Consider the following 55,072-nt stretch of genomic DNA (forward strand, 5'->3'; position numbering starts at 1 on the left):
CTGCGCGTCGCGATCGGCATCAAGACCGGGTTCGATCCGAACGCCGTGCTCGAGCAGCTCTATCGCCTCACCCCGCTCGAGGACTCGTTCAACATCAACAACGTCGCCCTCGTCGGCGGCCAGCCCCGCACGCTCGGCCTCAAGGAGATGCTCAGCGTCTACGTGGCCCACCGGCTCGAGGTCATCACTCGCCGCAGCCGCTACCGTCTGGCCCGGCGCGAGGAGCGCCTGCACCTCGTCGAGGGCCTCCTGATCGCGATCCTCGACATCGACGAGGTCATCCAGGTCATCCGATCGTCCGACGACTCCGAGCAGGCCCGCACGAAGCTGCGCGACGTGTTCGATCTGAGCGAGCTCCAGGCCGAGTACATCCTCGAGCTTCGACTGCGTCGACTCACCAAGTTCTCGCGCATCGAACTCGAAGCCGAGCGCGACGCGCTCCTCGCCGACATCGCGGCGCTCCGCGAGCTCCTCGGCAGCGACGCGCTGCTGCGTCAGGCGGTCGCCACCGAACTCGACGCCGCCGCGGACGCCTACGGCACCCCCCGCCGCACGCTGCTCATGAACGCCGCACCGCCGAAGCCCCGCGCGACGAAGGGCGCCGTCGACCTGCAGATCGCGGATGCGCCGACCGTCCTCGTGCTGTCGACGACCGGGCGCGCGGTGCGGGTCGACCTCGTCGACGGGCAGGAGCTCACGGTTCCCGCGCGCCGCAGCAAGCACGATGCGATCCTCGCGACGGTCGAGACGACGGTGCGGGCGGAGATCGGCGCGCTGACGAGTGCCGGGCGCGTGGTGCGCTTCTCCCCCGTCGACCTGCCCTCGGTGCCGTCCAGCTCGGTGCAGCTCGCCGCAGGCACGCCGCTGCGCGACTACCTCGGGATCACGACCCGCGGGGAACGCATCCTCGGATTCGTTCGATTCGACAGCGAGACCCCGATCGCGCTGGGGACGGCGCAGGGAACGGTGAAGCGCATCGTCCCGACCTCGATTCCGGTGCGTCCGGACGTCGAGGTCATCGGGATGAAGGCCGGGGACTCCGTTGTGGGTGCCGCGGACGCACCCGACGACTCCGAGCTGGTGTTCATCACCACCGACGCCCAACTGCTGCGGTTCTCGGCCTCGGCCGTGCGCCCGCAAGGCGCCCCCGCAGGCGGCATGGCCGGCGTGAAGCTCGGGGCGGGAGCATCCGTGCTCTTCTTCGGCGTCGTCGGCGCGGGATCGGATGCCGTCGTAGCGACGGTCTCGGGCTCCGACAGCATCCTTCCCGGCACCGATGCGGGGCGCGCGAAGGTATCGTCGTTCGAGGAGTACCCGGCGAAGGGTCGCGCCACGGGCGGCGTGCGCGCGCACGCCTTCCTGAAGGGTGAGGACCGGCTGGCGGTGGCCTGGGTCGGGGCCAGCCCCGCGCAGGCCGTCGACCCCACCGGCGCCGTGCGGAAGCTGCCCGAGTCCGGAGCTCGACGCGACGCCTCGGGTCAGCCGACGGACGGTGTCATCGGCAGTATCGGACGCACGCTGGTCTGATCTCCACCGCGCTCATCGCATCGCGGCGACGAAGCGGTCCTCGGCGAGGATACCCAGGAGTGCGGCGGAGGTCTCGTCCGGCGCATCCCAGGTGACGACGTGTCCGGCGCCGGGAATGACGTACTCGGCGATCCCCTCGACATCCGCCCATCGCGGCATGGCTGCGGCGATGTTGCCCGTCCGATCCTCGGCCCCCCGAATCAGTCCGAGGGGCACCGGCGAGCGATAGGCCGGCTCGGGCGCGACCAGGGATACCGTCGCGCGCCAGACATCGAGGAAGACCGGCTTCGGCATCCGGGCGAACGTCTCCTCGGTGCGCGCGATCGCGGATGCCGACACGGCCGAGGCACGCGCCATCATCCCCGGCAATCGACGCGACGGCACCAGAGCGAGCATCGGAGCGGCGAGACGAAGGGCGAGGCGTTCGACACTCGACAGCGGTCCCGCGTTCCAACTCGCATCCATCACGACCACTCCGCTGACCCGGTCGGGCTGGGCAGCCGTGTACGCCTGGGCGAGGTTGCCGCCGAGCGAATGGCCGACGATGACGGCTCGGTCGATCCGGCGCTCCGCCAGCAGGGCCGCGATGTCGCCGAGCGCCGCGTCCGCCGAGAACCGCGCCCCCTCGTCGAGAGGGGACTCCCCATGCCCGCGGAGGTCCGCACGCAGCACACGCAGGCCGGCAGCCGTGAGAGCCTCCGCCTGCGCGTCGAACATGGTGTGGTCCAACCCGGCACCGTGCACGAGCAGCACCGGGTGCCCGTCTCCCCCGCCATCGGCGAAAGCGATCACGGCTCCGGGCCGGTCGAGACGTCGGTCGAGAGCGCTCATGCTCCGACCCTATGACGATCTCGGCGTCGATCGCCTCGCGCGACAGACGGTCGGAGGAGTCGATGATGAACTCCCGACGTGGAGCGACCTCCTTGCCCATCGACAGTCGGTGGCCTGGGTCGGGGCCAGCCCCGCGCAGGCCGTCGACCCCACCGGCGCCGTGCGGAAGCTGCCCGAGTCCGGAGCTCGACGCGACGCCTCGGGTCAGCCGACGGACGGTGTCATCGGCAGTATCGGACGCACGCTGGTCTGATCTCCACCGCGCTCATCGCATCGCGGCGCGGCCTCTCGGGTAGCCTCGGAGGGTGGGAAAGAAGATCGGACTCATTCTTGCGGGCAGCGTTCTCATCGGAGTCTTTCTCGCCTGGATGCTCGCCAAGGGAACGGACGAGGCTCAGGCGTGGATCGATCCGAATCCGTGGCTCGGCTTCGTTGCCTGGGGCCTCGCGTTGCTCTGCCTCCTCGGTGGTGCCGCATTGATCGCTCGCGTCGTGTTCCGCGCGGACGCAGATCGAACGGACGAGGTCGGCCCCTCTCGATGAGCCTTGCTCGCGGAAACGCGATCTAGGCGTCGATCGCCTCGCGCGACAGACGGTCGGAGGAGTCGATGATGAACTCGCGACGCGGAGCGACCTCGTTGCCCATCAACAGTTCGAAGACACGACCGGCGGCTTCGGCATCCTCCATGCGCACGCGTCGGAGCAGACGCCCCGAGCGGTCCATCGTGGTGTTCGCCAACTGCTCGGCATCCATCTCACCGAGACCCTTGTACCGCTGGATCGGCTCCTGCCAGCGCTTGCCGGCCTTGCGGAGCTTGGCCAGCAACGCGTGCATCTCCTGCTCGCTGTACGTGTAGATCGTCTCGTTCGGCTTGGAGCCCGGGTTCATGACCACGACACGGTGCAGCGGCGGCACTGCGGCGAACACACGCCCGTGCTCGATGAGCGGCCGCATGTAGCGGAAGAAGAGGGTGAGCAGCAGGGTGCGGATGTGGGCGCCGTCGACGTCGGCATCGCTCATCAGGATCACCTTGCCGTACCTCGCAGCGTCGATGTCGAAGCTGCGCCCCGAGCCGGCACCGATCACCTGGATGATCGATGCGCACTCCGCGTTCGACAGCATGTCGCCGATCGACGCCTTCTGCACGTTGAGGATCTTGCCGCGGATGGGGAGCAGCGCCTGGAACTCGCTGTTGCGTGCGTTCTTCGCCGTCCCCAGGGCCGAGTCGCCCTCGACGATGAAGAGTTCGCTGCGCTCGACCTCGTTCGTACGGCAATCGACGAGCTTGGTCGGCAGGGTCGACGACTCGAGAGCGTTCTTCCGACGCTGCGTCTCCTTGTGGGCGCGCGCCGAGACTCGGGCCTTCATCTCGGCGACGATCTTGTCGAGCAGCTGCGTCGCCTGACTCTTGTCGTCGCGCTTCGTCGAGCTGAAACGCGCCGCGAGATCCTTGCGGATCACCTGGGCCACGATCTGGCGCACGGCGGGCGTGCCGAGCACCTCCTTGGTCTGCCCCTCGAACTGCGGTTCGGGCACGTTGACCGTGAGCACGGCGGTGAGCCCGGCGAGCACGTCGTCCTTCTCGAGTTTGTCGTTGCCGACCTTGAGCCGACGGGCGTTCTGCTCCACCTGTGCGCGCAGCACCTTCAGCAGCTCCTGATCGAAGCCCTGCTGGTGCGTACCGCCCTTGGGCGTCGCGATGATGTTGACGAACGACCGGGTCGTGGTCTCGTAACCCGTCCCCCACCGCATCGCGATGTCGACCTTGCACACGCGCTCGACCTCGGTCGCCACCATGTGTCCGTCGGCCTGCAGCACGGGAACCGTCTCCTTGAAGGTCCCCTCGCCCTGCACGCGCCAGGTGTCGGTCACGGGCGGGTCGCTGGCGAGGTAGTCGACGAACTCCGAGATGCCGCCCTCGTAGTGGTAGCTCGTCTCGACGTTCTCCTCCGCGCGCTCGTCGCGCACGACGATCTCGAGCCCCGGCACGAGGAACGCGGTCTGCCGAGCGCGCGTCTCGAGGTCGCCGAGCTGGAAGGCGGCGTCCTTGGTGAAGATCTGACGGTCGGCCCAATAGCGGATACGCGTGCCCGTGACGCCTCGCGGAGCCTTGCCGACGACCCGCAGCTCGCTCTTCTGCTCGAACGGGGTGAAGGCCGCATCCGGTCGCTTGCCGTCGCGGTCGTCGAAGAGGCCCGGCTCGCCGCGGTGGAACGACATCGCGTAGGTCTTGCCGCCGCGATCGACTTCGACGTCGAGACGTTCGGAGAGCGCGTTCACGACGGAGGCTCCGACACCGTGCAGACCGCCGGAGGCCGCGTACGACCCTCCGCCGAACTTGCCACCGGCGTGCAGCTTGGTGAAGACGACTTCGACACCGGTCAGACCGGTGCGCGGCTCGACATCGACCGGGATGCCGCGGCCGTTGTCGTGCACCTCGACGCTACCGTCCGGGTGCAGGATGACATCGATCTTCGCGCCGTTGCCGGCGACGGCTTCGTCGACGGCGTTGTCGATGATCTCCCAGAGGCAGTGCATGAGCCCGGGCGATCCGTTCGAGCCGATGTACATACCGGGACGCTTGCGGACAGCCTCGAGGCCTTCGAGCACCTGGAGATGATGGGCGGAATACTCGGCGGTCACAATCTCCGATTCTATGTTCGAATACCCCGCACGGCCCGCCGACACTCCCCGGACCGGCCCACCGCGTGCCGCGCGCGTACGCGGTGAGCGAAACACGCCGTGATCCGGGCATGCTCCCACCCACTCCGTGGTTGTATTGAGCACGCTCCCCAGCGAACCCGAATCGAGGAGGCACCGAGATGAACGCAACGACCGAACGTGAGACCTCCGTGGTCGAGTTCCGCCTGACCGCAGCAGACCGCTGCGACTCGTGCGGCGCGCAGGCCTACATCGCAGCCGAGGTCAACGGCTCCGAGCTCCTGTTCTGCGCCCACCACGGACGCAAGTACGAAGAGAAGCTCCGCGCCATCGCAACGAGCTGGCACGATGAGACCGCGCGTCTCGTCGAGGCCGTCTGACCCCGACTCCACGAAGGCCCTCCCGCGGTGACGCGTCGAGGGCCTTCTGCATACCCTCCCGCGGTTCCGCGTCTCGGCGTCAGACGACGACGCGGCGCACGCGCGCGGTCAGCCGGGTGAGGATCTCCTCGCCCACGGTGTCGATCCGCTCGGCGAGAGTCGTCGCGGACGACTCCCCCCACTCGCCCGCTCCGAAGACGCGCACGACGTCGCCCACCGCAGCGCCCGGCCACCCGGCGACGACGCTCCGGGTGTGATCGATGCGGCGCAGCTCCCGCGCCCCCTGCGGTGTGCCGACGGCGACCCCCGCGAGCGTCGAGGGGATGCCGTCGAAGCTCCCGATCGCGACGACCGCATCGCCGTCGACGACGTCGACCACCGAGGCGGTCAGCGTCGCGACCGGACGGATGCCGTCGAGCTCGGGGCCGTCGGCCGAGCGGACCCCGTAGCAGAACGCGCCGATGCGCGACAGCGTGCCGCGCAGTTCGGGCCGCCACCACGAGGCCGCAGACGCCGTCAGATGGAGGAAGGTCGGAGCGGCACCGGTGTCGCCCACCTGCCGCACGGCCTCGAGGAAGACCGCCTGAGCCTCGTCGTCCTCGGCATCGCTCGCTTCGGCGATGTGGCTCCAGATGCCGACGAGTTCCAGCACGCCTGCCGCCTCGGCCGCCCGCGCGGTGGCGACGGCATCCGCCCAGTCCTCCGGCAGGATGCCGTTGCGATGCAGCCCGCTGTCGATCTTGAGGTGCACGCGCGCACGCACCTCGATCGCCGTCGCCCGGGCGATCACCCGGTCGAGGTAGTCCGCCGTGCCGATGCCCAGATCGACATCGTGCAGCAGCGCCTCGTCGATCTCCGCGTCGGTGGACGTGACCCAGGCGAAGATACGCGCGCCGCCGCCCGCGACCCGCCGCACATCGATGGCGCTGCGCACGTCGAAGCTGCCGATCCAGGTCACGCCGGACTCGATCGCCGTCTCGACCGCCCAGGGCAGCCCATGGCCGTACGCGTCGTCCTTCACGACGATCATGAGCTCGGACGGCGCGATGCGCCGCTGCACCGCCGCGATGTTGGCGCGCAGAACGTTTCCGTCGAGCCGCAGTTCGGGACGCGTCACGCCTCCCACCCCCGATCCGCGTGGATGCCGGCGACGGTGATCAGCTCGGGCATCGTGAGCCCGGTGACCTCCGCCCATCGCGCCAGTCCGGGGGCAGCGGGACCCGTGCCGCCGAAGTAGGTTGCCTCGGTTCCGACCGCGGCATCCGCCCCGCCGAGGTCGACCACGCAGACATCCATCGCGACACGCCCGACGATCGGTCGTTCGCGTCCGTCGATCTCGACGGACGCGCGGTTGCCGAGCGCCCGCATGATCCCCTGGGCGTAGCCGCCCGTGATCAGCGCCACCGTGGTGTCGCTCTCGGCCCGGAACGTGTAGCCGTACGACACCGCATCGCCTGCCCGCAGGCGCTTGGTCGAGAGCACGAGACCGTGCAGGCGCATCACCGCGCGCACCGGCATCACGCCGTCGCGATCGGGAAGGCCGTAGAGCAGTGTCGAGTCGATATCGGCCTCGCCGTCGAGCGTCGCCGCGATTCCCTCGAGAGCGAGCGCCTCGAGCACACCCGGCGAATCGACGAGCACGCGCTCGGCGCCGACCGCCGTCACCGCGTGCGCGACCGCCAGCACGCCGTGCCCCCAGGCATCGCGTCGCAGGTCGGCGACGTGCCCGCCCGCGTGGAGCGCGGCGGCAGCGCCGGAGGCCAGAGCGGAGCGGGAGATCATCGCCCGCGGCCGGGCACTCGAAGTCGTCTCACGCACGGTTTCCAGCCTATCGGTGTCTCCCAGGAGACGATCGGTGCCCACCGTAGACTGGGGAGAACCCCCTCTCACCTTCGGAGTCACATGTCACGTCTTTCCCTCGCGCCCCGCATCCGCTACCTGATCGGACGCGCACGACGCATCGACGTCGGATCGGTCGTCGAACGCGCGAAAGAGGCGTCGGAGCAGCACCACAAGGCCGTGCCCGCGATCGTCGTCGACATGCTCTGGTCGGCAGCACGGCACAACGTCGGGTTCCAGGACTACATCGACTACGACTTCGCGATGCTGACCCGCGCGGAGCGCGAGACGTACATGACCCACCCCGTCTCCAACCAGCTCTCGCAGCGCTACGACCACCCGGACTTCCGATGGATCTTCCAGGACAAGGTCGAGTTCGACAAGCACTTCTCCGCCCACCTGCACCGGGAGTGGCTGGTGGTCGAGGAGGGCAACGCCGACGCCGTGCGCGAACTCACGCAGCGTCTCGGCACGATCGTCACCAAGGAGCCGGTCGGCCAGGCCGGCACCGGTGTGCACCGCTACCACGCGGCCGACATCGAGGACTGGGACGAGTTCCACCGCGGACTCCTCAACAGGGGCGAACTCCTCATCGAAGAGGTCATCCGCCAGCACGACGCCCTCGCCGCGGTCTGCCCCGGCACCGTCAACACCACGCGGATCACGGCGTTCTTCGACGGCGAGAAGGCGCACATCCTCGCGATGGCGCAGAAGTTCGGCCGCGGGGCGGTCAGCGACCAGATGACCTTCGGCGGCTTCTACACGATGCTCGACGAGAACGGCCACGCCGTGGGCGCCGGCTACGACTCGCACGGCCATGTGCACGAGACGCACCCCGACTCGGGCTTCCGGATCGCCGACTTCCAGCTCCCCTACATGGACGAGGTGCGCGCCTTCATCGATCAGGTCGCGCGCGTCGTCCCGCAGGTGCAGTACGTGGGCTGGGACATCGTCGTCTCCCCCGACGGCCCCGTGCTCGTCGAGGGCAACTGGGGTGCCGGCGTGTACGAGAACAAGCCGAGCGTCACCGGCATCCGCACCGGACACAAGCCGCGCTACCGCGAGGTCATCGGCTTCTGAGACGCAGACGAAAGGGCCCCGGATGCCGAAGCATCCGGGGCCCTTTCCGTGTCGTTCTCGCGACCGGTCAGATCTCGCGGACGATGCCCAACGGAGTGGACTCCAGGCCCTGGCCGAGCGGGTTGTCGCCGAGGATCTTGACGAGCCGACGTTCGCCGTCCTTGTCGAGGGTCGATCCGAGGATGTTCCCGCCGATGTCGTTGATGTCGACGACGGCGACCTCCGCCGTGCCGCCCAGCAGCGTCTTGAGGCGTGCAGCGACCTCTCGCGGGTTCTTCGGCCCGAGCACGACCGCCTGGTTGTAGGGCGGGATCGTGTGCTTGGTGGGGCCGTCGATCGCGCGCGCCTTGTCGCCGGCGATGCGGTAGAAGTCACCGCGTCGGCCGAACGCCTTCGTCACTGCGGACACCGCGGCGGCGAAGAGGATGCGCGGGGTTCCGCATTCGCGCAGTGCCATCTCCATCGTCTCCGGCATGCCGAGTCCGATCCCGTAGGGGGTGCGGGTGACGTACTTCGACAGGAAGAGTGCGAGCTTGCGCGGCTGGATCTCGTCGAGGCGGTACGAGCGCCCCTGCGTGATCGCCACGATCTTCTCGGTGACGAAGAGCAGATCACCCGGCTGCACGGCGGACGCCGCGTACTCCGTGATGACCTGATCGATGTCGTCGTCCGGCATCACGACGCGCGTGTGCAGCGGAATGCGCGCGAACGTCTTCCCGTCGACGCTGGTCTCGAGCGCCTTGCCCTCGTTCGCCTGCATCACTCGAGGTAGTCCCGCAGCGACTGCGAGCGGCTCGGGTGGCGCAGCTTCGCCATCGTCTTGGACTCGATCTGACGGATGCGCTCACGCGTCACGCCGAAGGTGTCGCCGATCTGGTCGAGCGTCTTGGGCTGACCGTCGCCGAGGCCGAAGCGCATGCGGATGACACCCGCCTCACGCTCGGACAGCGAGTCGAGCAGCTGCTCCAGCTGACGCTGCAGCATCGTGAAGCCCACCGCGTCGGCGGGGACCACGGCCTCGGTGTCCTCGATGAGGTCACCGAACTCGCTGTCGCCGTCTTCACCCAGCGGGGTGTGCAGCGAGATGGGCTCGCGCCCGTACTTCTGCACCTCGACGACCTTCTCGGGCGTCATGTCGAGTTCGCGGCTGAGCTCTTCGGGGGTGGGTTCGCGTCCGAGATCCTGCAGCATCTGGCGCTGGACGCGGGCGAGCTTGTTGATGACCTCGACCATGTGCACCGGGATGCGGATGGTGCGGGCCTGGTCGGCCATGGCACGGGTGATCGCCTGACGGATCCACCAGGTGGCGTACGTCGAGAACTTGAAGCCCTTGGTGTAGTCGAACTTCTCGACCGCGCGGATGAGACCCAGGTTGCCCTCTTGGATGAGATCCAGGAACTGCATGCCGCGGCCGGTGTAGCGCTTGGCGAGCGAGACGACGAGACGGAGGTTGGCGCCGAGCAAGTGGCTCTTCGCGCGCTGACCGTCGCGGGCGACCCACTGCAGGTCGAGTCCGAGCTGGCTCGTCTTCTCGGCAGCGGTCATCGCCGACAGCTTCTCTTCGGCGAAGAGACCCGCCTCGATGCGCATCGCGAGCTCGACCTCTTCGGCCGCGTTCAGCAGCGCGACCTTTCCGATCTGCTTGAGGTAATCCTTGACAGGGTCGGCCGTCGCACCGGTGATCTGCGTCGAGTAGACCGGGACGTCCTCGTCGTCGTTCGACGAGATGACGATCGCGCCGGTCGGCAGCGGCTCGGTGAACTTCGGCTTGCTGTCGTCGTCGTCCTCGTCGTCGCCCGAGGCATCGTCGTTCGCGGCGGTGGGGGCCTCGTCTTCTTCGACGACGTCGTCCGCCTTCTTCTTCTTGACCGGAGCGCGCTTCGCGGCCGCGCGCTTGGCGGCGGTCTTCGGAGCAGCCTTCTCTTCGACCTCGGCCTTCACGTCGAGGTCGGCGTCGTCGGCAGTCTTCTTCGTCCGGGATTTGTTGGTCGTGGCAGGAGTCACGTTTCGCCTTTCACGGAGCGGCAGAGCCCCTCCGGGACATTTCGGACACTAGTAAGACCCTTGTCAAGTCCGCTCCCCGGAAGGAACGATTGACAACGGGTCAGACACCCAGTATCGCACACGCAGAAGGATGCGGGTGCATTCGCGCCGAGATCGTCGCGTCGAACGTCACCCGCGCCCCGACTTGTCGTCGTCTCCCGACGGCCGAGAGGCGAGGTAGCGCTCGAGTTCGGCGGCGAGCTCGTCGGCGCTGGGGAGGTCGCGCTCGTTGAAGCCGCCCTCGTCGTAGCTGCCGTCCTCGGGGTTGCGGCCGGCCATGTAGGCGTCGTAGCGACGCTCGAGGTTGTGCACCATCTGCTGCAGTTCCTCGTTGCCGATCACCTGCTCGTCGATCTTGGCGAGGTAGTCCTCGCGGCGTTCCTGGATCTCGTCGAGCATGAGCACGAGCCCGGTCGACGCCATGAGCTTCTCGGCCGCCGCGATCACGGCGTTCGGGTTCTCGGTCTCGGCGAGGTAGTGCGGCACGAGCAGCACGAACCCGACGGCGCGATCGCCGCGCTCCGCGAAACGGAACTCCAGGAGGTGGCCGGCCGTCGCCGGCACCTGGGTGCGCGGGCGCCACACCGAGTGCACGACGCTGAGGTCTCGACGGTTGCCGCTGACGGTGGTTCCGATCGGGCGCGTGTGCGGTACCGGCATCGCGATCGAGTGCACCCAGTTCAGTCCGGAGACCTCGAACTCTGTGGCGAGGTCGAGCACCGTGCGGGCGAAGGCGTTCCATGCGAAGTCGGGCTCGTATCCGGCGAGCAGCAGGAACGGCTGCCCGAGGGCGTCGGTCGCGAGGGAGAGCTCGAGCTTGGCGGGGCGGAACTGCGTCAGGTGATCCTGATCGAACGAGATCACCGGACGGCGGGCGCGGTAGTCGAGCAGCACGTCGTTGTCGAACACCACGACGGGCTGCGGGTCGGCGGTCTCGCGGAGGTGCTCGATGAGTCCGGAGACGGCGTTGCCCGCATCGGTGAAGCCGGTCAGCAGCATGACCAGCGGAAGTCCGGGCGGCACCGCCGGAGCGTTCGCGACTCGTTCGTGGATCTCACCGGAGAAGGGCATTCCTCCATGCTACGAGCACGGCGGCGCGCAGGGGCTGGCGGGGTCTTGCTGAGAGCGAACACACCCCCGCCCGTCCGCGCCCGCGCCGCCTGCAGCTTGCCTAGGATGGAGGACATGACGCTTCCCGTGCTCTCGCACACCCCCGATCAGTTCCCCGGAAGCGCTGCTGATGCCGCAGTGCTCATCGTGCCCGATCTCGCCGATGCGGCGACGTCGCTCGAGTCGTATCCCGGACTCGCCGAGGCCCTCGCGGCGGTGGGCTTCACCGGTTCGGCGTCCGCCTTCGTACGGGTGCACGCCCCCGAGGTGACGAGCCTGCCGTTCGCCGTGGTCGGCATCGGAGCCACCCCGTCGGCCGAAGCCGTGCGGAACGCCGCGGGCGCCGCCCTGCGTTCGCTGACCGGGTTCGAAACGGTCTCGCTGGCGCTGGCACCCGGCCTGGAGGAGTACGCCGAGGCGGCGGCGGAAGGCGCCGTTCTGGGCGGCCACCGCTTCGACGGCTACCGCTCCAAGAAGCCCGCCGTCCGGGCCTCCGCCGTCGTCCTGCACGGTGCGCTCGACGACGCGTCGGTCGCCCGGATCCAGGCCACGGGCGATGCCGTGGCGCTGGTCAAGGATCTCGTGAACGTCCCGGCCGAGTGGCAGAGCCCGGCCGATCTCGCCCAGAGCGCGGTCGACAGCGTCGCCGACCTCGACGTCACCGTCGAGATCCTCGACGAGTCGGCTCTGACGGAGCAGGGCTACGGCGGCATCCTGGGCGTCGGACAGGGGTCCGACCGCCCGCCGCGCCTCGTGCGCCTCGACTACTCCCCCGCCGGCGCGACGCAGCACATCGCCCTGGTCGGCAAGGGCATCACCTTCGACACGGGCGGCCTCTCGCTGAAGCCCGCGGCATCGATGGTCGGGATGAAGTTCGACATGGCGGGTGCCGCTACCAGCCTCGCGGCGCTCCGCGCGATCGCGACGCTGGAGCTCCCCGTGCGGGTCACCGCGTGGCTCTGCATCGCCGACAATATGCCCTCCGGCCGGGCGACGCGCCCCGGTGACGTGCTGCGGATGCTCGACGGCACCACGGTCGAGGTGCTCAACACGGACGCCGAGGGACGCCTGGTCATGGCCGACGGGCTCGTCGCCGCGAGCCGGGAGAACCCCGACGTGATCATCGACGTCGCCACCCTCACCGGTGCGATCGTCATGGCTCTCGGGCACCGCCACACCGGCGTCATGGGCGACGACGACGCCGTGACCCGATTCCTCGCGGCGGCCGCGTCCGTCGACGAGCCGGCCTGGCGGATGCCGCTGCCGGACTACATGGAGGATTCCCTCGACTCGCCCATCGCCGATCTCATCAATGCGAACATGAGCGACCGCGCGGCGGGCGCCTCGTTCGCGGGGCTGTTCCTCCGTCGATTCGTCGGACGCGTCTCCGACGATGCGGACGCTCCGCGCATCCCCTGGGTGCACCTCGACATCGCCGGTTCCGGCGAGAACGGCAGCGCGCCGTTCGGATTCACCGAGAAGGGCCCGACCGGGGCGATGGTCCGGTCGATCGTCGCCTTCGCGGCCGCATCGGCACAGGAGGCCTGACATGACGACGCACACCTTCGACATCGTGGTCCTGGGCGGCGGCAGCGGCGGCTATGCGGCCGCGCTGCGCGCGAGCGAGCTCGGCAAGTCCGTCGCCCTGATCGAGAAGGACAAGGTCGGCGGCACCTGCCTGCACCGCGGATGCATCCCGACCAAGGCGCTGCTGCACGCCGCCGAGGTTGCGGAGCACGTGCGTGACGCGGCCGCAGTCGGTGTGACGGCGTCGTTCGACGGAATCGACACCGCGGGCGTCCGCGCCTACCGTGAAGGCATCGTCGCGAAGAAGTTCAAGGGCCTCGAAGGCCTCGTCAAGGCCCGGGGCATCACGACCGTGGCGGGCACGGGGCGGCTGAACGCCGATCGCAGCGTGAGCGTCGGGGACGATGTCTACGTCGGCGCTGACGTCGTTCTCGCGACGGGCTCGTACAGCCGCACGCTCCCCGGGCTCGAGATCGGCGGGCGCATCCTCACGAGCGAGCACGCACTCGCCCTCGATGAGGTTCCGAAGAGCGTTCTCATCCTCGGCGGTGGCGTCATCGGCGTCGAGTTCGCGAGCGTGTGGCGCTCGTTCGGCGCCGACGTGACCATCATCGAAGCTCTGCCCCATCTCGTCCCGAACGAGGACATCGCGATGAGCAAGGGTCTCGAGCGTGCGTTCCGGCGCCGCGGGATCCAGTACTCGCTCGGCATCCGCTTCCAGACCGCGACCCAGGACGACGCCTCCGTGACCGTGACCCTCGAGGACGGCAAGGAGTTCACCGCGGATTACCTGCTCGTCGCGGTCGGCCGCGGCCCGGTGACCGCCGATCTCGGCTTCGAAGAAGCCGGTGTGGTGCTCGACCGCGGATTCGTCACCGTCGACCACGACCTGCGCACCGGCGTTCCGGGGGTGTGGGCCGTCGGCGACATCGTGCCGGGCCTGCAGCTCGCGCACCGCGGATTCCAGCAGGGAATCGCGGTCGCGGAGCGGATCGCAGGCCTGTCACCCGTGAACGTTCCCGACAGCCAGATCCCCAAGGTCACCTACTCCAGCCCCGAGGTCGCCTCGGTGGGCGTGACGGAGGAGGCCGCGATCGCCGAGCACGGTGCGGATGGGATCGTCTCGTACGAGTACAACCTCGCCGGCAACGGCAAGAGCGAGATCATCGGCACCGGCGGCCTGGTCAAGGTCGTGCGCCGAAAGGACGGGCCCGTCCTCGGCGTGCACCTGCTGGGAGATCGCGTCGGCGAGCTGATCACCGAGGGCCAGCTGGCCGTCGCGTGGGAGGCCCACCCCGAGGACATCGCTCCCCTCATCCACGCGCATCCGACGCAGAGCGAAGCGCTCGGAGAAGCCTTCCTCGCCCTCGCGGGCAAACCCCTGCACGCCCTCTGAACACCAACCGGTGCCCAGGGTCACTAAGCTAGACAAGCGTTTGAACAACTTTCTGAAGGAGACTCCGTCATGAGCACATCCGTTATCCTCCCCCCGCTCGGAGAGAGCGTTACAGAGGGTACGGTCACCCGCTGGCTCAAGCAGGTGGGTGACACTGTGCAGGCGGACGAGGGCCTGCTCGAGATCTCGACCGACAAGGTCGACACCGAGATCCCCTCGCCGGTCACCGGCGTGATCGAGGAGATTCTGGTCGCCGAGGACGAGACCGTCGAGGTCGGCGCCCTGCTCGCCCGCATCGGCGACGGCAGCGCGTCCGCACCGGCGGACGACGCCCCCGAAGCCGCAGCTCCCGCTGCCGAGGCCGCTCCGGCCGAGGCCGCCGCTCCCGCCGCAGAGCCCGCTCCTGCCGCGGAGGCCGCTCCGGCCGCAGAGGCCGCTCCCGCCGCCGCTGCTCCGGCCGGCGACGCCAAGGACATCGTCCTGCCCGAACTCGGCGAGAGCGTGACCGAAGGCACCGTCACCCGCTGGCTGAAGCAGGTCGGCGACGAGGTCGCCGTCGATGAGGCCCTTCTCGAGATCTCGACCGACAAGGTCGACACCGAGATCCCGTCGCCCGTCGCCGGTGTTCTGCAGGAGATCCTCGCCGCAGAGGACGAGACGATCTCTGTCGGTGCCGTGCTCGCCCGCATCGGATCGGGCGCCGCTCCCACCGCTGCGCCGGCCGCACCCGAGGCCGCCGCTCCCGCACCCGAGGCCGCCGCCCCGGCGCCCGCGGCTGCACCGGCACCGGCCGCTGCCCCCGCACCTGCTGCCGCTCCGGCACCTGCTGCCGCTCCGGCACCTGCTGCCGCTCCGGCACCTGCTGCCGCTCCGGCACCTGCTGCCGCTCCGGCACCGGCGGCCGCTCCGGCACCGGCTGCGGCCCCGGCTCCGGCCGCCGAGAACGACAACCTGTACGTCACCCCGCTGGTGCGCCGCCTGGCTTCGCAGCAGGGTGTCGACCTCGCCTCCGTGACCGGCACCGGCGTCGGCGGACGTATCCGCAAGGAAGACGTGCTGAAGGCCGCCGAGTCGGTCGGCTCCGCTCCGGCCGCCGCGGCTCCCGCCGCACCCGCTCCTCTGGAGGTGTCGCCGCTGCGCGGCACGACCCAGCCCATGTCGCGCCTGCGCAAGGTGCTGGCGGAGCGCGCTGTCGCCTCGATGCAGCAGACGGCGCAGCTGACCACCGTCGTGGAGGTCGACGTCACGGCTCTCGCGGATTACCGCGACAGCGTGAAGGCGTCGTTCCTGCAGAAGACCGGTGACAAGCTCTCGTTCCTGCCGTTCTTCGCCCTGGCCGCCGCTGAGGCGCTGCGCGCCTTCCCGATCGTGAACTCCACGGTCGACGGCGACCAGATCGTGTACCCGGCGACCGAGAACCTCTCGATCGCCGTCGACACCGAGCGTGGCCTGTTGACCCCGGTTCTGCGCGACGCCGCGTCGAAGAACATCGCGGAGATCGCGCACGAGATCGCCGATCTCGCCGCCCGCACGCGCGACAACAAGCTGAAGCCCGACGAGCTCGCCGGCGGCACGTTCACGCTGACGAACACCGGTTCGCGCGGCGCGCTCTTCGACACCCCCGTCGTCTTCCTGCCGCAGTCGGCGATCCTCGGAACGGGAACGGTCGTCAAGCGCCCCGGCCTGGTCAAGGTCGGCGGTTCGGACGCGATCGCGATCCGCTCGTACGTGTACCTCGCGCTCTCGTACGACCACCGCATCATCGATGGCGCGGACGCAGCCCGCTTCCTCGGTGCGGTGAAGGCTCGCCTCGAGTCGGCGCAGTTCGCCGCTCAGCTCGGAGCCTGACGACCGACGCCTCATGATGGCTGGTCCGCGACGTCGTACACGTCGCGGACCAGCCATTTCTCGTTCATCCGCACGAGGACGAGAATGCGCGGTGCCGCCGGAGACTCCGCACGGATCACCGCGACGTCACCGTACTCGTCGACGGGAGAGATGGCGGGTTCGGTGCCGGCGATCTCGCCCAGCTCCACGACATCGACCGTCGATCCCTCGGCGATCACGTCCGGACACGATGAGGCCCCGGCTTCGGCGCAGGAGGCTGCTCCGATGAGCAGCGATGCAGCCGCCGTAACCGCCGTCTCGTCGGACGCGGGGGTAGTCGTTCCGAGATCCTCGGCCGCCGGCGTCGGGCTCGGAGACCCCGCCGTCTCGTCTGCGGTCGCCGGCTCCGTGGCCGTCGCGCTCTCGGGCGCCGTCCGAGACGGAGCGCCGTGCCCTTCGGCAGCCTCCCCCGACTCGCCGCCGGGCCACAGCAGGCCGCCCGCCAGCACCGCGACCGCCGCCGCAGCGGCGATCAGAAGGCTCCGACGACGTGAGCGGGGCCCGACCCGCTCGTCGGTTCGATTCCGTGTGCCACTCGCTGACGGAGAGGCCGAGCGTCCGGCCAAGGACTGCGGGTCCCGATCCGGTAGCGCACGAGCGACGCGCCGCACCGCCTCCGCGACGCTCCCCCGGAGCGCTCCGAGCGCCTCACCGACGAGGCTGGGCCGCTCCGCCCTTCTCGCCCGACGCGACTCCACCGATCCGGTCCACGCGATTCCTCGGCGCCCCAGTGCCTGCCGCTCGCTCGGACGGGCGTTCGCCGCTCGGGCGACGTCTCGCGCGCGCTCGGGCGTGAGCACGTCGCACCGCAACGGGCGCGGTGACGCGATCTGCAGGAGAGCCTCCTCCCACTCCTCGATCCGACGTTGTGGTACGCGTGGCTGCGCCTCACCCAGATGCAGCCCCATCTGCACCTGGGCGAGGACGCGCCCCATTCCCCTGTCGCGGCACCCCTCCGCGACGAGCTCGACCACACGCGCCGCGCCCGCGCACGCGGCCTCCCCCTCCCCGACGACGAACACGGGGCGTCCCTCCCCGGTGACCCACCAGGTGCCGCTCTCGCGTGCCCCCGGCTCCCCGAGTTCGTCGATCCCCCGCAGCACGCTCGCCACGAGCGTGCTGCACTCCCCCAGCGACAGATGCTCGTCGACGACGTGTCGACGAGCGAGAAGGCTCGTCACCCTCTCCGTGCACCACGGCAGCAGCACGTCGTGCCCGTCGCGACGCCGCACGACGTCGAGCGGTGCGGCGACGTGCTCGGCGCCGGCGAAAGCCCAGCCGGCCCATCCCGCCAGCGCCCCGGCATCCACCTGCACCGCCACGCCCTCCCCACGGGTGACGAGCAGTCCGCCGAACGGAGTCTCCGCCGCGTCGAGCGAGCGGACGACCCGGTGCGCATCCGGCACGAGCGGTGGCGTCGGGGTGCCGGCTGCGTCATCTGTCATGTCCCCATGACAGCGCACTGCCAGGGGCACGACAGCGGGAAACGGGCTGATGGGGATGGATCCGCACGATCCGTGCTCTGTGCAGGAGCGGTCGACGCCCTGACGATCGCGCTCCGCTCGGCGCGAACGACGGCATCAGCGGCACCGGGGACTCGGTAGGCTTGTCCCTATGGCAAAGACTCCCGAACCCGAGAAGCGTCCTGGGTTCTTCTCCCAGATCAAGTCCCTCTTCAGGTTCACCAAGGAGGCGTACCCCTGGCTGCCCTGGGCGCAGCTCGCGATCCTCATCGGCGGCATCCTCATCGGACTCGTCGTCGGGTACCTGATCCCCCCGCTGCAGTGGTGGACTCTTCTGCTCTGGGGCATCACCGGACTCATGCTCGGCGTCCTCGCCGCGATGTTCCTCATGACGCGCCTGTCGACCTCGGCGATGTACACGAAGATCGACGGCATGCCCGGCGCCACCGGCCACGTCATCAGCACCAGCCTCGGACGCCGCTGGCAGGCATCCGACACCCCGGTCGGCATCAACCCCAAGACCCAGGAGGCCGTCTACCGCGCGGTCGGCCGCGGCGGCATCGTCGTCGTCGGCGAGGGCGCGCGCGGACGCCTCACCCGTCTGATCAACGAGGAGCGCAGCAAGGCCCAGCGCGTCGCCAACGGCGTGCCCGTCACGGTGCTCTACGTCGGACACGGCGATGACGAGGTCGCGATCTCCGACCTCGCCAAGACGATCAAGAAGATCCCGAAGGCGATCGACAAGGCCACGATGGCCGCCGTCATCCGCCGCATCGAGTCGGTGTCGCAGTCGCTGTCGTCGCTGCCGATTCCGAAGGGGATCGACCCGACCAAGGTGCGCGCCCAGCGTCCGCGCTGAGCGCCGACAGCCGAAGAAAGACGAAGCGCGGCCGTTCCCCTCGGGGGACGGCCGCGCTTCTCTCACTCCGAGAGGGGCTGGCGAGGCAGGCGCCGCACCTTGGCGCGCCGGCGGCGACGCTCGGGCACCATCGAGCGCATCTCGTCGAGCTTCCCGAAGCAGAACAGCCGGTCATCGGCCTCGAGCACGACGTGCTTGCGCGGGTTGGGGATCACCGTCACCCCGCGGTGCAGCGTCAGCACCGTGATGTCGCGCTCCCACAGACCCGCCTCGCCGAGCGTCTTGCCCACGAGGTCGACGGCACCGTGCACCATGAGCTCGGCGACGCCGTACCCGGTCGAGACCGTGAGACGCTGACGCACATCGATCTCGGGGAACGCGACCTGGCCGGCGATGTAGTCGATGATCGCTCCCGCGACGTCGAGCTTGGTCGCCGTCTCGATGCCCTGAAGACCCGGCGAGGAGTTCACCTCCATCACGAGAGGGCCGTCATCACCCTCGAGCATGTCGACGCCGGCGACCCGCAGGCCCATGATCTGAGCAGACCGGACGGCGGCGCGCTCGTACACCGGATCGAGCTCGACCGCCTCGACCGATCCGCCGCGGTGCACGTTCGATCGGAACTCGTCGCCGGCCGCCGAACGTCGCATCGCCGCGACGACGCGATCGCCGACGACGAGCGCGCGGATGTCGCGGCCCCGGCTCTCGGCGATGAACTTCTGGATCAGCACGTTCTGCTTCGTGGAGTGCAGCGTCTCGATGATCGCCTCCGCCACCTTGACCTGCGGGGCGAGGATCACGCCGATCCCCTGCGTGCCCTCCAGGAGCTTGATGACGACGGGAGCCCCGCCGACGCGCTCGATGGCCGGGCGCACGTCGGCGCGGTTGCGCACGAAGGCGGTGGGCGGCATGGCGATGTTGTGCCGCGACAGGATCTGGTTCGCGCGCAGCTTGTCACGGGCGCTCGAGATTCCGTTGGCGGTGTTCGGCGTGTAGACGTCCATCTGCTCGAACTGCCGCACCACGGCGGTGCCGAAGTACGTGATCGAGTTGCCGATGCGGGGCAGGATCGCGTCGTAATCGCTGAGCTGACGCCCCCGATAGTGCAGGTCGGGTTCGTCCGCGGTGAGGTCGATCGCGAAGCGCAACGTGTTCAGCACCTTGACGTTGTGCCCGCGCTGGAGCGCGGCGGCACGGAGGCGCTGGGTGGAGTACGCCTGGGGCGCACGGGAGAGCACTGCGAGCTTCACGAAGATTTCCTGCCAGGATGGTCGGGTGACGAAGACATCCCATTCAAACACTCTTACGGGGTGGCGAGAATGGGTGAGCCTGCCCGATCTCGGCGTGGACTGGATCAAGGCCAAGATCGACACCGGCGCACGTACTTCATCGCTCCACGCGTTCGACATCCACGAGTTCGATCAGGACGGCGCGCCGTGGGTCAGATTCAAGGTCAAGCCCTGGCAGGACAGTCAGGCGGATGCCGTCGTCGTCGAGTCCCCCGTGCACGACCGTCGCGCGGTGCGCAGCTCCTCCGGCCACGCGCAGGAGCGCCTCGTGGTGGAGCTCCTCATCCGCCTGGTCGACCGCGAGGTGCTGGCGGAGGTCACGCTGAGCAACCGCGACGAGATGGGCTTCCGCATGCTCATCGGCCGGGAGGCGCTCCGTCAGGGATTCTCGGTCGACCCCGCGCGATCGTTCCTCGGGGGCCGGGCGCCGCGTGAGGCCCGTCGCCGAAACCGCGGCAGGATCTGACCGCTCAGGTGCGGATCAGCACCGTGCCCACGACCTTGTCGTGGAGTCCGCGCTGGTCGGTATCGAAGATCACCGCGGGGATCACGACGATGAGCAGCAGCGTGCGCACGATCGGTCGCCACAGGCCCACCCAGCCGCCGTCGAGGCGCACCACGCGCATCCCGAGGATGCGGTGCCCGGGGCTTCCTCCCGCCGTGGGGATGAAGAGGATCTGCAGCAGGGCGAACACGGCCATCGGGCCGAACTGGCTGAGTCCCGCCTCGGCGGGCAGGGCGAACTGGTCGAAACCGAGGAACGCGGTGGCGATGATCGTCGCCGCGACGTAATCGATCAGGAGCGCTCCGATGCGTCGTCCGAGGCGACCGACGCTCCCCGTGCCCGACGCGGGCAGTCCGAGGCGTTCACCGGGGTAAGCGTTCACAGCATCCGTCACCATCCCAGCCTACCGAGGGCCGATATGCGCTCCGACCGGCGAGGCGCTGTAACACGCCCGAAACAAAGTCGATACCGTGGAGAAATCCCCCGACCGTACTCTGCGAGTGGCCCCGAAGCCATCGATCCGTCTTACAGGAGTCGTACATGTTCAAAGATTCGTCCGAGGTTCTGAGCTACATCAAGGAGAACGACGTCAAGTTCCTTGACATCCGTTTCACCGATCTCCCCGGTGTGCAGCAGCACTTCAACATTCCTGCATCGACGGTCGACGAGGCGTTCTTCACCGAGGGGCAGCTGTTCGACGGCTCCTCGATCCGCGGCTTCGCCAGCATCCACGAGTCCGACATGCAGCTCATCCCCGATGTCACCACCGCGTACATCGACCCCTTCCGCGAGGCGAGCACCCTCGTGATGATCTTCGACATCTACAACCCGCGCACGGGTGAGATCTACTCGAAGGACCCGCGTCAGGTCGCCAAGAAGGCCGAGAAGTACCTCGCCTCCACCGGCATCGCCGACACCGCGTTCTTCGCCCCCGAGGCCGAGTTCTACATCTTCGACGACGTGCGCTACTCCGTCACCGCCGGTGAGAGCTTCTACAAGGTCGACTCCGAAGAGGCCGCGTGGAACACCGGTCGCGAGGAAGAGGGAGGAAACCTCGCCAACAAGACCCCGTACAAGGGCGGCTACTTCCCCGTCAGCCCGGTCGACAAGACGGCCGATCTGCGCGACGACATCACGCTCAAGCTGATCGACGCCGGCTTCATCCTCGAGCGCTCGCACCACGAGGTGGGCACCGCGGGTCAGCAGGAGATCAACTACCGCTTCGACACGATGGTGCACGCGGCCGACGACATCCTGAAGTTCAAGTACATCGTCAAGAACACCGCCAACGAGTGGGGCAAGGTCGCGACCTTCATGCCCAAGCCGCTCTACGGCGACAACGGCTCCGGCATGCACACGCACCAGTCGCTCTGGAACGACGGCAAGCCGCTGTTCTACGACGAGGCGGGCTACGGCCAGCTCAGCGACATCGCGCGCTGGTACATCGGTGGCATCCTGGCGCACGCGCCGGCCCTGCTCGCCTTCACCAACCCGACGCTGAACAGCTACCACCGTCTGGTCAAGGGCTTCGAGGCGCCGGTCAACCTGGTCTACTCGGCCGGCAACCGCTCCGCCGCGATCCGCATCCCGATCACCGGCTCCAACCCCAAGGCCAAGCGCATCGAGTTCCGCGCGCCGGACGCCTCGGGCAACCCGTACCTGGCCTTCGCCGCGCAGCTCATGGCCGGCCTCGACGGCATCAAGAACCGCACCGAGCCGCACGAGCCCGTCGACAAGGACCTCTACGAGCTTCCGCCCGAGGAGGCCAAGGGCATCCCGCAGGTGCCGAACTCGCTGCTCGACTCGCTCGACGCTCTCGCGGCCGACCACCAGTTCCTCCTCGAGGGCGGCGTGTTCACCAAGGAGCTCATCGAGACCTGGATCTCGTACAAGCACGAGAACGAGATCCTCCCGATGGCGCAGCGCCCGCACCCGTTCGAATACGAGCTGTACTTCGGCGTCTGATCCCGGATCGAGAAGAGCGCCCCACCGGCTTCGGCCGGGCGGGGCGCTCTTTCGTTCTGCAGCGGCGTCACCCGCGCGGCATCGCGAACGCGTGGAGGCCGAGCTCCCGGCTCAGGACCTCGCTCACGTGATGTCCGCGCACGCTGGTCCCCTGCTCGTCGAGTGGCGGACTCACCACGGCCGCTCCCAGCGCCGCCGGCACCGCGAGGACGATCGCGCCGGACACGCTCGACTTCGCCGGCACACCGACCTGGCGCATCCACCTCCCCGACCCGTCGTACACGCCGCAGGTCGCCATGACCGAGACGACGTCGCGTGCCACGTCCGCCCCCACGACCTCGACGCCGGTGAGGGGGTTCCGCCCTCCGGCGGCGAGCGTGGCGCCCATGGCCGCCAGGTCGCGCGCGTCGACGAGAACGGCGCACGCGCGGGCGTAGACGGCGACCGCCTCGTCGGCGCCGACCTGCAGCGTGCCCTCCGAGCGCATCAGGTGAGCGAGCGCGTGATTGCGATCACCGAGCAGGTGCTCGCTCTCGGCGACGCTCTCGGAGACGCTCAGGTCACGACCCGCGAAAGCCGACAGTCCCGCGAGGATCCGTCGACTCCTGGCGGCGGCATCCGCGCCGTCCACCAGCGCCGAGGTGAGCAGCGCCCCGGCGTTGACCATCGGGTTGGGCGGGCGGCCGGTGCCGCTCTCCAGCTTGATCGCGTCGAAGGCCTCCCCCGTCGGCTCGATGCCCAGACGGTCGAGAGCCGCGGGTCCATGGTCCTGGAGCGCCAGGGCGAAGAGGAACGGCTTGACGGCGGATTGGATGCTGATCTGCACGTCGGCCTGAGCGGTCGCCCTCGTCTCGCCGTCGAGCGTGAGGAGCGCGATGCCCAGCAGGTCGGGGTCGGCATCGGCGAGTTCCGGGATGCTGTCGTCGACGGCGCCCCCTCGCTCGCGCAGCGCCCGGTCGCGCACGCCGTCGAGATCGTAGGAGAGGGGATCGACCGCGGAGTTCATGGTCCCAGCCTGTCACGCCCGGGCCGAGGCTGGTCAGCTCGCCGGGTCGTACCCGAACTCCCGGAGCTCCTGAGGGCACCGGCATGCGTGCGCGACGCGCGACGCCCAGTCGACGGCATCCGCTCGCGTGGGCAGCTCGAGGACGAGGAATCCTCCGGTGATCCGCGACCCGGGGTACGTCTCGTCGCTCACGGCACCGCGACCGGTCACGAGCACCGGAGCCACGTCCTCGTCGATCCCGCCGCCGAAGACGTAGACGCCCGCGGCCTTGGCCTCGTCGATCACGGCGTGCGAGGTCTCGACGACTTCCGGGAACTCCTCCTCCGTCAGATCCATCGCTTCGGCGGGGAACGAGATCAGGTACTTGGTCATGCTCCGATGGTGCGTCGCGGGACGGGAGTGCGCAAGAGCCAGTCAGCGCGTGACCGCGGCCGGGTGATCGATACGTCCGTCGACGAGCTGGACCACGGAGTGCATCCGTGGCAGATGGACGAGATCGTGGGTGACGAGCAGCGTCGACGTGCGCCGCTCGTCGGTCAGACGCAGCAGGAGGTCGATGATGCTCGCGCCGCGCTCCTGGTCGAGTGCGCTGGTCGGTTCGTCGATGAGGAGCACGCTCGGTTCGTTCATCAGCGCACGCGCGATGTTCACGCGCTGACGCTGTCCTCCCGAGAGCTGGTGCGGACGCTTGTCGAGGTGCTCCGCGAGGCCGACATCCCTGAGGAGCGATTCGGCACGTCGGGTCGCGGCCGCACGGCGTCGCCGCGAACGATCGCCACCGAGCTCGTTCATGACCACGAGTTGCTCGTGAGCGGTCAGGGACGGGAGAAGATTCGATTGCTGGAAGACGATCCCGATGGACGTGCGGCGCAGTTCGGACGCCCGATCTGCCGTCAGGGTCGTGGCATCGACGCCGTCGATCACGACACGACCGGAGTCCGGCCGGATCAGCGTGGCCGCGACCGCCAGCAGGCTCGACTTGCCCGAGCCGCTCGGCCCGGTGATCGCCGTCACCTCGCCCGGGGACGACGAGAGCGTGACGTGGTCGACGGCGGTGATGCGATCACTTCCGTCTGGGAAGGTGAGGGTGATGTCTTCGAGGCGGATCATCGGTTGCTCCCAAGTGCGGTGAGGGGGTCGGCGGAGGTGACGGAACGGAGGGCGAACGCGGCGCCGGCGAGACCGAGAACGATCATGAGCACGGCCGGAAGCACGGTGGTGAGCGGACTCAGGAGGAACGGCAGCGCGGCACCCGCAAGAGCCCCGAGGATCGACACGACGCCGATCCCGGCGCCGATGCCCACCACGAGCACCAGCGCCGCCTGTCCGAGCGCATCGCGCACGAGCACCGAGGTGCGGGCGCCGAGGGCCTTCAGGATCGCGATGTCGGGTGTGCGCTGCATCGTCCACACGGTGAAGAACGCGCCGATGACCAGCGCCGAGATGCCGAAGAGCATCGCGACCATGAGGAGCAGGGACCCGATCTCCGAACGGAAGGCGCTCAGCGCCGTCAGAGAGCCGACGATGGTCGTCGATCGAGTGCCGATCCGGCTGTCCGCCGCGTCCCACTCGGGTGAACCGGTGACCGCGAGCACCGTGGCGAAGGCATCCGGATCACCGGTCGCTTCCGCGTACGCCTGCCAATCCGCGAGGGTCATCCGCACGACGGGCGTGTGACTGTACCAGTCGTCTCCCCCGATACCCACGACCGTGTACGCGGTGCCCGCGATCGTTACCGGGTCGCCGAGGTGCGCGCCGAGCTCGTCCGCTGCGGGACGCGAGAGCACGAGCTCTCCGGAGGCGACCGGCGACTGCGGTGCGAAGTCGGGCTGCACGCCGAAGACGGCGATCGATGCGACGGTGTCTTCCGACTCCGCTCTGGTCTGACTGATGCCGAGGGGGTGCACGGATTCGACACCGGCGGTGGATTCCCACTCGGATGCCTGCTCCGCGGTCACTCGTGACTCGGCGAAGCTCGGGCCGTCGTCGGCACCGGGATCGACGAAGACCAAGCGGTCCCCGGGGATGCCGACCACGGCGGAGATGTTCTGGACCGCGAGGCCGCCGGTCAGTCCGCTGAGGAATCCGACCAGGACGGTGATGAGCGCGACGACGGTGCCGATCAGGACGAATCGTCCGCGGGCGAAGCGCAGGTCGCGGAGGGCGATGTACATGCGGGGTTCCTCTCCTGTCGTCGGAATGACGACGCTTCCACTCTCCTGTCTCGGGGGTCCGCGCTCATCGGCCGTGTGCATGGTCCTGACCGGCCGTTCGGTGGGGGACGGAATCATCCTTTCGGACGATGCGGTGCGCACCCCGAAGCGTAGGATTCGAGGCATGGCCCACACCCCGCTCACGCCCGTTTTCACGGGGTTGCGGACGGGATTGCACCTGCTGTTCGTCGCGCTGTGCGGACTCGTCATCGTGCGGGCCTTCCTCGCTCCGACCCCGACGAGCATCCCCGCGATCGCCCTCACCGTCGCGCTTCTGGCGACATACGGGTGCGGGGCTGCGCTGGCTCGCTCGACCTCTCGCTCGAGCTGGCTCACGGGTGTGTGGCTCGCGGCGGTCAGCGTCGAATGGGTGCTCCTGGTCTTCCTCACCGCCGAGGCCGCGTATCTGGTCTTCCCCCTGTTCTTCCTCTACCTGCACGTGCTCGGGCGCCGATGGGGCACGCTCGCCCTGCTCCTGGCGACCGGGGTGGCGATCTGCACGCTCGGTCTTCACAGCGGATGGACCGTCGGCGGGGTCGTGGGGCCCCTCGTCGGCGCCGGCGTCGCCCTGCTGATCGGCCTCGGCTACGAAGCCCTCGCTCAGGAGGCACGGCAGCGGGAAGATCTCATGCGCGAACTGCTCGCGACCCGCGACCGATTGGCGACCACCGAGCACGAGTCGGGAGTGCTGGCGGAGCGCGCACGTCTCGCACGGGAGATCCACGACACGCTCGCGCAGGGGCTGTCGAGCATCCAGATGCTGCTCCATGCCGCCGAGCGGACGGATCCGGAGCGCCCGGGGATCGAGCACATCCGCCTCGCCCGTGAGAGCGCCGCAGACAACCTCGGCGAGGCGCGCCGCTTCATCCGCGAACTCGCTCCCCCGGACCTCGATGACCACGGTCTCGCGGGGGCCCTCCGCCGTCTGGCCGACGACCACTGGTCGACGCAGGGACTCGACGTCGACGTGCGCGTCTCGGAGGCGGTCGATCTCCCCATGCACGTGCAGACCGCGCTGCTGCGGATCGCCCAGGGAGCGATGTCGAACGTCGTGCAGCACGCCGATGCGCGCAGCGCGACGATCGCCCTCACCCTGAGTCCCGGCGACCTGGAGTTCGTGATCTCCGACGACGGCCGCGGATTCGACGCCGGCCTGGACGCCGACCGCCCCGCCCGTTCGGACTCGTTCGGACTGCGCGCGACGCGCGAGCGCGTCGATCAGCTCGGCGGCACCCTCGACGTCCGTTCCCTTCCGGGTACGGGGACCACGCTGCGCGTCTCCTTGGCTCTCGAGGGCCGCGCATGATCCGCCTCCTGGTCGTCGACGACCATCCCATCGTCCGCGCCGGACTGGTCGCTCTGTTCGCCCTCGACGACGACATCGAGGTCATAGCGGAAGCCTCGACCCCCGACGAGGCCGTCGCCGTCGCGGAACGCGCGAACCCCGATGTCGTGCTCATGGATCTGCAGTTCGGCGCGGGAACGGCCGGATCCGGTGCCGAGGCCACGCGGAGGATCCGGGCACTCGACGCACCGCCCTACGTGCTCGTCCTCACGAACTACGACTCCGACGCCGACATCCTCGGAGCGGTGGAGGCGGGCGCGAGCGGCTACCTGCTGAAGGACGCGCCGCCGCATGAGCTCTCCGCGGCGGTCCGTGCGGCCGCGGCCGGGGAGAGCGCACTCGCGCCCGTGATCGCCACACGGCTGCTGCAGCGGATGCGCGCCCCGAAGGCGAGCCTGAGCGCGCGCGAGATCCAGGTGCTCGAACTCGTCGAAGCCGGCCGCACCAACACCGAGATCGCGAGCGAGCTCTTCGTGAGTGAGACGACGGTCAAGTCGCATCTCGCGCACATCTACACGAAGCTCGACGCGACGTCGCGCACGGCCGCGGTATCGGAAGCCCGGCACCGCGGCATCCTGCGCTGACCCGCCATTCACAGGCACAGAACAGTGGCCTGCGCAAGCCCGCGTGTCCTTGCTTGACCCGGGTCGGACGCGGTGGTCAACTGAGAGGTCTGGACTACGAGGGGATCCATCATGCGCCGCAGGAAATCAGTCACGAGGACCGAGACCATCGAATCGGGCCCCGCGACGGGCCGCACCTCGCGGCAGGTCAGCTCGGTCACGGCCGCGGCCCGCACGAATCCCTTCATGTTCGGACTGCTCGGCGCACTCGGCGTTCTGGTGGCCCTCGCGATCGGCGGGATGGTCGGCCAGCTGGCGACGGTGTTCGTCTACATCGGCGTCGCGATCTTCCTCGCCCTCGGACTCGACCCCATCGTCTCGTTCATCGAGCGCAAGCTCCCGCGGCCCGCCGCCGTCGCGATCGTCGTCGCCGTCGTGGTGCTCGCCTTCGCGGGCATCATCCTCGCGATCGTCCCGATCCTCGTGGAGCAGATCACCAACCTCGTCAACGACGGCCCGCAGATGGTCGAGGACTTCATGGCCAGCGCCTGGTTCAAGGACGTGACGGCGCAGTTCGGATCGACCTTCGAAGACGCGGCCCAGGGGGTTCTGAGCTTCGTGCAGGATCCCGGCAACATCCTCAACATCAGCGGCGGGGTGTTCGCGGTCGGCGCGGGTATCGCCGGCGGCTTCACGGGCGTGACGATCGTGCTCATCCTCACCCTCTACTTCATGGCCTCGCTGCGCAGCATGAAGAAGGTCGCGACGCGCTTCGTGCCCGCCTACCAGCGCGACACGTTCAGCGGCCTGCTGGAAGACGTCTCCGGCGCCGTCGGGCGCTACGTCATGGGTCAGGCGAGCCTCGCCCTCGTCAACGGCATCCTGAGCCTGATCTTCCTCAGCATCATCGGTGCGCCAGTGCCGGCACTGCTCGCCCTCATCGCCTTCATCGGATCGATGATCCCGCTGGTGGGCACCCTGGCCGCGTCGATCATCAACTCGCTGATCTGCCTGTTCATCAGCCCCGTGACCGCGCTCATCGCCATCATCTACTACCTGGTGTACATGCAGGTCGAGGCCTACGTGCTCTCCCCGCGCATCATGAACAAGGCCGTCGCCGTCCCCGGCGCGCTCGTCGTGATCGCCGCCGTCGCCGGCGGTGCGCTCGGCGGTATCCTCGGAGCCCTGGTCGCGATCCCCGTGGCGGCGAGCATCATCATCATCGTGCAGAAGGTCGTGTTCCCCGCTCAGGACCGCAAGCAGGTGCCGCCGGCGCTCACCGCACCGTGAGAGCGCCCGGCTGCACCCGCACCGCGAACTGAGTGATCTCGCCCATCTCCTCACCGTCGATCTCGAAGACGAGCGGCTGGGCGAGCGAGACCGCGATCCTCTCGACGGCGAGATGCTGCGCCGAATCGGTGCTGACCGCCTCGTCGCCACCGGTGAGCAGCCGCCGGATGCCGTTGTCCCATACCACCGAACGCAGGGTGTTCATCCACTGGAGCGCGCCCTCCGAGCTGATGAGGAGGATGTCGAGCAACCCGTCGTCGAGCTGCGCATCGGGGAGCAGGCGGAGTCCGCCCTGGAGCATGCCGCAGTTGCCGATGAGCATCGTGTGCCCGCGCACCTCCTCGGGTTCGCGATCATCCACGGTCACGGTGATGTCGGTCATCTCGGTGCCCGCCAGCGCGCGCCCCATGGCTTCGACGTACGCGAGCCATCCCGCCCGGTCCTTGAGGTCGTCGTTCGTCTCGACCAGCATCTGCGCATCGATCCCGAACCCCACCATGACGGCGAACGCGCGAGTCTCGCCGTTGAACTCCACCCAGCCCAGGTCGATGTGCTGCGGAGTGGCATCGCGCACGCGCTCGAGGGCCGCGACCATACCGGTCAGCGGCACTCCCAGGTTGCGAGCGAGCAGGTTGCCGGTCCCCTGCGGAACGATCCCCAGAGCGACCTCCGTGCCGGCCAGGGCTTCAGCGACGGCACGGACCGTCCCGTCACCGCCCACCGCTACGACCACCTCGCACCCCTCCGCGACGGCCTCCGCGGCCATCCCGCGCCCCGGATCGTCGATGCTCGTCTCCCACCACCGGACCGGGGCATCCGTTCCGAAGACCTCGTCGACCGCGGCGCGCACCTCGTCTCCGTCGATCTTGGACGGATTCCACACGATGCCGATGCTCGAGACGCTCATGAGGCCAAGCCTGGGGCCGAACGCGTCTCGCCGCAAGTCGACACGGGTCTAGCCGTAGAACTCCTGCTCGAACGCCCTGCGGGCGCGTCGAGTGACGCCCAGGTACTCCTCCTCGAGCTCGGTGGCCGAGCGATCGGGATAGCCGAGGATCCGCGCGATTCCGTCGAGCTCGCGGCGATCCGCGGGGAGCACGTCGCTGGTCGTTCCGGTGAGGATCGTGATCGCCGAACGCAGACGGCTCGACAGCAACCAGGCCTCGCGGAGGCGATCGGCGGCCTCGGCCGGGAGGAGTCCGGCATCGACCGCCGCGCCGAGCGCTCCCAACGTCGACGTCGTACGCAGGCCGGGCACGGCGTACGCGTGCTGCAACTGGAGCAGCTGCACGAGCCACTCCACATCGCTGAGCGTCCCGGGGCCGAGCTTGAGGTGGCGACGCGGGTCGGCCCCCTGGGGAAGCCTCTCCCCCTCGACGCGCGCTTTGATGCGCTTGATCTCGCGGGTGCCCTGCAGATCGATCGACGCGGGGTAGCGGATCGTGTCGGCGAGCTCGATGAAGCGCGCGATCAGCTTGGCACTGCCGGCGACGCCACGCGCCCGAAGGAGCGCCTGCGCCTCCCACGACAGCGACCAGCGGCGGTAGTACTCGGCATACGCCTCGATCGATCGCACCACCGGACCGTTGCGACCCTCCGGGCGCAGTCCCGCGTCGAGATCGAGCGGAAGCCGATGGTCGGTGACCTGTTCACGGAGACCGGCGACGATCTTCGTCGCGAGCGTCTGCGCGCGGTCGGGATCGACGCCGTTCGCCGCGTACACGTAGAGGATGTCGGCATCCGATCCGAAGCCCAGCTCCGCTCCCCCGAACCGGCCCATGGCGATCACCGCGAAGTCGAGCGCATCGTCTTCGGGCGGCACGACCTCGCGCAGCACCGCACGCAGCGCGGCCTGGATGGTCGCCTCGGTGATGTCGGTGAGAGCGGTCGCGACGTCCTCGATTGTCAGGACGTCGAGCACTCCGCCCATCGCGGTGCGCAGCAGCTCGCGACGCCGCAGCGCGCGCACGGCACGCAGCGCGTCGCCGATCGTCTCGTGCCGCGTCTGGATCGCCCTGGCCTCCTCCGACAGCGCGGCGCCGCCGCGCGGACGCAGGGACTCGGTGCTGTCGAGCCAGGCCACGGACTCCGGGATCCACTCCATGAGTTCGCCGATGTACCGCGACGTCGACAGGATCCGGGTGAGGCTCTCGGCCGCCCCCGAGGAGTCCCGCAGCATCCGGAGGAACCAGTGCGTGTTGCCCAGGCGCTCGCTGATGCGGCGGAACGCGATCAGGCCGTAATCGGGATCGGTGCCGTCGGCGAACCATCGCACCATCACCGGCATGAGGTGGCGCTGGATCGTGGCCTTGCGGCTGAGTCCGCTCGTGAGCGCGCCGATGTGTCGCAACGCGCCCGCCGGATCGCGGAAGCCGATCGCCGCCAGACGATCGTGCGCCTGCGCGGTCGACAGGGAGCGCTCGCCCTCGGGCAACGCGGCGACCGCGCTGAGGAGGGGACGGTAGAAGAGTCGCGTGTGGATCTCGCGCACTTCGCGTCGCACGCTCTCCCAGCGCGCCCAGATGCCGTCACCGCTGTCGGCCAGCGCCGTGCTGCGCGCGAGGACCCGGAGTCCCGCGGGCGTCCGCGGCAGGAGGTGGGTGCGGCTGAGCTCCTTGAGCTGGAGCCGGTGCTCCATCAGTCGCAGGACCCGGTAGTCGTCGGCGAAGGTCGTCGCCTCGACCCGCCCGATGTACCCACCCTCGACGAGGGCCTCCAGGCTCTCGAGGGTGCCACGGGTGCGCAGGGTGGCATCCGTGAGTCCGTGCACCAGTTGCAGCAGCTGGACGGTGAACTCGATGTCACGCAATCCGCCCTCGCCGAGCTTGAGCTGGTACGGGGCATCCTCCGGATCGATGTGCTCCTTGACGCGCTCGCGCATGCGCTGCACGCTGTCGACGAAGTCCTCGCGGGCCGCGCTCGACCAGATCTTCGGCTGCACGGCGCCGATGTACTCCGCCCCCAGCTCCGGATCGCCGGCGAGGGGCCGCGCCTTCAGCAGGGCCTGGAACTCCCAGCTCTTCGCCCAGCGGTCGTAATAGGCCAGATGGGATCCGAGCGAGCGGACCAGAGCACCCTGCTTGCCCTCCGGCCGCAGGTTCGCGTCGACCTCCCAGAGAGGCGGCTCCTTCTCGATGCCGCTCAGGCCGCGCATGGTCTCGCGGGCGAGCTTCGTCGCCAGATCGATCGCACGCGACTCGGAGACGATCTCCTCATCGGCCGTGCCGCCGACGAAGATCACGTCGACGTCACTGACGTAGTTGAGCTCCCGCGCACCGGCCTTGCCCATGCCGATGATCGAGAGGCGGACGGCCGCCACCTCACGCTGATCGACGGTTTCGCGCAATCGACTGCGCGCCACGGCCAGCGAGGCCTCGAGCGCCGCACCGGCCGCGTCCGCCAGCGCCGCCGCCACATCGGCGAGAGCCTCGACCGGTGCGGTCCGGGTCAGATCGTAGGCCGCGATCGCCGCGAGGCTGCGGCGGTAGGCGACCCGGAGCGCCACGACCTCGTCGTCACCGCCGGACCGCGCGAAGCCGTCGACGGCGCCGACACCGGCGAGCATCGCCCGGGTGAGCTCGTCTGCGGTCGGCAACGCATCGACCTCGTCGGCGAGCACCGAGAGCTCCGCGGGGTTGCGGAGGAAGAAGTCCGCCAACCCCTCGGATGCGCCGAACACCCGCCAGGTGCGGCGCTGGGTGTCTCCGCCGTCGAGCAGGGCCGCCAACGGCGCGGGGTCGCGTCGCGCCACCCGCAGCATCCCGCGCACGGCCGCGTCGGGATCGGCGGCATCCGCCCCCGTCAGCAGCTCGGCACGCGAGCGACCGAGCAGTTCGGCGAGCTCGGCGAGGGCCTCGGCGGCCTCGCCGAGCTCATCGAATCCGAGTCGAGCCAGCGCGGACAGCGAGAAGGAATCGTCCGGACGGGCCATGCGCACGGCTCAGAGCAGCTCGAGGTTGTTCTTCAGCTCGAGCGGCGTGACCTGGCCGCGGTACGCCTCCCACTCCTTGCGCTTGTTGAGCAGCACGTAGTTGAACACCTGCTCGCCCAGCGTCTCGGCGACGAGCTCGGAGTCCTCCATGTACTCGAGGGCGTGGTCGAGGCTCGCGGGCAGCGACGAGTAGCCCAGCGCGCGGCGCTCGGCGTCGCTGAGCGACCACACGTTGTCCTCGGCCTCGGGCGGGAGCTCGTACTCGTCCTCGATGCCCTTGAGGCCGGCGGCCAGCATGAGCGCGTACGCCAGGTACGGGTTCGCGGCGGAGTCCAGCGCGCGGTACTCGACGCGCGACGACTGCCCCTTGTTGGGCTTGTACATCGGCACGCGCACGAGCGCGGAGCGGTTGGCGTGCCCCCACGTGACGAAGCTCGGGGCCTCGTCGCCGCCCCACAGGCGCTTGTACGAGTTGACGAACTGGTTCGTGACAGCCGAGATCTCGTTCGCATGGCGCAGGAGGCCGGCGATGAAGTGACGCCCGGTCTTCGAGAGCTGGTACTTCGCGCCCTCTTCGTAGAACGCGTTCTGGTCGCCCTCGAACAGCGACATGTGCGTGTGCATGCCACTGCCCGGGTGGCCGCTGAGGGGCTTCGGCATGAAGGTCGCGTACACGCCCTGCTCGATCGCCACCTCCTTGATCACCGTGCGGAACGTCATCACGTTGTCGGCGGTGGTGAGGGCGTCCGCGTAGCGCAGGTCGATCTCGTTCTGTCCGGGTCCGCCCTCGTGGTGGCTGAACTCGACCGAGATGCCGAGGTCTTCGAGCATCCGCACCGAACGACGACGGAAGTCGTGCGCCGTGCCACCGGGCACGTTGTCGAAGTACCCTGCGGAGTCGACGGGAACCGGTCCCTCCGGACCGTACTGCGACGACTTGAGCAGGTAGAACTCGATCTCGGGGTGCGTGTAGAACGTGAACCCGGCATCGGCTGCCTTCGCGAGCGTGCGCTTGAGCACGTGGCGCGGGTCGGCGACCGCGGGCTGGCCGTCGGGCGTCGTCAGGTCGCAGAACATGCGGGCGGTCGGGTCGATCTCGCCCCGCCACGGCAGAGTCTGGAACGTCGTCGGATCGGGCTGCGCGAGCAGATCGGACTCATGGCTGCGCGTGAGCCCCTCGATGGCCGAGCCGTCGAAGCCGATGCCCTCGGCGAACGCGCCCTCGACCTCGGCCGGCGCGATGGCGACCGACTTGAGCGTGCCGATGACGTCGGTGAACCACAGGCGGACGAACTTGACGCCGCGCTCCTCGATCGTCCGGAGGACGAAGTCTCTCTGCTTGTCCATATCGTGCGGAGCCTCAGCCCTTTCCTTCGTCCCAGCCGGATTCGGCCGCTTCTTCATCGGCCCAGGCGCGGGAGCGCGCCTTCAGCGTCTCGGGTGCGTTCGCGGCCTCGGCCTCGGTGTCGAACGGGCCCACGCGGTCGATCGACTGCGAGATCATCCCGAATTCGACCTGCTTGGTCTCGAGGTTGTACCAGTACTTGTGTTCGCCGTCCGACATGGCCCGTCCCTTCGTCGTCTGATGTCATCGATCCTACTGGCGCGAACGCCTGTCGCTATGCTGTGGGTCATGGCAAAAGCGATCGGCGTCGACATCGGCGGTACCGGAATCAAGGCAGGAATCGTCGACCTCGAGCACGGCACGATGGCGTCCGATCGGGTACGGGTGCCCACGCCCGAGGGCGCGGCTCCCGGCGACGTGCTGCAGGCCGTGCAGACGGTGCTGAAGACCCTCGACGTCCACGAGTCGACCCTCCCCCTCGGCGTGGCCTTCCCGGCCATCGTGAAGCGCGGCAAGACGCTGTCGGCCGCCAACGTCTCGAAGGAGTGGGTCGACTTCGACGCCGAGCGCTTCTTCCGCGACGGCCTCGGCCGCAACATCGTGTTCGTGAACGATGCGGATGCCGCCGGCGTCGCCGAGGCGCGGCACGGTGCGGCCCGCGACGTGCGCGGATTCACCCTGCTCACGACCCTCGGCACCGGCATCGGCTCGGCGTTCATCAACGACGGCGTACTACTACCCAACACCGAGCTCGGGCACCTCAACTTCCGCGAGTACGAGTCCGTCGAGCAGTGGGCCGCGACCTCGGCGCGCGAGCGCGAGGGGCTCACCTGGGCCGAATGGGCCGAGCGCCTGCAGGCGTTCTACTCGCACATCGAGTTCCTCTTCAGCCCCGACCTGTTCGTGGTCGGCGGCGGCGTGTCGAAGAACGCGGGCGACTTCCTCCCGCTCCTCGACCTGAAGACCCCGATCGTCCCGGCGATCCACCGCAACAACTCCGGCATCATCGGTGCAGCCTCGCTCGCGGGCGACTGACACCCTCGAGACCACGAGAAGGCCCGGTGACCTGATGGTCACCGGGCCTTTCACGTCGAGGCGAATGGGCCGACCTGTACGCCGGGTTCTGTTCCGGGGGTTCTTCGCCCCTTCGACGGCCATCTCTCTCGGCGACACGTTGCCGTGCCGCTCCAGCGGTCTACCCGAGGACTCGGCGAGCCGCGTCAACATCCTCTGTCTGACCTTGCTCCGGGCGAGGTTTACCTGGCGGGACATGTCACCATGTCCCCCGGTGGTCTCTTACACCACCCTTTCACCCTTACCCCCGGCGAACCGGGGGCGGTCTGCTCTCTGTGGCACTGTCTCGCGGATCACTCCGGGTGGGTGTTACCCACCGCCCTGCCCTGTGGAGCCCGGACGTTCCTCGGTGCGGTTGCCCGCCACGCGACCGTCCAGTCGACCCATTCGCATCTGCCAGTCTACGACGCCCGGCCGCGCCTCATTTCTCGGCGGACTCGGTGATGCGCAGATCCAGCGGCACGTCGATCGGGAACGAACCGAACAGGCGTGCGGTCGCGACGGCCGCCGCCTCGCGCACGGCGTCGGCGGCGGCATCCGCGAGCTCGACGGGGACGTGCAGGATCACCTCGTCGTGCAGGAAGAACGCGAGGTGCGCGGCCTCCGCGAAGGGGCCGGATGCTGAGGCCGGCGTCGCAGCGGGCGGCAGGCCGCGCAACCGATGACGGATCTCGGCGAGCCAGATCAGCGACCACTCCGCCGCAGTGCCCTGCACCACGAAGTTGCGGGTGAAACGCCCCCAGTCGCGAGCGCTGCGACGCGCCTGCGCGACCAGCGCCGCGTCGACGTCCGCTCCGGTGGCCGCGGACTGGAGCGCCGCCCACTCGGGTGACGGCTTCGGCGACGAACGTCCGAGCCAGGTCGACACCACCCCGCCGTCCTCCCCCGCGCGTGCGGCGGCATCGACGAGCGCCATCGCTCGCGGGTAGACCTTGCGCAGTCGCGGCACGAGCCGGCCGCTGTCGCCCGTCGTCGCACCGTACATGGCACCGAGCACGGCGTACTTGGCCTCTTCGCGTGTCGCCACCGCGCCCGAGTCGACGACTCCGGCGTACAGATCGGTGCCCTGCGCCGCACGGGCCATCGCGGCATCCGAGGCCATCGCCGCGAGCATGCGCGGCTCGAGCTGGGCGACATCGGCGACCACGAGGGTCCACCCGGGGTCCGCCCGTACGGCGGGGCGCAGACTGCGCGGCAGTTGCAGCGCTCCCCCGCCGGCCGATGCCCAGCGCCCGGTCACGACGCCACCGGGGATGTACACCGGGCGGAACCGCCCGCGGTGCACCCAGTCGGCGAGCCAGACCCACCCGTTGGCGCTGAGCAGACGCGACATCTTCTTGTAGGCCAGGAGCGGTTCGACGACCGGGTGCTCGTACTGGGCGAGCTCCCATTTGCTCGTCGACTCGACGGGGACCCCGGAACGATGCAGCGCCCGCAGCAGCTTCGGCTGGCTGTCGAGATGGAGGGTGGCGTCGCCGAGGATCGTGCGCACCTGTTCGCCGAGCGCGACCATCTTCGCCGGGAGCCCCCCGGCGAGCGATCGAGCGCCAAGCGTCTCGGTGAGGATCTCGTCGTGCACGCCCTCGTTCCAGGGCACCCCCGCCGCGCGCATCTCCTCGGCCACCAGGCCGCCGGCGGATTCCGCGGCGCAGAGCAGGGCGAGCCGGCCGTCGGATGCCGCGGCGATCACCCGGCGCTGCGCGCGGTACTGCTCCAGGGCGTCGGCGACCGGATCCCCGCGCGTCGAGTCCGTGTCGAAGAGATCGAACAGCCCGGGTGCCGCATCGGGCGCCTCGCGGCGCATCCAGTCCTCGGACGGCTCCAGAGGGTGCGGGACGGATGCCGTGTCGCGGAGGATCGCGTGGCACAGGACCAGATCATGGGTGCGTCCGACCCGCACGCCGTCGGCGAGCAGCGGTGCATAGGTCTCGCGCGCGCTGCGGATCACCCAGCGCGGCGCGTCGCGCTGCTCGGACTCGGCCACCCAGCCCGGCAGATCGCGCTCACTCAGGCTCTCTCGGCTGATCTCGACGTCTGCGGCATCGAGATCGACGGCGACGTATGCGCCGCCTCCGTCGGCGACCAGCAGAATGCGTCGCTCGGACGATGCGGGCGACGCGCTCACGACGAGGGCGCCGCGTGCATCACAGTCCCGATTCCTCCGTGCGCACCAGGATGCAGCCGCATTCGGGGCAGTACACGACCGCGTCCTCGGCGGCGCGACGGATCTCGGCGATGTCGGTGCTGGGGAGCATCATGCGGCACCCCTCGCACGTGCCACGGGTCAGCAGGGCCGCACCCGCACTGTTCGCGGCGCGACGCGTGTACTCGGCCAGCAGCGGCGCGGGGATGCTCTCGGCCACGGCTGCACGATCGCGGGCGAGTTGAACGCCGAGCTCGGCAGCGGCGGCGACGTCGGCCTTGCCCTGCGCGCTGAGCGTCGAGCCCTCGGCGGTCGTGATGTCGATGAGCGCCTGCTGAGCGGCGACCGCGGACTCGGCTTCTTCGACCCGCCCCATGACGTCGAGCTCGGCGTCTTCGAGGTCGCTCTGGCGGCGGGTGAGACTCGCGATCTCGTGCTCGAGGGCCTGCGCCTGCTTGGGGTCGGTCGCGACCGCGAGACGCTCGGCGTCGCGTGCCCGGCGCTGCTCGACGAGCTTCACGTCGGACTCGAGACGGGTCAGTTCGGTGCGTGCGTCGTCGCGGGTGCCGGTGAGCGCGGTGAGCTCGCGCAGCTGCTCCTGCCGGATCGCCACCAGCTCGTTGATGCGCGCGGCCTGCGAGGGATGGGTGCGGGCACGATCGGCCTGCGCGATGCGCCGGTCGAGGTCGGCGATGTCGAGCAGGATGCGCTGATGTTCGGAGCTGGCGTTCACGCTGTCCAATCTATCGTCTGGCGGGGGCCGCCATCACAGCAGGTCGCCGTCGACGTACAGCCACCGGCGCTCCTCGCGCACGAACCTGCTGCGTTCGTGCAGCACGCCACGGGCTCCGTTCTGGAGCCAGTGCGCCGCGAACTCCACGACCCCGTCGCGATCGAAGGGGCCGCCCGCCTCCCGGTCGAGCACCACGAGTCGCCGCCAGCGCAGGTCCGGTTCGATCTCGATCGATGCCGGCCGCGTGGAGGCGTGCCAGGTCGCGCGCAGGTGGGCGACGTCGCCGATCACGAACGCCGTGTAGCGCGACCGCATCAGCCGCTCGGCCGTCGGGGCGGTGGTCTCGGCCCGGAGGATCGGGCCGCAGCATCCGCCGAAGAGGTCGCCCGATCCGCAGGGGCACCGGGCGGAATCCGTGATCGCTGCGTCATGCGGCGCCATCTCCGCCTCGGGTGTCATCCCTCCAGCGTACGCTCGAGACACCGACCGAGAAGGAGCACCGTGAGCACTCAGCCCGCCATCCCCACGTTCACCGCCCACAACGGATTCGCCCTGCCGGCGATCGGCCTGGGGACGTACGCGCTCAACGGCGATGCCGGGGCGGATGCCGTGACCGGCGCCATCGGTGCCGGGTACCGCCTCATCGACTCCGCCTTCAACTACGAGAACGAGGGTTCCGTCGGACGCGGGGTCGCGGCATCCGCCGTCGATCGCGACGAGATCATCGTGACCACGAAACTCCCCGGTCGCCATCACCCCGCCGAGAAGGCCCGGACGAGCATCGAGGAGAGCCGGTCGCGTCTCGGCCTCGACATCACCGACCTGCACCTCATCCACTGGCCCAACCCGAGCCAGGACGAGTACGTGCAGGCGTGGGCGGCGCTCGTCGACGCCCAGCAGCGCGGGGTCGTGCGCCAGATCGGCGTCTCGAACTTCCTGCCCGAGCACCTCGAGCGCATCGAGCGCGAGACCGGGGTGCGTCCCGTCGTGAACCAGATCGAGGTGCACCCCTACTTCCCGCAGAGCGAGCAGCTCGCGTACCACCGGGAGCACGGCATCCTCACCGAGGCGTGGAGCCCGCTCGGCCGCGCGAAGGAACTGCTCGACGAAGACGTGATCCGCGAGGTCGCCGCCTCGCACGGCATCACCCCGGCACAGACGGTGCTCGCCTGGCACGTCGCCCGCGGCACGGTCTCGATCCCGAAGGCCTCGTCGCTCGAGCACCAGGTCGCGAACCTCGCCGCCGCCGAGGTCGCGCTCGACGAGGCGGAGGTGCTGGCGATCACGGGCCTCGGGCGTGCGGACGGGCGACTCTTCGACGCCGATCCCGCGCACCACGAGGAGTCCTGACCGAGGATCAGACCTTCTGCGTCCCCAGCACGCGCAGGAACTCGAGCTTGCTCGCCGCCTCGCTGCCCGGCGCCGCGGTGAGCACGATGAGCGCCTGGGACTCGTCCTCGGTGAACAGCGCCTGACAGTCGACCTCGATCTCCCCGAGCTCGGGATGGATCATCGTCTTGTGCTGCTCGAAGCGCCTGCTCACCTCGTGGTTCTCCCAGAGCCCGATGAACTCGTCGCTGCGCGCCGAGAGTTCTCCGGCGATCTCGCCGGCCCGCGATCGCGCCCCCATCACGCCGTGCGCGGCGCGCAACGAGGCCACCATGGCGCGGCTCTGGCGGGCGTGGTCGGCCTCGGGATAGCGCCGCCGCTCGGTCTCGGGCATCGCGAACCACCGGTAGATGCCGCTGCGTTCGAGTCCCGTCAGCGCGCTGGCGTCGCCGAGGAGGGCCCGAGCGGCGTCGTTCTGCACGAGCACCTCGTCGAGGACCGAGACCACGAACGCCGGGGTGTCGTGGAGGCGGTCGAGTACGCGCAGGATGCCGGGGCGCACGTACTCCGTGACGTGCGCGCGATCGGGGGCGCTGTAGCCGCACAAGCGATAGAGGTAGTCGCGCTCGTCTTCGCTGAGCCGGAGCGCACGAGCGAGCGATGAGAGGATCTGCGCGCTGGGCTGCGGTCCACGGCGCTGCTCGAGGCGCGTGTAGTAGTCCGTTGACATCGTCGCGAGCTGAGCGACCTCCTCGCGGCGCAGCCCGGCCGTACGCCGACGCGGCCCCGGCGACAACCCCACGTCGTCGGGGGTCAACGCCTCCCGGCGACGGAGGAGGAAGTCGGCCAGCGCATCACGATCCACCCCCCGAGTATCCCGCGAGTCGCCGACCCGATCCAGGGATCGTCGCTCCCTGGATCAGCCGTCTCTGGAGCGGTCCATGCGATCGGCGGAGGCTGGACGCATGAACATCAGCGGAAACACCATCTTCATCCCCGGAGCGACGAGCGGCATCGGCCTCGCGCTCGCCCTCGCCCTGCGCGATCGCGGCAACACCGTGATCGTCGGCGGCCGGCGCACCGACCGTCTGGAGGCGATCGCCGCCGAGCGCCCGGATCTCGGCACCGTGCGGATCGACACCGCGGATGCCGGGAGCATCGAGAACGCCGCCCGCACGGTGCTCGCCGAGCATCCCTCCCTCAACGTGCTCGTGACGATGGCGGGCATCATGCGCACGGAGGACTGGCGCACGCCGGACGGTTTCCTCGCCACGGCCGAGGAGATCGTCACCACGAACGTCCTGGGGCCGATCCGCCTCATCGCGGCGTTCGTCGAGCACCTGCGCCGTATGCCCGACGCCACGATCATGACGGTGTCCTCCGGGCTCGCCTTCGCTCCGCTGCGGGTCACGCCGACGTACAACGCGAGCAAGGCGGCGATCCACATGCTCAGCGAATCGCTGCGTCTCCAGTTCGAGGGATCGAGCGTCTCGATCATCGAGCTCGAGCCCCCGGCCGTGCGCACCGACCTCATGCCCGGACACGCCGAGAACGACGCGGCGATGCCGCTCGACGAGTTCATCGCGGAGGCCATGACACTGCTCGAATCCCGGCCCGACGCCTCGGAGGTGCAGGTCGAGCGAGTGAAGTTCCTCCGCTACGGCGAGGCACGCGGGGACTACGCGCAGGTGGTCGCCGCACTCAACAGCACCGACCCGCACGGGAAATGAGAGCGGCCGGGGCACCGGCCCCGGTGCCCCGGCCGCTCTCATTTCCGGGGGCGGATACGGTCAGGAGCGCAGGGTCGCCGCGGCCGAGCGGAGCGCGTCGGCGGATCCGCGCAGCAATGCCAGCTCCGAGTCGGAGAACGACGTGTTCCGGATCGGCACGGCACCCGAGGCGCTGACGATCGACGGCACCGAGAGTGCGACGCCGTCGATCCCGTGGAAGTCGTCGAGCACCGTGCTCACCGGCATCACCGCGTGCTCGTCGTGCAGGATCGCCTCGACGATGCGTGCGCTCGAGAGACCGATCGCGTAGTTCGTCGCTCCTTTGCCGCGGATGACCTTGTAGGCCGCGTCGCGGACGTCGACGGCGATCTCGTCGAGCTCGTCGAGCGTGAAACGGGGATGCTCGGGGGTCTCCCATTCGAGGATCGGCACGGTTCCGATCGTGGCCCGCGACCACAGGGGGAACTCGGTGTCGCCGTGCTCGCCCACGATGTGCGCATGCACGCTCGCCGTCGAGACGCCCGCTCGCTGCGCCAGCTTCCAGCGCAGCCGCGAGGTGTCCAGCACGGTACCGGACGCGAAGATGCGCTCGGGCGGCAGACCCGTCTCCTGCTGGGCGATGACGGTGAGCACGTCACAGGGATTGGTGACGATCACGTACACGGCGTTCGGGGCCACCTCGAGGAGTTCCGGCATCATGCGTCGGATGATCCCCGCGTTCACGTCCGCGAGCTCGATCCGCGTTTGACCGGGCTTCTGCTTCGCCCCGGCGGTGATCACGACCACGTGGGAGCCTGCGGCGACGGAGACGTCGCTGCCACCGATGATGTCGCTCGTTCCCGTGAACTGCGTACCGTGCGCGAGGTCGAGCACCTCGGCCTCGACCTTCTCGGTCGCGATGTCGTAGAGGGCGATGTGCCGCGCGGACCCCCGGATCAGCGCTGCATAGGCCACGCTCGATCCGACGCTGCCCGCGCCGACGACCGTGAGCTTCGAGTTCTCGATGATCTCCATCCGCCCAGTGTGGCAGGTGGCCGGGTGGATAGCATGGGGCGGTGTTCGCCGGCATCCGCATCGCTCCCCCGGCGGCACGCGCGTACTTCGCACTGCAGGCCGTGGCCGGCGGATGCTGGTGGCTCGGAGTGCTCCTGATCCCCGCGATCCGCACGGCGACGCTCGACGGACTCCCCGTTCTCCCGATCGCGATCGCCGACATCCCTCTCTTCGTCGGAGGGTCGGCGCTCGCCGCGTGCGGCGTGCGGGCGGCGGTCTGGGTCGTCACCTCCTGGACCGTGCTCGTGGCGGGCGGGATGGTCGTGCACGCGACCGTCACCGGTCTGGCCGGATGGGGTGCGCTGCTCATGGTGGCCGCCGCGGCGGGGAGTCTCGCCGCCGGCATCGTGATCATCGTCGGCCGGGCACCCTTCGAGTGGATCGCTCGTGGACCGTTCGCCTTCCGTACCTCCCGCGCCCAGGGGCGCGCCCGGGTGATGGCGCGCACGGGACTTCAGACCCTGTTCTTCTGGGGCGTGTTCCTCGGGCTCCTCCCGCTGCTCATCGCCATGGTCGAGGCTCGGTGGGGGCTTCATCTCGAGCTGCCTCCCGCGCTCCGTCTGACCGGTGTCGCGCTGTTCCTCGCCGCGACCGCCCTGGGCCTCTGGTCGGCGATCACGATGTCGCTGCTCGGCGAGGGCACGCCGCTCCCCTCCGAGATGGCGCGCCGTCTCGTCATCGCCGGTCCGTACCGCTTCGTGCGCAACCCGATGGCCGTCGCCGGCATCGCCCAGGGCATCGCGGTCGGGTTGATGCTCGGCTCCTGGCTGGTCGTCGTCTACGCGCTGTGCGGCTCGCTGGTGTGGAACACCGCCGTGCGTCCGATCGAGGAAGCCGATCTCGCGGAGCGGTTCGGCGACGACTATGCCGACTACCGCCGCCGAGTCACCTGCTGGGTGCCGCGGTTCGCCGGCTGACGGTTCGCGCGCACCCTGTCGAGCGACCCGAGTGCACGTAAACGAAGAGATTTCGGCCCCGACACGCCGTTTCTCGCTTGTCGTCCGACCCGGAGACGTGAAATGGTATCCCGGGCGGATCCCCCACCGCTCGTCCTCCGGTTCCTGCGTGACTCCCCTACTCGTCGGAACCTCGTGCTCCATCCGTGCCGCTCCGCCCACCGCGGGCAGAGCGAGTCACCGAGCGAGCCACGAAACCCCACCGATCGACCATCGGGGAGCGAAGGAGGAGGGTGTGGCCAGCACTTACATCGAGACCGGCGGTCACGTGCGGGTGTACGACGACGCCGTGCGCACCCACCAGGCGTTCCCCCTGGGGACCTATCGGGTCAGCTTCACCTCGAAAGAGGGCTTCAGCCTCGTGCGCATCGATGATCTGACCGTCGGAGCGGAGCGCGTCTACGGCGGCCGCGATCGCAAAGTCGCCAAGATCTTCCGCTCCTACGCTCTCTCCGACCGCAGCCTCGGGGTGATGCTCTCGGGCGACAAGGGCATCGGCAAGTCGCTGTTCCTGCGCATGGTCGCCGAGGCCGCGCGCGAGCAGGGCCTTCCCGTGGTGGTCGTCTCCGAGGACCACGACGGCATCGTGGAATTCCTCGACAGCCTCGACGAGTGCCTCATCGTCTTCGACGAGTTCGAGAAGATCTTCCCGGCGGGCCGCCGAGGAATCACCGACGGGTTGAATCGGCAGAACCAGTTCCTGTCGCTGTTCGACGGACTCTCCTCCGTGAAGCGCGTCTACTGCCTCTCGGTGAACGCGATCGCCGACGTGAGCACCTATCTGGTCAACCGCCCCGGCCGGTTCCACTACCACCTGCGCTTCGACTATCCGGGTCCCGACGAGGTGCGGCAGTACCTTCTCGATCAGGCACCGAACGCGCACCCCGACGAGATCGAGAACGTGGCGTTGTTCTCGCGGCGGGCGCGGCTGAACTACGACCATCTGCGGGCGATCGCCTTCGAGCTGCAGCAGCCCGACACGCTGTTCGCCGAGATCGTCGACGATCTCAACATCAAATCGGTCGAGCCCGGCACGTATCGCATCGAGGCGCGCTTCCCCGACGGCAAGGTCTGGTTCGACGAGGTCGAGATGAACCTGTTCGAGCGCGGAGACGTCGGGCGCACGTTCGAGCTGCGCAACGGCACCCGTTCGCTCTTCGCGTCGTTCGTGCCGCGCGACCTGATCTTCGAACCCGACGGCAGCATCTTCGTGCCGATCGATCGACTCGATCTGCTCGGTGACGACGACGAGGAACCGGAGGTCTATCCGACGACCGTCAGCCTCGCGCTCGTCGCCCCGGCGACCTACGGATTCGGACTCTGACGTCCGGGCCCGTGTCGTTCAGTCGGTGACGTCGGTCAGTCGGTGACCTTGACGCGACGATTGACCTCGCGGGTCGCGGAGAACTTCAGCACCGTGTAGTCGGTGACCTCGCCGGTGCCCTCGTCCTTGCCGAACTGCACGCGGTGCCCCTTGTGGGTCTGCGGATAGAACTTGCCGAAGTTGGTGAGGGTGACGGTGTTGCCCTGGCTGACGAGATCGAGGAGTTCGTCGATCATCGCGTTGTACGCCGTCTGAGCGGCGAAAACCGAGATCCCTCCGCGTCGCGCGAATCGCTGTACGAATTCGCGCTTGCTCACGCGATTGGCCTCGAGCGTCTTGGATGTGCTCATGCTCTGTACCGTCCCCTGGTGTGTTCGCTCGTCGCCGAGCGTCTTGCGCTGCGCCCCTGACAGCTGCACCGGTGATTCGTCGAAGGCCCCCCTGCGACGAACCGGGATCAGCGAGGCCCCAGCCCTTACCCCTCAGAGGATAGTGCCTCTTCCTTGGTATACGCGGTGAACTCCGGTTTCACCTGATTCTTCCGTGTTTTCGCGATTTCTCGGGCCGAGCGTGCGGCGGCGGTCGACATGTCGATCTGCGTACGGATGTCGAGGCCGCGTTCGTCGGCGCTCACCGAGAGCTCGGTCGGCTCGAGCGTCTTGGTGTTCACCACCACGTCGCCGTCGTTGATCAGCAGATCAGCCTTCACACCATAGGCGCGGCCGACGACCGTCCCGCGCGCATCGAGAAGCGACGCGGTGTTCTCGCCGGCGGCCTCGGCGATCGCGGCGAGGTGGGCCGCGGTGTACCGGGCCGAGTTCTCGAACTCCGCAGCGGACGACTCCTCCTTCGAGGGGACGAGTGCGAGTTCGGTCTGCCCCGGTGCCCGACGGTCGCCGGGGTGCACCCGCGCATCGAGGTGGTGGACGGCGCCGTCTGCATCGTCGCCGACGATGAGGCGGTCATCGTAGGCGAGGACCACGAGGTTGACCCCCTTCGTCGCACCGGGACCGTGCGTACGAGAGCGAAGATCGACCATCCGTCACCGTCCGCCGAGAAGCGAACGGATCGGGTAGGTCTGATCCTCGAGGATCACCTGCACCGCGCGCCCGTTGCCGGGGTGGACGACGATCGGCGCGCGCAGATTCACGTGCACACCCTCGTCCCCGGGGTTGGCCACGACCAGCATCCGGAGCGCATCGTCCGCGGACGCTCCGATCTCGGCGCGGACGGATGCCGGAACCTTCGGTGCGTACGCACGATCGACGAACGACGCCTCCACCACGAACAGGCGCACCTCGGCATCCGTCGCCCGGAGCGCGTACAGACCGTCGGCCCCCTCGATGCTCTCGAGGGTGAACGTCGTGTGCGGGGCCAGGCCGAGCATCGGCGAGGTGAACTCGATCACGCGGGCTGCCGACTCGATGTTCGCTCGGGCGGTCGTCGCGGTCATCGCAGGAACTCCAGGAGGTTGGTCTGCAGCGACTTGGCGGTCACCTGCAGGGCGGATTGGAAGACGAGCTCGGCTGACTGCAACCGTACGAGGACCTCGAGGCTGTCGACGTTCTCGACCTCGGCACGACGCGCCTCGAGGTCGGTGGAGGTGGCGAGGTTCTGCGAAGCCGCGCGCTCGATCTGCACCTGCCGGGCACCGGTCGTGCCGCGCGCGGCGATGACGCCCTTCAGGCGCGCGTCGATGTCGTCGAGGCGCGGGCCGACGTTCGCGCCGCTGCGCAGTTCGGCCGCGATGTCCCTCAGAAGCGCGAAAGCGCTGTTCGCTCCCTCGCCGAAGGCCTGCGAGCCGTCGAAGTCGACGCGAACCGTCTCGTTGTCGCTGATACGTCGCTGCACGCCGTCTCCCGGGCTGCCGTGGAACGCGAAGGTGTCGGGGTCGAACGCGGCACCGGCATCGCCGGTCCCGGCGAAGACGCTGCGGCCCAGCACCGTCGTGTTCGCCTGAGCGAGCAGCTCCGCGCTGATCGTCTCGAGCTCCTGCGCGATGGATTCCCTCGCCGTCGGGCTCAGCGCCCCGGAGTTCGCTCCCTGCGCCGTCAGATCGCGGGCCCGGTTGAGCAGGTCGGTGCTCGCTCCGAGCGCCGTGTCGACCGTGGTGACCCAGGCCATACCGTCGCTCAGATTCCGTGCGAACTGTGCGACCCGCGCCTGTTCGCCGTGCACGCCGAGCGTCGTCGCCGCGGCGGCGGGATCCTCGCTCGGTGAGCGAAAGGCGCGCTGCGAGGCGGCCTGATTCTGCAGGCGCTCGCGGTCCGCGAGGTTGGTCTGCAGCGTGCGCAGCGACTGCTGCGTCATGGTGCTGCTCGTGATGCGTCCGATCATGGTCGACTCCCGGGTCAGCGGCCGACCAGGCCGGTGCGGTTGATGAGCAGGTCCAGCGCCTCGTCCATCGCCGTCAGCACGCGGGCGGCGGCCTGGTAGGCGGTCTGGTAGGTCAGCAGGTTGATGGTCTCCTCGTCGCCGTCGACCGAGGCGTTCGACTGCTGCGCGGTGACCGCGGCCACGGCGCCCATGTCGGCGATGTCGGCCCGCTGCAGATCACCGGCGACCGCGACCGCGAAACCGGTGACGAACGTCGCCCAGGTCTTGCTCGGCCCCGTGGCGGAGGCACCGAGAGCACTGATGCGGTCGGCGATCGTGGTGTCCTTCGCTCCGGCTCCCGGCGCCGCCAGCGCGAGCTGATCGAGCCCGGTGGGCACGACGCTCAGTCCGAGCGCCGCGGGCCCCGTCGTGTCGAGGGCGAAGAAGTCGCCCCCGGCCGCGCCGCCGGCGGTCACCCCGGTGCGGTGCACGTCGTTGACCGCCGCGGCGAGGGCGGCTGCGGTGTCGTTGTACGCGGCGGCGACGCCGGCGAGCGTGCCACCGTCCGCCGCCGGGGCGAGCGCGCTGATGGTGCCGCCGATCACGCCGCCGCCGACGGCGACGGGAACGTCCGGCCGATCGGCCCACGACACGACGATCCGACCGGCATCCGAGATCTCGCGCGGACCGCTCACCTGGAGCGATCGGCTGCTGTCGCCCGAGACCAGCGCATTCCCGTCGACACGGAGGGTGAGAGTGCCGTCCGACTCGACGACGCCCGTCGCCCCGATCGCCGAGGACAACTGCTGGGCGAGCACATTCCGCTGATCGATCAGTTCGTTGGCGTTGCGTCCGGCGTGCAGCGCGTCGCGGATCTGACCGTTCAGCGTCGCGACCTGACCCGCCACCGCGTTCACGTCGGCGATATCGCGATCGACCTGTCCGCGCAGATCACCCCACTGGCCCGCGACGGCCTGATAGCCCGCCGCGATCTGGCCGACGAGCACCTGAGCGTTGGTGAGCACGACCTGCGCCGCCGCCGGTTCCGGGGTGTTCGCGAGATCCGACCATCCGGCCCAGAAGCGGTCGAGGTTCGCGGCGAGGCCGTCCGCGGTCGGCTCCGCCATCGTGCTCTCGGCGCGGGCGGCCGCGGTCGCCCGCGCGCTCCAGAATCCGGAGGTCGAGAGGGCATCGCGCACCCGCGCGTCGAGCACGGCATCCCCGAGGCGTGCGACACCGGTGACGGAGACGCCTCCGCCGATGCCGAGGCCGCTCTTCCACAGTCCGGTCTGACCCACGCCGGAGAGCGGAGCCTGATCGACCCTCTGCCGGGTGTACCCGGTGGTCGTCTGATTGGCGATGTTCTGACCCGTCACGGTCATCCCCGCGCGGGCGGCGGAGAGGGCGGATTCCGCCAGACGAAGACCTGAGAACGAAGACATGGTCACCTCACATCCGGGTGTCGAGAAGTCGGGCGTCGCCGCCGCGGACGACGTCGCCGCTGGGCGTGTACTCGCCGGTCGGCTCGCCGAGCCCGGCGATGGTCTCCTGGGTCACGCGGATCGCCGTGCGCAGACGCTGCTCGTTGACCTGCTTCATCTGCTCGATCTCCTCGGCCAGCGCGGTCATCGCGGAGAGGTGACCCTCGAGCACCTCCCGCCATCCGTCGGAGGGCGCCGCGGCGATCAGCTGCCGCAGAGTCGTCGCCTCGGGTGCACCCCACTCGTCGGCCACGGCCACGACGAGTGCATCACGCGAGAGCGCGACGGTCGGCATGGCGGCGAGCACGCGCTCGATCTCGGTCGACGCGTGCCGGATCCACCGGTTGCGGCCGGTCGCGAGCAGCATCTGCTGCTCGTCCAGTTTGAACAGCAGCGTCTCGAGCAGCTCGCGCTCGCGCAGCAGGTGCATGCTCAGGTCGTGAGCGGCCACAGGGCGTCACCTCGTCGGGTCGGGTCGTCGATGACGGGAATCCCCGTCACATCTACGACTATCGCGACATCGCGGAGGCGAGTAACTCGACACGGATGGGGAGAACTCCCCATTGACACCCGTCAGGAAGCTCCGCTCAAGCGTCGCAGGGCACCGAGGAGCGCGCTCTCCGCCGACTCGTCACCCGCGGTCTGCGCCGCCTGCTGGTTGGCATCTCCGACCGCGAGCACGATCTCCGCACGGTTGATGCGGGTGTCGCGAGGGGCGTCGATCCCGACCCGGACGCCGCTCGGGGTGACCGCCAGGATCGTCACCGTGATGTCGTCGCCGATCACGATGCTCTCGTTCGCGCGCCTCGTCAGAACCAGCATGTCCGTCCGCCTTCCCTGGCTGCGGCGCACTCGCGCCATCCTCTTCCCCAAGGTAGTGCATGCCCTCGTAAACGAGCGGAATCTGCAGATCAGCCCGCCGCGCTGGGGAGAGCGGACGGAGCGATGCGCACGACCCCGACGACGTCGGTCGCGTGACCCGCCGCCCCGGCCTCGTCGTAGGAGAGCACGGGGAGCGACTCGACCTGCGGTGCGAGCATCCGCCGGACGGCCTGACGCAGCGACGGCGCGCAGACGAGCACCGGTTCGGGCCCCGCCTGCGTGAGCTCCGACACCGTGCGGCGCACGCTTTCGAGCACCTGCAGCGTCGCCTCCGGCGTGAGAACGATCTGGGGATTGCCGTCGACGACGCGCATCCCCTCGAGCATCTGCTGCTCCAGCATGGGATCGAACATGACGACCCGGATGCGCCCGTCCTCGGCGAAACGTGCCGCGATCGCGGGTCCGAGCGCCGCACGCGCGGCATCGATGAGTCCGGGGATCTCGGTCGACGTCTTTCCCCGGAGCACGAGCGCCTCGTAGATGCGCGCGAGGTCGTTGATCGGCACGCGCTCCGCCAGCAGTCCGGCGAGCACCCGCTGGATCGCCGCCAGCGAGAGCACCGCGGGAGTGAGCTCCTCGACCGTCGTGGGGCTCGTCTGCTTCAGGTGCTCGGTCAGTTGGCGCACGTCTTCGAGCGAGAGGAGGCGGTGCGCCTGACTCTGCACGATGTCGGACAGGTGGGTGATGATGACGCTCGCGCGATCGATCACCGTCGCCCCCGCCATGTCGGCCGCGTGCGACATCTCGGCCGGCACCCACTTGCCCTCGAGCCCGAACACCGGGTCGACCACGGCCTCGCCGGGGAGCTGCTCGAGCCCCGTGCCGATCGCCAGCACGTGACCGCGGGGCACGGCTCCGCGACCGACCTCGACACCGGCGATGAGGATCGCGTAGGTCTGCGCCGGCAGATCGATGTTGTCGCGGGTGCGCACGGGAGGCATGAGGATGCCGATGTCGAGGGCGAGCTTGCGACGGAGGGACTTGACCCGGGTGAGCAGATCCCCCGAGCCACCGGCGGCGAGGTCGACGATATCGGTGGAGAGCGAGATCTCGAGCGCGTGCACCCGCATCCGGTCCATGAGGTCGTCCGGTCCCTCCGCACCGGCCTCGGCGGCTTCCTGCTCCAGCGCATCGGCCTCGCGCGCGGCATCCCGATCCTCGCTCGCCTTCACGCGCGACGCGGCGAAGAGCAGCACGGCGCCGATGCTCGCGAACACGAGCAGCGGCATCCCGGGGATGAATCCCATCGCGACCGCCGCCAGCCCGGTGATGACGAGCGCGTTGCGCGACTGCAGCAGCTGTCGCGCCGCGGCCTGCCCCATCTCTGCCTCGACGTTCTCACGCGTGACGATCATGCCCGTCGACACCGCCATCAGCAGCGCGGGGATCTGCGTCACGAGCCCGTCGCCGATGGTCAGGATGCTGTACGTCTCGAGCGCCTCCCCCATCTCCATGCCGTGCTGCGCCATGCCGATGATGATGCCGCCGACGAAGTTGATGACGACGATCACGATGCCGGCGATGGCATCGCCCTTGACGAACTTCGACGCGCCGTCCATCGCCCCGTAGAAGTCGGCCTCCGCGGCGACCTCGGCCCGGCGCCTGCGCGCCTCCGCGTCGGTGATGAGCCCGGCGTTGAGGTCGGCGTCGATCGCCATCTGCTTGCCGGGCATCGCGTCGAGGGTGAAGCGCGCGCCGACCTCCGCGACGCGCTCCGCGCCCTTGGTGACCACCACGAATTGGATGACGGTGAGGATCAGGAAGATCACCGCACCGATCACGAGCGACCCGCTGATCGTGATCTGCCCGAACGCCTGGATCACCTGGCCCGCGTGCGCCTCACTGAGCACCAGGCGCGTCGACGCCACGTTGAGTCCGAGGCGGAACAGCGTGGCGACGAGCAGCAGGCTCGGGAACACCGAGAAGTCCAGCGGCTTCTTCACGAACATGGCCGTGAGCAGGATCAGGAGCGCGAACGAGATGTTCACGACGATGAGCACGTCGAGCAGCGGCGTCGGGATCGGCACGATGAGCAGGAGGATGATCCCGACCACCCCGACGGGGACGGCTCCCTTCGACAGCAGCTGACCGATCATGCGTCCTACCTTCTCGTTTTCCGTGTCTGGGGTTCGGGTCAGAGCCCGCGGTCGCGGGTGCTCGCGAACGGCATGGTGTGGGTACCGCGCGCCGAGCCGCGCCGCTTGAGGTGCTCGATGAACGCCAGCACCTGGGCCACCGCGGTGTAGAGCTCCTCGGGGATCTCGCGGCCGATCTCGCAGGCCGCATGCAGGGCGCGGGCGAGCGGGATGTCGCGCACCAGCGGCACCCCCGACTCCTCGGCCCGCTCGCGGATCTTCTGCGCCACGATGCCAGCGCCCTTCGCGACGACGCGCGGGGCGGACTTCCCGGGTTCGTACCGCAGCGCGACGGCGACGTGGGTGGGGTTGACGAGCACGACGTCGCTGTCGCCGACCGCCGCGATCATGCGGTTGCGACTGAGGGCGATCTGGCGCGATCGCCGCTGCGAACGCACGAGCGGGTCGCCCTCGCTCTTCTTGTGCTCGTCCTTCGCCTCCTTCTTCGTCATGTGCGTGTGCTTGCGGTTGCGGCGCAGCACGACGGCGACGTCGATGGCAGCGAGCAGGATGCCGACGACGACGGCGACCTGCAGGAGGGCCATCACTCCCCCGGCCGCCTGCTCGAGGAGCCAGGTGATGTTGTGGCTGCCGCTGGCCATGAGCACGGGGACCAGGCCGGACACCACGATCCAGAGCGCGAGACCGATGGCCGTCGTCTTGAGCAGCGCCTTCGCCCCCTCCCAGAGCGCCTGCCGTCCGACGACGCGCTTCAGCCCGGTGACGAGGTTGAACTGCTCGGTGCGCATCGTCACACCGCGCAGGTGGATGCCGCCCTGTGCGACGGCGGTCGCGGTCGTCGCGAGGAGCACGACGACCAGCATCGGCAGCAGGATGCCGCCCATCGACGTCAACGCCGCCCCCAGCACCTCGACCGCGGCGTCGGCGGTCGGATGACCCGCCACCGGCGCCACCCGCAGGAAGAGCTCGGTGAGCACCTGGGTCGCCGAGGCGATCGCCGGGAGCGACATGATCGCCGCCGCTGCGATGCAGACCCAGGCCGTGAAGTCCTGGCTGCGACCGATCTGGCCCTTCTTCCGCGCCTCCTTCAGGCGACGATCGGTCGCCTTCTCGGTGCGTTCTCCGGTATCGGTCTCGCTCATCGGGTCACCTCCAGGAGCAGCCGGGCGGCGTCGTCGGCGATCGCCGCGACCACGCCGGGGAGCGCCGCGTACACGAAGCCCACGAGCAGGAGGGTGAGCCCGATCTTGATCGGGAAGCCCATCGCGAAGGCGTTGAGGGCCGGGGCGACGCGGGTCACGAGGCCGAGTCCGACATCGGCGAGGAAGAGCACGATCAGCAGGGGGCCGGCGATCTGCACGGCGCTGAGCATCATCTGCCCCGCCGCTCCGACGAGCGCTTCGGCGGGATGGGCGAGATCGATCATCCCCGTGACCGGCACCGCGTCGAACGAGCGGAAGAGTCCGCCGAGAACGAGCTGGTAGCCGTCGGAGGCGAACAGCAGCACGATCGCGGTCATCTGGAACAGGCGGGTGAACTGGGCGCCGTTCACCGCCATGCCGGGGTCGAAGGCCTGCGCGAGCTGGAAGCCGCCGAAGGTGTCGACGAGGTAGCCGGAGCTCTGGATCGCACTGAAGAGCACCATCACGAGGAAGCCGAGAAGCGCGCCCGTGAGGGCCTGCCCGACCAGTGCGAGCAGGAATCCTCCGGTGTCCAGACGCTCGTAACCCGCTGTGACGACCGGTGACACCGCGAGCGCGAGCCCGACGCCGAGCATGGCGCGAATGCGCATCGGCACCGTGCCGTGACTGAACGGCGGCGCGATCACGAGGAACGCCGTGATCCGCACACAGGCCAGAGCCGTCGCCTCGAGCCAGGTGAAATCGATCGGGATGTGCATCAGCCGCCGTTCAGCAGCGACGGTATGCGTGCGAACAGTTCGTTCGAGAACGCGATCATCTCGGAGATCATCCAGTGCCCGCTCACCAGCAGCGCGATTCCGACGGCCACGAGCTTGGGCACGAAGGAGATCGTCATCTCCTGCACCTGGGTGATGGACTGCAGCAGCGAGATCGCGAAGCCGACCACGAGTGCTGTGATCAGGAGCGGGGCGCACAGCTTCGCCGCGAGGATGAGCGCCGCCTGGCCGATGTCGATGACCGCTTCCGGATTCATCCCCCACCTCCGGCGTAGGACTGCACGAGGGCGGTGATGACCATCCCCCACCCGTCGATGAGCAGGAACAGCAGGATCTTGAACGGCAGCGAGATCATGACGGGCGGGAGCATCATCATGCCCATCGACATCAGGGCGCTCGCGACGACGAGGTCGATGACGAGGAACGGCACGAAGATGATGAAGCCGATGAGGAAGGCCGCGCGCAGCTCGCTGAGCATGAATGCGGGCACGAGCGTCTGCAGCGGGATGCTGGACGGGTCGCTGGGGTTGTCCATCTGCGCGGCGCGGTGCATCAGCGCGATGTCCTCTTCGCGCGTGTAGGCGAGCATCCACTGCCGCAGCGGTTCCTGGGCGAGTTCGAACGCCCGGCCGAAGTCGATCTGCCCCTCGGTGAACGGGGCGACGGCGACCGTGTTGATGTCGGTGAGCACCGGCCACATGATGAACAGGGTCAGGAAGAGGCTGAGACCGGCGAGCACCTGGTTCGGCGGGATCGACGGCAGCGACAGGGCGTTGCGGGTGAGGGCGAGCACCACGAAGATCTTCGTGAAGCTCGACATCATCAGCAGCAGCGCGGGTGCCACGCTGAGCACCGTGATGCCGAGCAGCGTCACGATGCTGTCGGACGGCGTGCCGTTGATGCCGTTGATGGTCACGCCCTCGCCGTCTCCCGACTGCGCGGAGACGACGGATGCCGCGGCGTGGGCGCCCGCGGCGCCCCAGAGCACGAACACCGCCACGAGCACGAGGACGACGGCGGCGAGGACCCCGATCCGACCGCGGGCTCGCCGCGCGGGCGCCATCGGCGCGGCGGCGAGGGCTGATGCGGGCACGGCGGCACTCCGAAGATGGGTGTCGTGGCCGATCCGTAGCCAGGGGGACGAGCGATCCGTGCTCACACGCGACTATCGCGACAGGGGTTCTCCCGCGTAACCGCGCGAAGGGGCGAGCACGTCGATCAGGCGACGGAGGTGAGCGGCGGGCGCTCCGTGTCGTCGCCGCGCTCGTCATCGATCGTCTCGTCGTCGATCGTCTCGTCGATCTCGGCCGGAGCCTCCTGCGTGTCGACCACGCTCACACCGCCCTCGGTGACGCCGAGCACGTAGCGGATGCCCCCGAACTCGGCCACCACCAGCTGCGCCTTGGCACCGATCCCTGTGCGGGCGACGACGGTGATCTTCTCGGGACGCGGCCGCGCGGACTTCGACGCCGAGGATCGCGGCGGACGGAGCACGGACAGCCGCCCGAGCTTCTTCGGCAGGAGTCCGTCCAGCGGGCTTCCGCCCTTCGCACCGGCCTTCTGCAGACGTCGGCTGAGGAACAGCAGCAACCCGAGCACCGCGGCCAGGGCCACGATCATCCGCAGCGCGACGAGGACGTCGTCCATGTTCAGACGCTCTCGGCGCCGTCGAGGATGCGTTCGACGCGGATCGCGAAGTCGCCGTCGGCCACGACCACGGTTCCATGACCGATCAGACGCCCGTTGAGCTTGATGTCGGCGGGAGAACCCGCGGCACGGTCGAGCTCGACCACGTTGCCCGGCTCGAGCGCGAGGACGTCGCGCACCGGCATCCGCGTGCGGCCGATCTCGACCACGAGCTCCATCTCGACGCCGGCGATGCGATTGATGCGCTGCGGTCCCGAGGAGCCCGAGCCCGTACGGTCGCCGTCGATGCGCACCGAGGCGCGCGCGGCGATCGCACCGGTCGAATCGACCAGGTC

57 protein-coding genes and 1 other RNA gene (2 of these 58 only partly in view) are annotated in these 55,072 nt (G+C 69.3%); 19 read left to right on the plus strand and 39 right to left on the minus strand.

All coding sequences use genetic code 11. The annotated features are described in order from the left end of the window. Nucleotides 1-1,527, plus strand: the 3' portion of a protein-coding gene (locus ACZ5Y9_RS10155; protein WP_464471264.1) for a DNA gyrase/topoisomerase IV subunit A. Its footprint begins 915 nt before the window's first position; 1,527 of the gene's 2,442 nt are visible here — the last part of the coding sequence; its start codon lies beyond the left edge, outside the window; the stop codon is at nt 1,525-1,527. Nucleotides 1,528-1,539: 12 nt separating this feature from the next. Here ACZ5Y9_RS10155 and ACZ5Y9_RS10160 read toward each other — a convergent pair whose 3' ends face one another. Continuing rightward, entirely contained in the window at nt 1,540-2,358 is an 819-nt protein-coding gene (locus tag ACZ5Y9_RS10160) for an alpha/beta fold hydrolase (protein ID WP_464471265.1), read from the minus strand. Here ACZ5Y9_RS10160 and ACZ5Y9_RS10165 point away from each other — a divergent pair. Both ACZ5Y9_RS10165 and ACZ5Y9_RS10170 read left to right on the plus strand, forming a co-directional pair. Next, nucleotides 2,357-2,611, plus strand: coding sequence for a hypothetical protein (locus ACZ5Y9_RS10165; protein WP_464471266.1), 255 nt, complete (start codon nt 2,357-2,359; stop codon nt 2,609-2,611). The two genes, ACZ5Y9_RS10160 and ACZ5Y9_RS10165, sit on opposite strands and share 2 nt — an antisense overlap. A 52-nt stretch (nt 2,612-2,663) precedes the next feature. Further along, on the plus strand, nt 2,664-2,900 hold the full coding sequence (locus ACZ5Y9_RS10170; RefSeq protein WP_404596335.1) for a hypothetical protein: 237 nt from the start codon (nt 2,664-2,666) through the stop codon (nt 2,898-2,900). A gap of 22 nt (nt 2,901-2,922) precedes the next feature. On the opposite strand, the gene ACZ5Y9_RS10175 is transcribed toward ACZ5Y9_RS10170, so the two are convergent. Further along, the gene (locus tag ACZ5Y9_RS10175) at nt 2,923-5,001 is read right to left on the minus strand and encodes a DNA gyrase/topoisomerase IV subunit B (protein ID WP_372491549.1); all 2,079 of its coding nucleotides are present in this window, start codon (nt 4,999-5,001) and stop codon (nt 2,923-2,925) included. A gap of 179 nt (nt 5,002-5,180) precedes the next feature. Here ACZ5Y9_RS10175 and ACZ5Y9_RS10180 point away from each other — a divergent pair, with 179 nt between their 5' ends. Next, nucleotides 5,181-5,399, plus strand: a complete 219-nt coding sequence (locus tag ACZ5Y9_RS10180) for a DUF7455 domain-containing protein (RefSeq protein WP_247622365.1) — start codon at nt 5,181-5,183, stop codon at nt 5,397-5,399. 79 nt (nt 5,400-5,478) lie between these two features. Here the strand turns inward: ACZ5Y9_RS10180 and ACZ5Y9_RS10185 are convergent, their stop codons facing one another. Continuing rightward, nucleotides 5,479-6,516: an alanine racemase gene (locus tag ACZ5Y9_RS10185; RefSeq protein WP_247622364.1), complete on the minus strand. Its 1,038-nt coding sequence runs from the start codon at nt 6,514-6,516 to the stop codon at nt 5,479-5,481. Beyond that, on the minus strand, nt 6,513-7,217 hold the full coding sequence (locus tag ACZ5Y9_RS10190) for an alanine racemase C-terminal domain-containing protein (RefSeq protein WP_247622363.1): 705 nt from the start codon (nt 7,215-7,217) through the stop codon (nt 6,513-6,515). Before ACZ5Y9_RS10190 ends, ACZ5Y9_RS10185 begins: the two co-directional genes overlap by 4 nt. A gap of 84 nt (nt 7,218-7,301) precedes the next feature. Here ACZ5Y9_RS10190 and ACZ5Y9_RS10195 point away from each other — a divergent pair, with 84 nt between their 5' ends. After that, on the plus strand, nt 7,302-8,318 hold the full coding sequence (locus tag ACZ5Y9_RS10195; protein WP_247622362.1) for a sugar-transfer associated ATP-grasp domain-containing protein: 1,017 nt from the start codon (nt 7,302-7,304) through the stop codon (nt 8,316-8,318). 67 nt (nt 8,319-8,385) lie between these two features. On the opposite strand, the gene ACZ5Y9_RS10200 is transcribed toward ACZ5Y9_RS10195, so the two are convergent. The 3 genes from ACZ5Y9_RS10200 to ACZ5Y9_RS10210 all read right to left on the minus strand — a co-directional run bounded on the left by ACZ5Y9_RS10200 (nt 8,386) and on the right by ACZ5Y9_RS10210 (nt 11,432). After that, complete coding sequence (locus ACZ5Y9_RS10200; RefSeq protein WP_464471267.1) at nt 8,386-9,078, minus strand: coenzyme F420-0:L-glutamate ligase; 693 nt, start codon at nt 9,076-9,078, stop codon at nt 8,386-8,388. Then, entirely contained in the window at nt 9,078-10,322 is a 1,245-nt protein-coding gene (locus ACZ5Y9_RS10205; RefSeq protein ID WP_404596332.1) for an RNA polymerase sigma factor, read from the minus strand. Before ACZ5Y9_RS10205 ends, ACZ5Y9_RS10200 begins: the two co-directional genes overlap by 1 nt. Before the next feature lie 168 nt (nt 10,323-10,490). Next, the gene (locus ACZ5Y9_RS10210; protein ID WP_247622359.1) at nt 10,491-11,432 is read right to left on the minus strand and encodes a proteasome assembly chaperone family protein; all 942 of its coding nucleotides are present in this window, start codon (nt 11,430-11,432) and stop codon (nt 10,491-10,493) included. 114 nt (nt 11,433-11,546) lie between these two features. Between ACZ5Y9_RS10210 and ACZ5Y9_RS10215 the strand changes: the two genes are divergently transcribed. From ACZ5Y9_RS10215 to sucB, 3 genes are all read left to right on the plus strand, one after another. Continuing rightward, nucleotides 11,547-13,019, plus strand: a complete 1,473-nt coding sequence (locus ACZ5Y9_RS10215) for a leucyl aminopeptidase (protein ID WP_464471268.1) — start codon at nt 11,547-11,549, stop codon at nt 13,017-13,019. Nucleotide 13,020: 1 nt separating this feature from the next. Then, the gene (gene lpdA / locus ACZ5Y9_RS10220) at nt 13,021-14,394 is read left to right on the plus strand and encodes a dihydrolipoyl dehydrogenase (protein ID WP_404596330.1); all 1,374 of its coding nucleotides are present in this window, start codon (nt 13,021-13,023) and stop codon (nt 14,392-14,394) included. 69 nt (nt 14,395-14,463) lie between these two features. Beyond that, nucleotides 14,464-16,242 carry a 2-oxoglutarate dehydrogenase, E2 component, dihydrolipoamide succinyltransferase gene (gene sucB, locus ACZ5Y9_RS10225; protein WP_464471269.1) on the plus strand — a complete coding sequence of 593 codons (1,779 nt, stop codon included), beginning with the start codon at nt 14,464-14,466 and terminating at the stop codon, nt 16,240-16,242. A gap of 11 nt (nt 16,243-16,253) precedes the next feature. Here sucB and ACZ5Y9_RS10230 read toward each other — a convergent pair whose 3' ends face one another. Next, entirely contained in the window at nt 16,254-17,726 is a 1,473-nt protein-coding gene (locus tag ACZ5Y9_RS10230) for a hypothetical protein (protein ID WP_464471270.1), read from the minus strand. A gap of 169 nt (nt 17,727-17,895) precedes the next feature. On the opposite strand from ACZ5Y9_RS10230, the gene ACZ5Y9_RS10235 reads away from it, so the two are divergent. Further along, a complete protein-coding gene (locus ACZ5Y9_RS10235) occupies nt 17,896-18,603 on the plus strand; it encodes a DUF4191 family protein (RefSeq protein WP_247622354.1) in 708 nt (235 codons plus the stop codon). Between the two features lie 62 nt (nt 18,604-18,665). Here the strand turns inward: ACZ5Y9_RS10235 and ACZ5Y9_RS10240 are convergent, their stop codons facing one another. Continuing rightward, nucleotides 18,666-19,853: a RimK family alpha-L-glutamate ligase gene (locus tag ACZ5Y9_RS10240; protein ID WP_247622353.1), complete on the minus strand. Its 1,188-nt coding sequence runs from the start codon at nt 19,851-19,853 to the stop codon at nt 18,666-18,668. 25 nt (nt 19,854-19,878) lie between these two features. Between ACZ5Y9_RS10240 and ACZ5Y9_RS10245 the strand changes: the two genes are divergently transcribed. Then, nucleotides 19,879-20,358 (plus strand): ATP-dependent zinc protease family protein, encoded by a 480-nt coding sequence (locus tag ACZ5Y9_RS10245; RefSeq protein ID WP_282185356.1) that lies wholly within the window; start codon nt 19,879-19,881, stop codon nt 20,356-20,358. 4 nt (nt 20,359-20,362) lie between these two features. On the opposite strand, the gene ACZ5Y9_RS10250 is transcribed toward ACZ5Y9_RS10245, so the two are convergent. Continuing rightward, nucleotides 20,363-20,794 (minus strand): RDD family protein, encoded by a 432-nt coding sequence (locus tag ACZ5Y9_RS10250; protein WP_464471271.1) that lies wholly within the window; start codon nt 20,792-20,794, stop codon nt 20,363-20,365. Nucleotides 20,795-20,937: 143 nt separating this feature from the next. Here ACZ5Y9_RS10250 and glnA (ACZ5Y9_RS10255) point away from each other — a divergent pair, with 143 nt between their 5' ends. Further along, a complete protein-coding gene (gene glnA, locus ACZ5Y9_RS10255; RefSeq protein WP_464471272.1) occupies nt 20,938-22,362 on the plus strand; it encodes a type I glutamate--ammonia ligase in 1,425 nt (474 codons plus the stop codon). 67 nt (nt 22,363-22,429) lie between these two features. On the opposite strand, the gene glsA is transcribed toward glnA (ACZ5Y9_RS10255), so the two are convergent. Genes glsA through ACZ5Y9_RS10275 form a run of 4 tightly spaced genes read right to left on the minus strand, consistent with a single transcriptional unit; the run spans nt 22,430 to nt 25,542 of the window. Next, entirely contained in the window at nt 22,430-23,368 is a 939-nt protein-coding gene (gene glsA, locus ACZ5Y9_RS10260; RefSeq protein ID WP_464471273.1) for a glutaminase A, read from the minus strand. 33 nt (nt 23,369-23,401) lie between these two features. Then, nucleotides 23,402-23,740 carry a YciI family protein gene (locus ACZ5Y9_RS10265; protein WP_247622348.1) on the minus strand — a complete coding sequence of 113 codons (339 nt, stop codon included), beginning with the start codon at nt 23,738-23,740 and terminating at the stop codon, nt 23,402-23,404. A gap of 42 nt (nt 23,741-23,782) precedes the next feature. After that, a complete protein-coding gene (locus tag ACZ5Y9_RS10270) occupies nt 23,783-24,478 on the minus strand; it encodes an ABC transporter ATP-binding protein (RefSeq protein ID WP_464471274.1) in 696 nt (231 codons plus the stop codon). Beyond that, on the minus strand, nt 24,475-25,542 hold the full coding sequence (locus ACZ5Y9_RS10275; protein WP_464471275.1) for an ABC transporter permease: 1,068 nt from the start codon (nt 25,540-25,542) through the stop codon (nt 24,475-24,477). The genes ACZ5Y9_RS10270 and ACZ5Y9_RS10275 overlap by 4 nt, the downstream gene beginning before the upstream one ends. A 163-nt stretch (nt 25,543-25,705) precedes the next feature. On the opposite strand from ACZ5Y9_RS10275, the gene ACZ5Y9_RS10280 reads away from it, so the two are divergent. Further along, entirely contained in the window at nt 25,706-26,887 is a 1,182-nt protein-coding gene (locus ACZ5Y9_RS10280) for a sensor histidine kinase (RefSeq protein WP_464471276.1), read from the plus strand. Next, entirely contained in the window at nt 26,884-27,510 is a 627-nt protein-coding gene (locus tag ACZ5Y9_RS10285; protein ID WP_247622344.1) for a response regulator transcription factor, read from the plus strand. Before ACZ5Y9_RS10280 ends, ACZ5Y9_RS10285 begins: the two co-directional genes overlap by 4 nt. A gap of 8 nt (nt 27,511-27,518) precedes the next feature. On the opposite strand, the gene ACZ5Y9_RS10290 is transcribed toward ACZ5Y9_RS10285, so the two are convergent. After that, nucleotides 27,519-27,737: a hypothetical protein gene (locus ACZ5Y9_RS10290; RefSeq protein WP_464471277.1), complete on the minus strand. Its 219-nt coding sequence runs from the start codon at nt 27,735-27,737 to the stop codon at nt 27,519-27,521. Here ACZ5Y9_RS10290 and ACZ5Y9_RS10295 point away from each other — a divergent pair. Beyond that, nucleotides 27,736-28,779, plus strand: coding sequence for an AI-2E family transporter (locus ACZ5Y9_RS10295; RefSeq protein ID WP_247622342.1), 1,044 nt, complete (start codon nt 27,736-27,738; stop codon nt 28,777-28,779). The two genes, ACZ5Y9_RS10290 and ACZ5Y9_RS10295, sit on opposite strands and share 2 nt — an antisense overlap. Here ACZ5Y9_RS10295 and ACZ5Y9_RS10300 read toward each other — a convergent pair. The 4 genes from ACZ5Y9_RS10300 to ACZ5Y9_RS10315 are packed head-to-tail and all read right to left on the minus strand — an operon-like array spanning nt 28,766 to nt 34,274. Next, a complete protein-coding gene (locus tag ACZ5Y9_RS10300) occupies nt 28,766-29,686 on the minus strand; it encodes a diacylglycerol/lipid kinase family protein (protein ID WP_464471278.1) in 921 nt (306 codons plus the stop codon). The genes ACZ5Y9_RS10295 and ACZ5Y9_RS10300 overlap by 14 nt on opposite strands. A gap of 48 nt (nt 29,687-29,734) precedes the next feature. Further along, nucleotides 29,735-32,710 carry a bifunctional [glutamine synthetase] adenylyltransferase/[glutamine synthetase]-adenylyl-L-tyrosine phosphorylase gene (locus ACZ5Y9_RS10305; RefSeq protein WP_464471279.1) on the minus strand — a complete coding sequence of 992 codons (2,976 nt, stop codon included), beginning with the start codon at nt 32,708-32,710 and terminating at the stop codon, nt 29,735-29,737. A gap of 9 nt (nt 32,711-32,719) precedes the next feature. Next, nucleotides 32,720-34,057 (minus strand): type I glutamate--ammonia ligase, encoded by a 1,338-nt coding sequence (gene glnA, locus ACZ5Y9_RS10310; protein WP_247622339.1) that lies wholly within the window; start codon nt 34,055-34,057, stop codon nt 32,720-32,722. 13 nt (nt 34,058-34,070) lie between these two features. After that, nucleotides 34,071-34,274: an SPOR domain-containing protein gene (locus ACZ5Y9_RS10315; RefSeq protein WP_247622338.1), complete on the minus strand. Its 204-nt coding sequence runs from the start codon at nt 34,272-34,274 to the stop codon at nt 34,071-34,073. Nucleotides 34,275-34,343: 69 nt separating this feature from the next. Between ACZ5Y9_RS10315 and ppgK the strand changes: the two genes are divergently transcribed. Further along, a complete protein-coding gene (ppgK, locus tag ACZ5Y9_RS10320; protein WP_247622337.1) occupies nt 34,344-35,090 on the plus strand; it encodes a polyphosphate--glucose phosphotransferase in 747 nt (248 codons plus the stop codon). Nucleotides 35,091-35,151: 61 nt separating this feature from the next. On the opposite strand, the gene rnpB is transcribed toward ppgK, so the two are convergent. From rnpB to ACZ5Y9_RS10340, 4 genes are all read right to left on the minus strand, one after another. Beyond that, nucleotides 35,152-35,515, minus strand: an RNA gene (gene rnpB, locus ACZ5Y9_RS10325) — RNase P RNA component class A. A gap of 35 nt (nt 35,516-35,550) precedes the next feature. Continuing rightward, nucleotides 35,551-37,254 carry a bifunctional 3'-5' exonuclease/DNA polymerase gene (locus ACZ5Y9_RS10330; protein WP_464471280.1) on the minus strand — a complete coding sequence of 568 codons (1,704 nt, stop codon included), beginning with the start codon at nt 37,252-37,254 and terminating at the stop codon, nt 35,551-35,553. A gap of 19 nt (nt 37,255-37,273) precedes the next feature. After that, nucleotides 37,274-38,005, minus strand: a complete 732-nt coding sequence (locus ACZ5Y9_RS10335) for a zinc ribbon domain-containing protein (RefSeq protein ID WP_247622335.1) — start codon at nt 38,003-38,005, stop codon at nt 37,274-37,276. 33 nt (nt 38,006-38,038) lie between these two features. Further along, a complete protein-coding gene (locus ACZ5Y9_RS10340; protein ID WP_247632115.1) occupies nt 38,039-38,464 on the minus strand; it encodes a YchJ family protein in 426 nt (141 codons plus the stop codon). A gap of 42 nt (nt 38,465-38,506) precedes the next feature. Here ACZ5Y9_RS10340 and ACZ5Y9_RS10345 point away from each other — a divergent pair, with 42 nt between their 5' ends. Next, complete coding sequence (locus tag ACZ5Y9_RS10345) at nt 38,507-39,355, plus strand: aldo/keto reductase (protein ID WP_464471281.1); 849 nt, start codon at nt 38,507-38,509, stop codon at nt 39,353-39,355. 7 nt (nt 39,356-39,362) lie between these two features. Here the strand turns inward: ACZ5Y9_RS10345 and ACZ5Y9_RS10350 are convergent, their stop codons facing one another. Continuing rightward, nucleotides 39,363-40,199, minus strand: coding sequence for a helix-turn-helix transcriptional regulator (locus ACZ5Y9_RS10350; RefSeq protein WP_247622332.1), 837 nt, complete (start codon nt 40,197-40,199; stop codon nt 39,363-39,365). Between the two features lie 100 nt (nt 40,200-40,299). Here ACZ5Y9_RS10350 and ACZ5Y9_RS10355 point away from each other — a divergent pair, with 100 nt between their 5' ends. Then, a complete protein-coding gene (locus ACZ5Y9_RS10355; RefSeq protein ID WP_464471282.1) occupies nt 40,300-41,064 on the plus strand; it encodes an SDR family oxidoreductase in 765 nt (254 codons plus the stop codon). Between the two features lie 60 nt (nt 41,065-41,124). Here the strand turns inward: ACZ5Y9_RS10355 and ACZ5Y9_RS10360 are convergent, their stop codons facing one another. Continuing rightward, on the minus strand, nt 41,125-42,078 hold the full coding sequence (locus ACZ5Y9_RS10360) for an L-lactate dehydrogenase (protein WP_464471283.1): 954 nt from the start codon (nt 42,076-42,078) through the stop codon (nt 41,125-41,127). 41 nt (nt 42,079-42,119) lie between these two features. Here ACZ5Y9_RS10360 and ACZ5Y9_RS10365 point away from each other — a divergent pair, with 41 nt between their 5' ends. Both ACZ5Y9_RS10365 and ACZ5Y9_RS10370 read left to right on the plus strand, forming a co-directional pair. Beyond that, complete coding sequence (locus tag ACZ5Y9_RS10365; RefSeq protein ID WP_464471284.1) at nt 42,120-43,034, plus strand: methyltransferase family protein; 915 nt, start codon at nt 42,120-42,122, stop codon at nt 43,032-43,034. Between the two features lie 274 nt (nt 43,035-43,308). Further along, on the plus strand, nt 43,309-44,397 hold the full coding sequence (locus tag ACZ5Y9_RS10370) for an AAA family ATPase (protein ID WP_247622328.1): 1,089 nt from the start codon (nt 43,309-43,311) through the stop codon (nt 44,395-44,397). A 35-nt stretch (nt 44,398-44,432) separates the two neighbouring features. On the opposite strand, the gene ACZ5Y9_RS10375 is transcribed toward ACZ5Y9_RS10370, so the two are convergent. The 14 genes from ACZ5Y9_RS10375 to ACZ5Y9_RS10440 all read right to left on the minus strand — a co-directional run. Continuing rightward, a complete protein-coding gene (locus tag ACZ5Y9_RS10375; protein WP_247622327.1) occupies nt 44,433-44,747 on the minus strand; it encodes an HU family DNA-binding protein in 315 nt (104 codons plus the stop codon). Between the two features lie 125 nt (nt 44,748-44,872). Further along, entirely contained in the window at nt 44,873-45,436 is a 564-nt protein-coding gene (locus ACZ5Y9_RS10380; RefSeq protein WP_464471285.1) for a hypothetical protein, read from the minus strand. Nucleotides 45,437-45,439: 3 nt separating this feature from the next. After that, nucleotides 45,440-45,850 carry a flagellar assembly protein FliW gene (locus tag ACZ5Y9_RS10385; protein WP_464471286.1) on the minus strand — a complete coding sequence of 137 codons (411 nt, stop codon included), beginning with the start codon at nt 45,848-45,850 and terminating at the stop codon, nt 45,440-45,442. Continuing rightward, on the minus strand, nt 45,847-46,734 hold the full coding sequence (gene flgL, locus ACZ5Y9_RS10390) for a flagellar hook-associated protein FlgL (RefSeq protein WP_247622324.1): 888 nt from the start codon (nt 46,732-46,734) through the stop codon (nt 45,847-45,849). Before flgL ends, ACZ5Y9_RS10385 begins: the two co-directional genes overlap by 4 nt. A 14-nt stretch (nt 46,735-46,748) precedes the next feature. After that, nucleotides 46,749-48,155 carry a flagellar hook-associated protein FlgK gene (flgK, locus tag ACZ5Y9_RS10395; protein ID WP_247622323.1) on the minus strand — a complete coding sequence of 469 codons (1,407 nt, stop codon included), beginning with the start codon at nt 48,153-48,155 and terminating at the stop codon, nt 46,749-46,751. Between the two features lie 7 nt (nt 48,156-48,162). Continuing rightward, complete coding sequence (locus ACZ5Y9_RS10400; RefSeq protein WP_247622322.1) at nt 48,163-48,645, minus strand: flagellar protein FlgN; 483 nt, start codon at nt 48,643-48,645, stop codon at nt 48,163-48,165. A gap of 122 nt (nt 48,646-48,767) precedes the next feature. Beyond that, nucleotides 48,768-49,016, minus strand: coding sequence for a carbon storage regulator CsrA (gene csrA / locus ACZ5Y9_RS10405; protein WP_336640252.1), 249 nt, complete (start codon nt 49,014-49,016; stop codon nt 48,768-48,770). Between the two features lie 89 nt (nt 49,017-49,105). Further along, complete coding sequence (locus ACZ5Y9_RS10410) at nt 49,106-51,172, minus strand: flagellar biosynthesis protein FlhA (RefSeq protein WP_464471287.1); 2,067 nt, start codon at nt 51,170-51,172, stop codon at nt 49,106-49,108. Between the two features lie 38 nt (nt 51,173-51,210). Next, nucleotides 51,211-52,314, minus strand: coding sequence for an EscU/YscU/HrcU family type III secretion system export apparatus switch protein (locus tag ACZ5Y9_RS10415; protein ID WP_336640250.1), 1,104 nt, complete (start codon nt 52,312-52,314; stop codon nt 51,211-51,213). Continuing rightward, nucleotides 52,311-53,072 (minus strand): flagellar biosynthetic protein FliR, encoded by a 762-nt coding sequence (locus ACZ5Y9_RS10420; protein WP_464471288.1) that lies wholly within the window; start codon nt 53,070-53,072, stop codon nt 52,311-52,313. The genes ACZ5Y9_RS10415 and ACZ5Y9_RS10420 overlap by 4 nt, the downstream gene beginning before the upstream one ends. Continuing rightward, the gene (fliQ, locus tag ACZ5Y9_RS10425) at nt 53,072-53,347 is read right to left on the minus strand and encodes a flagellar biosynthesis protein FliQ (protein ID WP_247622317.1); all 276 of its coding nucleotides are present in this window, start codon (nt 53,345-53,347) and stop codon (nt 53,072-53,074) included. Before fliQ ends, ACZ5Y9_RS10420 begins: the two co-directional genes overlap by 1 nt. Further along, nucleotides 53,344-54,153, minus strand: a complete 810-nt coding sequence (fliP, locus tag ACZ5Y9_RS10430) for a flagellar type III secretion system pore protein FliP (protein ID WP_464472740.1) — start codon at nt 54,151-54,153, stop codon at nt 53,344-53,346. The genes fliQ and fliP overlap by 4 nt, the downstream gene beginning before the upstream one ends. 155 nt (nt 54,154-54,308) lie before the next feature. Further along, a complete protein-coding gene (locus tag ACZ5Y9_RS10435; protein ID WP_247622316.1) occupies nt 54,309-54,737 on the minus strand; it encodes a flagellar biosynthetic protein FliO in 429 nt (142 codons plus the stop codon). 2 nt (nt 54,738-54,739) lie between these two features. Next, nucleotides 54,740-55,072, minus strand: the 3' portion of a protein-coding gene (locus tag ACZ5Y9_RS10440) for a FliM/FliN family flagellar motor switch protein (RefSeq protein ID WP_464471289.1). The gene runs 327 nt beyond the window's last position; only the last 333 of its 660 coding nucleotides appear in the window; its start codon lies beyond the right edge, outside the window; its stop codon occupies nt 54,740-54,742.

The sequence above is a fragment of the Microbacterium sp. T3-8 genome, from assembly GCF_055398145.1.

Coding starts and splice junctions, on each gene's coding strand:
- sucB (WP_464471269.1), top strand. CDS start 14,464: ATGAGCACATCCGTTATCCTCCCCCCGCTCGGAGAGAGCGTTACAGAG.
- ACZ5Y9_RS10305 (WP_464471279.1), bottom strand. CDS start 32,710: ATGGCCCGTCCGGACGATTCCTTCTCGCTGTCCGCGCTGGCTCGACTC.
- ACZ5Y9_RS10360 (WP_464471283.1), bottom strand. CDS start 42,078: ATGGAGATCATCGAGAACTCGAAGCTCACGGTCGTCGGCGCGGGCAGC.
- ACZ5Y9_RS10435 (WP_247622316.1), bottom strand. CDS start 54,737: ATGGACGACGTCCTCGTCGCGCTGCGGATGATCGTGGCCCTGGCCGCG.
- ACZ5Y9_RS10215 (WP_464471268.1), top strand. CDS start 11,547: ATGACGCTTCCCGTGCTCTCGCACACCCCCGATCAGTTCCCCGGAAGC.
- ACZ5Y9_RS10265 (WP_247622348.1), bottom strand. CDS start 23,740: ATGACCAAGTACCTGATCTCGTTCCCCGCCGAAGCGATGGATCTGACG.
- flgL (WP_247622324.1), bottom strand. CDS start 46,734: ATGATCGGACGCATCACGAGCAGCACCATGACGCAGCAGTCGCTGCGC.
- ACZ5Y9_RS10280 (WP_464471276.1), top strand. CDS start 25,706: ATGGCCCACACCCCGCTCACGCCCGTTTTCACGGGGTTGCGGACGGGA.
- glnA (WP_247622339.1), bottom strand. CDS start 34,057: ATGGACAAGCAGAGAGACTTCGTCCTCCGGACGATCGAGGAGCGCGGC.
- glsA (WP_464471273.1), bottom strand. CDS start 23,368: ATGAACTCCGCGGTCGATCCCCTCTCCTACGATCTCGACGGCGTGCGC.
- ACZ5Y9_RS10420 (WP_464471288.1), bottom strand. CDS start 53,072: ATGCACATCCCGATCGATTTCACCTGGCTCGAGGCGACGGCTCTGGCC.
- ACZ5Y9_RS10250 (WP_464471271.1), bottom strand. CDS start 20,794: ATGGTGACGGATGCTGTGAACGCTTACCCCGGTGAACGCCTCGGACTG.
- ACZ5Y9_RS10385 (WP_464471286.1), bottom strand. CDS start 45,850: ATGACCGCGACGACCGCCCGAGCGAACATCGAGTCGGCAGCCCGCGTG.
- ACZ5Y9_RS10275 (WP_464471275.1), bottom strand. CDS start 25,542: ATGTACATCGCCCTCCGCGACCTGCGCTTCGCCCGCGGACGATTCGTC.
- ACZ5Y9_RS10380 (WP_464471285.1), bottom strand. CDS start 45,436: ATGGTCGATCTTCGCTCTCGTACGCACGGTCCCGGTGCGACGAAGGGG.
- lpdA (WP_404596330.1), top strand. CDS start 13,021: ATGACGACGCACACCTTCGACATCGTGGTCCTGGGCGGCGGCAGCGGC.
- ACZ5Y9_RS10235 (WP_247622354.1), top strand. CDS start 17,896: ATGGCAAAGACTCCCGAACCCGAGAAGCGTCCTGGGTTCTTCTCCCAG.
- ACZ5Y9_RS10355 (WP_464471282.1), top strand. CDS start 40,300: ATGAACATCAGCGGAAACACCATCTTCATCCCCGGAGCGACGAGCGGC.
- ACZ5Y9_RS10165 (WP_464471266.1), top strand. CDS start 2,357: ATGCTCCGACCCTATGACGATCTCGGCGTCGATCGCCTCGCGCGACAG.
- csrA (WP_336640252.1), bottom strand. CDS start 49,016: ATGCTGGTTCTGACGAGGCGCGCGAACGAGAGCATCGTGATCGGCGAC.
- ACZ5Y9_RS10200 (WP_464471267.1), bottom strand. CDS start 9,078: ATGCAGGCGAACGAGGGCAAGGCGCTCGAGACCAGCGTCGACGGGAAG.
- ACZ5Y9_RS10375 (WP_247622327.1), bottom strand. CDS start 44,747: ATGAGCACATCCAAGACGCTCGAGGCCAATCGCGTGAGCAAGCGCGAA.
- ACZ5Y9_RS10415 (WP_336640250.1), bottom strand. CDS start 52,314: ATGAGCGAGACCGATACCGGAGAACGCACCGAGAAGGCGACCGATCGT.
- ACZ5Y9_RS10270 (WP_464471274.1), bottom strand. CDS start 24,478: ATGATCCGCCTCGAAGACATCACCCTCACCTTCCCAGACGGAAGTGAT.
- ACZ5Y9_RS10410 (WP_464471287.1), bottom strand. CDS start 51,172: ATGATCGGTCAGCTGCTGTCGAAGGGAGCCGTCCCCGTCGGGGTGGTC.
- ACZ5Y9_RS10195 (WP_247622362.1), top strand. CDS start 7,302: ATGTCACGTCTTTCCCTCGCGCCCCGCATCCGCTACCTGATCGGACGC.
- ACZ5Y9_RS10180 (WP_247622365.1), top strand. CDS start 5,181: ATGAACGCAACGACCGAACGTGAGACCTCCGTGGTCGAGTTCCGCCTG.
- ACZ5Y9_RS10295 (WP_247622342.1), top strand. CDS start 27,736: ATGTTCGGACTGCTCGGCGCACTCGGCGTTCTGGTGGCCCTCGCGATC.
- ACZ5Y9_RS10230 (WP_464471270.1), bottom strand. CDS start 17,726: ATGACAGATGACGCAGCCGGCACCCCGACGCCACCGCTCGTGCCGGAT.
- fliQ (WP_247622317.1), bottom strand. CDS start 53,347: ATGAATCCGGAAGCGGTCATCGACATCGGCCAGGCGGCGCTCATCCTC.
- ACZ5Y9_RS10315 (WP_247622338.1), bottom strand. CDS start 34,274: ATGTCGGACGGCGAACACAAGTACTGGTACAACCTCGAGACCAAGCAG.
- ACZ5Y9_RS10290 (WP_464471277.1), bottom strand. CDS start 27,737: ATGAAGGGATTCGTGCGGGCCGCGGCCGTGACCGAGCTGACCTGCCGC.
- flgK (WP_247622323.1), bottom strand. CDS start 48,155: ATGTCTTCGTTCTCAGGTCTTCGTCTGGCGGAATCCGCCCTCTCCGCC.
- ACZ5Y9_RS10210 (WP_247622359.1), bottom strand. CDS start 11,432: ATGCCCTTCTCCGGTGAGATCCACGAACGAGTCGCGAACGCTCCGGCG.
- fliP (WP_464472740.1), bottom strand. CDS start 54,153: ATGGCGCCCGCGCGGCGAGCCCGCGGTCGGATCGGGGTCCTCGCCGCC.
- ACZ5Y9_RS10160 (WP_464471265.1), bottom strand. CDS start 2,358: ATGAGCGCTCTCGACCGACGTCTCGACCGGCCCGGAGCCGTGATCGCT.
- ACZ5Y9_RS10285 (WP_247622344.1), top strand. CDS start 26,884: ATGATCCGCCTCCTGGTCGTCGACGACCATCCCATCGTCCGCGCCGGA.
- ACZ5Y9_RS10300 (WP_464471278.1), bottom strand. CDS start 29,686: ATGAGCGTCTCGAGCATCGGCATCGTGTGGAATCCGTCCAAGATCGAC.
- ppgK (WP_247622337.1), top strand. CDS start 34,344: ATGGCAAAAGCGATCGGCGTCGACATCGGCGGTACCGGAATCAAGGCA.
- glnA (WP_464471272.1), top strand. CDS start 20,938: ATGTTCAAAGATTCGTCCGAGGTTCTGAGCTACATCAAGGAGAACGAC.
- ACZ5Y9_RS10340 (WP_247632115.1), bottom strand. CDS start 38,464: ATGACACCCGAGGCGGAGATGGCGCCGCATGACGCAGCGATCACGGAT.